The 51,096-nt window shown below is 71.3% G+C and carries 54 protein-coding genes and 1 pseudogene (1 of these 55 running past the window's edge); 31 read left to right on the top strand and 24 right to left on the bottom strand.

Going from position 1 to position 51,096, the window contains the following annotated elements:
- The 5 genes from ACZ7OU_RS37910 to ACZ7OU_RS37930 form a co-directional block, all read right to left on the bottom strand.
- Positions 1 to 485: the 5' portion of a sugar phosphate isomerase/epimerase family protein gene (locus tag ACZ7OU_RS37910; protein ID WP_470258957.1), read on the bottom strand. Its footprint begins 406 nt before the window's first position; only the first 485 of its 891 coding nucleotides appear in the window; the start codon lies at positions 483 to 485; the stop codon falls past the left edge of the window.
- Positions 482 to 1,033, bottom strand: coding sequence for a VOC family protein (locus ACZ7OU_RS37915; protein ID WP_470258958.1), 552 nt, complete (start codon positions 1,031 to 1,033; stop codon positions 482 to 484). Before ACZ7OU_RS37915 ends, ACZ7OU_RS37910 begins: the two co-directional genes overlap by 4 nt.
- A complete protein-coding gene (locus ACZ7OU_RS37920; RefSeq protein ID WP_470258959.1) occupies positions 1,030 to 2,025 on the bottom strand; it encodes a LacI family DNA-binding transcriptional regulator in 996 nt (331 codons plus the stop codon). Before ACZ7OU_RS37920 ends, ACZ7OU_RS37915 begins: the two co-directional genes overlap by 4 nt.
- The gene (locus tag ACZ7OU_RS37925) at positions 2,003 to 3,001 is read right to left on the bottom strand and encodes a Gfo/Idh/MocA family protein (protein ID WP_470258960.1); all 999 of its coding nucleotides are present in this window, start codon (positions 2,999 to 3,001) and stop codon (positions 2,003 to 2,005) included. The genes ACZ7OU_RS37920 and ACZ7OU_RS37925 overlap by 23 nt, the downstream gene beginning before the upstream one ends.
- 179 nt (positions 3,002 to 3,180) lie before the next feature.
- On the bottom strand, positions 3,181 to 4,869 hold the full coding sequence (locus ACZ7OU_RS37930) for a sigma-54-dependent Fis family transcriptional regulator (RefSeq protein ID WP_470258961.1): 1,689 nt from the start codon (positions 4,867 to 4,869) through the stop codon (positions 3,181 to 3,183).
- A gap of 85 nt (positions 4,870 to 4,954) precedes the next feature.
- Here ACZ7OU_RS37930 and ACZ7OU_RS37935 point away from each other — a divergent pair, with 85 nt between their 5' ends.
- The gene (locus tag ACZ7OU_RS37935; RefSeq protein ID WP_470258962.1) at positions 4,955 to 5,509 is read left to right on the top strand and encodes an FAD-dependent oxidoreductase; all 555 of its coding nucleotides are present in this window, start codon (positions 4,955 to 4,957) and stop codon (positions 5,507 to 5,509) included.
- Here ACZ7OU_RS37935 and ACZ7OU_RS37940 read toward each other — a convergent pair.
- Complete coding sequence (locus ACZ7OU_RS37940) at positions 5,479 to 6,270, bottom strand: hypothetical protein (protein WP_470258963.1); 792 nt, start codon at positions 6,268 to 6,270, stop codon at positions 5,479 to 5,481. The genes ACZ7OU_RS37935 and ACZ7OU_RS37940 overlap by 31 nt on opposite strands.
- A gap of 178 nt (positions 6,271 to 6,448) precedes the next feature.
- Here ACZ7OU_RS37940 and ACZ7OU_RS37945 point away from each other — a divergent pair, with 178 nt between their 5' ends.
- Both ACZ7OU_RS37945 and ACZ7OU_RS37950 read left to right on the top strand, forming a co-directional pair.
- On the top strand, positions 6,449 to 8,611 hold the full coding sequence (locus tag ACZ7OU_RS37945; protein WP_470258964.1) for an ATP-binding protein: 2,163 nt from the start codon (positions 6,449 to 6,451) through the stop codon (positions 8,609 to 8,611).
- Positions 8,612 to 8,720: 109 nt separating this feature from the next.
- Entirely contained in the window at positions 8,721 to 9,278 is a 558-nt protein-coding gene (locus ACZ7OU_RS37950; protein ID WP_470258965.1) for an RICIN domain-containing protein, read from the top strand.
- 100 nt (positions 9,279 to 9,378) lie between these two features.
- Here ACZ7OU_RS37950 and ACZ7OU_RS37955 read toward each other — a convergent pair whose 3' ends face one another.
- Positions 9,379 to 10,065 carry an alpha/beta fold hydrolase gene (locus ACZ7OU_RS37955; RefSeq protein ID WP_470258966.1) on the bottom strand — a complete coding sequence of 229 codons (687 nt, stop codon included), beginning with the start codon at positions 10,063 to 10,065 and terminating at the stop codon, positions 9,379 to 9,381.
- The gene (locus ACZ7OU_RS37960; RefSeq protein WP_470258967.1) at positions 10,050 to 11,486 is read right to left on the bottom strand and encodes a CocE/NonD family hydrolase; all 1,437 of its coding nucleotides are present in this window, start codon (positions 11,484 to 11,486) and stop codon (positions 10,050 to 10,052) included. Before ACZ7OU_RS37960 ends, ACZ7OU_RS37955 begins: the two co-directional genes overlap by 16 nt.
- 98 nt (positions 11,487 to 11,584) lie before the next feature.
- On the opposite strand from ACZ7OU_RS37960, the gene ACZ7OU_RS37965 reads away from it, so the two are divergent.
- Both ACZ7OU_RS37965 and ACZ7OU_RS37970 read left to right on the top strand, forming a co-directional pair.
- Positions 11,585 to 11,842 carry a hypothetical protein gene (locus ACZ7OU_RS37965; protein ID WP_470258968.1) on the top strand — a complete coding sequence of 86 codons (258 nt, stop codon included), beginning with the start codon at positions 11,585 to 11,587 and terminating at the stop codon, positions 11,840 to 11,842.
- 16 nt (positions 11,843 to 11,858) lie between these two features.
- Entirely contained in the window at positions 11,859 to 12,302 is a 444-nt protein-coding gene (locus ACZ7OU_RS37970) for a hypothetical protein (protein ID WP_470258969.1), read from the top strand.
- 1,300 nt (positions 12,303 to 13,602) lie between these two features.
- Here the strand turns inward: ACZ7OU_RS37970 and ACZ7OU_RS37975 are convergent.
- Entirely contained in the window at positions 13,603 to 14,619 is a 1,017-nt protein-coding gene (locus ACZ7OU_RS37975; protein WP_470258970.1) for a DUF3592 domain-containing protein, read from the bottom strand.
- A gap of 315 nt (positions 14,620 to 14,934) precedes the next feature.
- Between ACZ7OU_RS37975 and ACZ7OU_RS37980 the strand changes: the two genes are divergently transcribed.
- Complete coding sequence (locus tag ACZ7OU_RS37980) at positions 14,935 to 15,243, top strand: hypothetical protein (protein WP_470258971.1); 309 nt, start codon at positions 14,935 to 14,937, stop codon at positions 15,241 to 15,243.
- Positions 15,240 to 16,553 (top strand): DUF4474 domain-containing protein, encoded by a 1,314-nt coding sequence (locus tag ACZ7OU_RS37985; RefSeq protein WP_470258972.1) that lies wholly within the window; start codon positions 15,240 to 15,242, stop codon positions 16,551 to 16,553. Before ACZ7OU_RS37980 ends, ACZ7OU_RS37985 begins: the two co-directional genes overlap by 4 nt.
- Before the next feature lie 3 nt (positions 16,554 to 16,556).
- Here ACZ7OU_RS37985 and ACZ7OU_RS37990 read toward each other — a convergent pair whose 3' ends face one another.
- The 5 genes and pseudogenes from ACZ7OU_RS37990 to ACZ7OU_RS38010 form a co-directional block, all read right to left on the bottom strand.
- Complete coding sequence (locus ACZ7OU_RS37990; protein WP_470258973.1) at positions 16,557 to 16,829, bottom strand: hypothetical protein; 273 nt, start codon at positions 16,827 to 16,829, stop codon at positions 16,557 to 16,559.
- A gap of 9 nt (positions 16,830 to 16,838) precedes the next feature.
- Positions 16,839 to 17,894, bottom strand: coding sequence for an NAD(P)H-dependent flavin oxidoreductase (locus ACZ7OU_RS37995; protein WP_470259046.1), 1,056 nt, complete (start codon positions 17,892 to 17,894; stop codon positions 16,839 to 16,841).
- Positions 17,874 to 18,005: pseudogene (locus ACZ7OU_RS38000) on the bottom strand (acetyl-CoA C-acyltransferase); the annotation flags it as partial. The pseudogene ACZ7OU_RS38000 and the gene ACZ7OU_RS37995, both read right to left, overlap by 21 nt.
- A 6-nt stretch (positions 18,006 to 18,011) precedes the next feature.
- Positions 18,012 to 19,217: a cytochrome P450 gene (locus ACZ7OU_RS38005; RefSeq protein WP_470258974.1), complete on the bottom strand. Its 1,206-nt coding sequence runs from the start codon at positions 19,215 to 19,217 to the stop codon at positions 18,012 to 18,014.
- Between the two features lie 17 nt (positions 19,218 to 19,234).
- Positions 19,235 to 20,164: a PDR/VanB family oxidoreductase gene (locus tag ACZ7OU_RS38010; RefSeq protein WP_470258975.1), complete on the bottom strand. Its 930-nt coding sequence runs from the start codon at positions 20,162 to 20,164 to the stop codon at positions 19,235 to 19,237.
- Positions 20,165 to 20,260: 96 nt separating this feature from the next.
- Here ACZ7OU_RS38010 and ACZ7OU_RS38015 point away from each other — a divergent pair, with 96 nt between their 5' ends.
- Positions 20,261 to 21,013 (top strand): IclR family transcriptional regulator, encoded by a 753-nt coding sequence (locus ACZ7OU_RS38015; protein ID WP_470258976.1) that lies wholly within the window; start codon positions 20,261 to 20,263, stop codon positions 21,011 to 21,013.
- 146 nt (positions 21,014 to 21,159) lie between these two features.
- Here ACZ7OU_RS38015 and ACZ7OU_RS38020 read toward each other — a convergent pair whose 3' ends face one another.
- The 6 genes from ACZ7OU_RS38020 to ACZ7OU_RS38045 are packed head-to-tail and all read right to left on the bottom strand — an operon-like array spanning position 21,160 to position 27,119.
- Positions 21,160 to 22,314, bottom strand: coding sequence for an alpha/beta hydrolase family protein (locus tag ACZ7OU_RS38020; protein WP_470258977.1), 1,155 nt, complete (start codon positions 22,312 to 22,314; stop codon positions 21,160 to 21,162).
- A 10-nt stretch (positions 22,315 to 22,324) separates the two neighbouring features.
- Positions 22,325 to 23,095 (bottom strand): SDR family NAD(P)-dependent oxidoreductase, encoded by a 771-nt coding sequence (locus ACZ7OU_RS38025; RefSeq protein WP_470258978.1) that lies wholly within the window; start codon positions 23,093 to 23,095, stop codon positions 22,325 to 22,327.
- Positions 23,092 to 24,048 carry a fumarylacetoacetate hydrolase family protein gene (locus ACZ7OU_RS38030; RefSeq protein WP_470258979.1) on the bottom strand — a complete coding sequence of 319 codons (957 nt, stop codon included), beginning with the start codon at positions 24,046 to 24,048 and terminating at the stop codon, positions 23,092 to 23,094. The genes ACZ7OU_RS38025 and ACZ7OU_RS38030 overlap by 4 nt, the downstream gene beginning before the upstream one ends.
- Positions 24,049 to 24,050: 2 nt before the next feature.
- The gene (locus ACZ7OU_RS38035) at positions 24,051 to 24,989 is read right to left on the bottom strand and encodes a VOC family protein (protein WP_470258980.1); all 939 of its coding nucleotides are present in this window, start codon (positions 24,987 to 24,989) and stop codon (positions 24,051 to 24,053) included.
- Between the two features lie 17 nt (positions 24,990 to 25,006).
- On the bottom strand, positions 25,007 to 26,122 hold the full coding sequence (locus ACZ7OU_RS38040) for an FAD-dependent oxidoreductase (protein ID WP_470259047.1): 1,116 nt from the start codon (positions 26,120 to 26,122) through the stop codon (positions 25,007 to 25,009).
- A gap of 37 nt (positions 26,123 to 26,159) precedes the next feature.
- Positions 26,160 to 27,119: a cyclase family protein gene (locus ACZ7OU_RS38045; protein WP_470242565.1), complete on the bottom strand. Its 960-nt coding sequence runs from the start codon at positions 27,117 to 27,119 to the stop codon at positions 26,160 to 26,162.
- Positions 27,120 to 27,203: 84 nt separating this feature from the next.
- Between ACZ7OU_RS38045 and ACZ7OU_RS38050 the strand changes: the two genes are divergently transcribed.
- The gene (locus ACZ7OU_RS38050; protein WP_470258981.1) at positions 27,204 to 28,115 is read left to right on the top strand and encodes a LysR family transcriptional regulator; all 912 of its coding nucleotides are present in this window, start codon (positions 27,204 to 27,206) and stop codon (positions 28,113 to 28,115) included.
- A 90-nt stretch (positions 28,116 to 28,205) separates the two neighbouring features.
- On the opposite strand, the gene ACZ7OU_RS38055 is transcribed toward ACZ7OU_RS38050, so the two are convergent.
- Positions 28,206 to 29,348, bottom strand: a complete 1,143-nt coding sequence (locus ACZ7OU_RS38055; protein ID WP_470258982.1) for an acyl-CoA dehydrogenase family protein — start codon at positions 29,346 to 29,348, stop codon at positions 28,206 to 28,208.
- Between the two features lie 156 nt (positions 29,349 to 29,504).
- Here ACZ7OU_RS38055 and ACZ7OU_RS38060 point away from each other — a divergent pair, with 156 nt between their 5' ends.
- From ACZ7OU_RS38060 to ACZ7OU_RS38130, 15 genes are all read left to right on the top strand, one after another.
- A complete protein-coding gene (locus tag ACZ7OU_RS38060) occupies positions 29,505 to 30,614 on the top strand; it encodes an LLM class flavin-dependent oxidoreductase (protein ID WP_470258983.1) in 1,110 nt (369 codons plus the stop codon).
- The gene (locus tag ACZ7OU_RS38065; protein WP_470258984.1) at positions 30,611 to 31,228 is read left to right on the top strand and encodes an alpha/beta hydrolase; all 618 of its coding nucleotides are present in this window, start codon (positions 30,611 to 30,613) and stop codon (positions 31,226 to 31,228) included. Before ACZ7OU_RS38060 ends, ACZ7OU_RS38065 begins: the two co-directional genes overlap by 4 nt.
- Positions 31,229 to 31,236: 8 nt before the next feature.
- Positions 31,237 to 31,659, top strand: a complete 423-nt coding sequence (locus ACZ7OU_RS38070) for an RrF2 family transcriptional regulator (RefSeq protein ID WP_470258985.1) — start codon at positions 31,237 to 31,239, stop codon at positions 31,657 to 31,659.
- Positions 31,660 to 31,670: 11 nt separating this feature from the next.
- Positions 31,671 to 32,099: a cupin domain-containing protein gene (locus ACZ7OU_RS38075; RefSeq protein ID WP_470258986.1), complete on the top strand. Its 429-nt coding sequence runs from the start codon at positions 31,671 to 31,673 to the stop codon at positions 32,097 to 32,099.
- Positions 32,100 to 32,102: 3 nt separating this feature from the next.
- Positions 32,103 to 32,828, top strand: coding sequence for a DsbA family oxidoreductase (locus ACZ7OU_RS38080; protein WP_470258987.1), 726 nt, complete (start codon positions 32,103 to 32,105; stop codon positions 32,826 to 32,828).
- 102 nt (positions 32,829 to 32,930) lie between these two features.
- On the top strand, positions 32,931 to 33,899 hold the full coding sequence (locus ACZ7OU_RS38085; RefSeq protein WP_470258988.1) for an ABC transporter substrate-binding protein: 969 nt from the start codon (positions 32,931 to 32,933) through the stop codon (positions 33,897 to 33,899).
- On the top strand, positions 33,896 to 34,696 hold the full coding sequence (locus ACZ7OU_RS38090) for an ABC transporter permease subunit (protein ID WP_470258989.1): 801 nt from the start codon (positions 33,896 to 33,898) through the stop codon (positions 34,694 to 34,696). The genes ACZ7OU_RS38085 and ACZ7OU_RS38090 overlap by 4 nt, the downstream gene beginning before the upstream one ends.
- A gap of 9 nt (positions 34,697 to 34,705) precedes the next feature.
- Positions 34,706 to 35,674 carry an ABC transporter substrate-binding protein gene (locus ACZ7OU_RS38095; RefSeq protein ID WP_470258990.1) on the top strand — a complete coding sequence of 323 codons (969 nt, stop codon included), beginning with the start codon at positions 34,706 to 34,708 and terminating at the stop codon, positions 35,672 to 35,674.
- Entirely contained in the window at positions 35,671 to 36,369 is a 699-nt protein-coding gene (locus ACZ7OU_RS38100; RefSeq protein WP_470258991.1) for an ABC transporter ATP-binding protein, read from the top strand. Before ACZ7OU_RS38095 ends, ACZ7OU_RS38100 begins: the two co-directional genes overlap by 4 nt.
- Positions 36,366 to 37,826 (top strand): FAD-dependent oxidoreductase, encoded by a 1,461-nt coding sequence (locus ACZ7OU_RS38105; protein ID WP_470258992.1) that lies wholly within the window; start codon positions 36,366 to 36,368, stop codon positions 37,824 to 37,826. The genes ACZ7OU_RS38100 and ACZ7OU_RS38105 overlap by 4 nt, the downstream gene beginning before the upstream one ends.
- Positions 37,823 to 38,176 (top strand): 4Fe-4S binding protein, encoded by a 354-nt coding sequence (locus tag ACZ7OU_RS38110; protein ID WP_470258993.1) that lies wholly within the window; start codon positions 37,823 to 37,825, stop codon positions 38,174 to 38,176. Before ACZ7OU_RS38105 ends, ACZ7OU_RS38110 begins: the two co-directional genes overlap by 4 nt.
- Positions 38,173 to 39,228 (top strand): LLM class flavin-dependent oxidoreductase, encoded by a 1,056-nt coding sequence (locus ACZ7OU_RS38115; RefSeq protein WP_470258994.1) that lies wholly within the window; start codon positions 38,173 to 38,175, stop codon positions 39,226 to 39,228. The genes ACZ7OU_RS38110 and ACZ7OU_RS38115 overlap by 4 nt, the downstream gene beginning before the upstream one ends.
- Positions 39,225 to 41,456 (top strand): molybdopterin-dependent oxidoreductase, encoded by a 2,232-nt coding sequence (locus ACZ7OU_RS38120; protein WP_470258995.1) that lies wholly within the window; start codon positions 39,225 to 39,227, stop codon positions 41,454 to 41,456. The genes ACZ7OU_RS38115 and ACZ7OU_RS38120 overlap by 4 nt, the downstream gene beginning before the upstream one ends.
- The gene (locus tag ACZ7OU_RS38125; RefSeq protein ID WP_470258996.1) at positions 41,453 to 41,941 is read left to right on the top strand and encodes a flavin reductase family protein; all 489 of its coding nucleotides are present in this window, start codon (positions 41,453 to 41,455) and stop codon (positions 41,939 to 41,941) included. Before ACZ7OU_RS38120 ends, ACZ7OU_RS38125 begins: the two co-directional genes overlap by 4 nt.
- A gap of 500 nt (positions 41,942 to 42,441) precedes the next feature.
- Positions 42,442 to 42,606 (top strand): hypothetical protein, encoded by a 165-nt coding sequence (locus tag ACZ7OU_RS38130; RefSeq protein ID WP_470258997.1) that lies wholly within the window; start codon positions 42,442 to 42,444, stop codon positions 42,604 to 42,606.
- A gap of 40 nt (positions 42,607 to 42,646) precedes the next feature.
- Here the strand turns inward: ACZ7OU_RS38130 and ACZ7OU_RS38135 are convergent, their stop codons facing one another.
- Together ACZ7OU_RS38135 and ACZ7OU_RS38140 are read right to left on the bottom strand one after the other, a co-directional pair.
- Positions 42,647 to 43,579, bottom strand: a complete 933-nt coding sequence (locus tag ACZ7OU_RS38135; RefSeq protein ID WP_470242583.1) for an NADP-dependent oxidoreductase — start codon at positions 43,577 to 43,579, stop codon at positions 42,647 to 42,649.
- The gene (locus ACZ7OU_RS38140) at positions 43,576 to 45,399 is read right to left on the bottom strand and encodes a flavin-containing monooxygenase (RefSeq protein WP_470258998.1); all 1,824 of its coding nucleotides are present in this window, start codon (positions 45,397 to 45,399) and stop codon (positions 43,576 to 43,578) included. The genes ACZ7OU_RS38135 and ACZ7OU_RS38140 overlap by 4 nt, the downstream gene beginning before the upstream one ends.
- Before the next feature lie 140 nt (positions 45,400 to 45,539).
- Between ACZ7OU_RS38140 and ACZ7OU_RS38145 the strand changes: the two genes are divergently transcribed.
- From ACZ7OU_RS38145 to ACZ7OU_RS38165, 5 genes are all read left to right on the top strand, one after another.
- The gene (locus ACZ7OU_RS38145) at positions 45,540 to 46,430 is read left to right on the top strand and encodes an alpha/beta hydrolase (RefSeq protein WP_470258999.1); all 891 of its coding nucleotides are present in this window, start codon (positions 45,540 to 45,542) and stop codon (positions 46,428 to 46,430) included.
- A gap of 51 nt (positions 46,431 to 46,481) precedes the next feature.
- A complete protein-coding gene (locus tag ACZ7OU_RS38150; protein ID WP_470259000.1) occupies positions 46,482 to 47,087 on the top strand; it encodes a TetR family transcriptional regulator in 606 nt (201 codons plus the stop codon).
- Positions 47,088 to 47,170: 83 nt separating this feature from the next.
- Entirely contained in the window at positions 47,171 to 47,599 is a 429-nt protein-coding gene (locus ACZ7OU_RS38155; RefSeq protein ID WP_470259001.1) for a DUF6640 family protein, read from the top strand.
- Between the two features lies 1 nt (position 47,600).
- Positions 47,601 to 47,888, top strand: coding sequence for an antibiotic biosynthesis monooxygenase family protein (locus ACZ7OU_RS38160; protein WP_470259002.1), 288 nt, complete (start codon positions 47,601 to 47,603; stop codon positions 47,886 to 47,888).
- A 15-nt stretch (positions 47,889 to 47,903) separates the two neighbouring features.
- Complete coding sequence (locus tag ACZ7OU_RS38165; protein WP_470259003.1) at positions 47,904 to 48,644, top strand: SDR family NAD(P)-dependent oxidoreductase; 741 nt, start codon at positions 47,904 to 47,906, stop codon at positions 48,642 to 48,644.
- 10 nt (positions 48,645 to 48,654) lie between these two features.
- On the opposite strand, the gene ACZ7OU_RS38170 is transcribed toward ACZ7OU_RS38165, so the two are convergent.
- A complete protein-coding gene (locus ACZ7OU_RS38170; protein ID WP_470259004.1) occupies positions 48,655 to 49,320 on the bottom strand; it encodes a TetR/AcrR family transcriptional regulator in 666 nt (221 codons plus the stop codon).
- Between the two features lie 49 nt (positions 49,321 to 49,369).
- On the opposite strand from ACZ7OU_RS38170, the gene ACZ7OU_RS38175 reads away from it, so the two are divergent.
- Both ACZ7OU_RS38175 and ACZ7OU_RS38180 read left to right on the top strand, forming a co-directional pair.
- Complete coding sequence (locus ACZ7OU_RS38175) at positions 49,370 to 50,299, top strand: NADP-dependent oxidoreductase (protein WP_470259005.1); 930 nt, start codon at positions 49,370 to 49,372, stop codon at positions 50,297 to 50,299.
- A gap of 242 nt (positions 50,300 to 50,541) precedes the next feature.
- On the top strand, positions 50,542 to 50,943 hold the full coding sequence (locus ACZ7OU_RS38180) for a hypothetical protein (RefSeq protein WP_470259006.1): 402 nt from the start codon (positions 50,542 to 50,544) through the stop codon (positions 50,941 to 50,943).
- Positions 50,944 to 51,096 lie beyond the last annotated feature (153 nt).

Here is a 51,096-nt window from a genome sequence, read left to right on the forward strand (position 1 = left end):
AGACGGGCGGTGTCGGCGGCGGTCTGCGTCATGGTGCCGAAGTGGTTCTCGACGCAGAGCACGACGCCCGCGGCCGCGGCCTCGGGAGCGAGGACCGTCAGCGCGCTCCGCAGCCGCTCCCAGTGCCGGGCGTGATCGGTGTCCCCCGGGTGCCAGGCGCCGGCGTACACCCGGACGCGGGTCGCACCGACGGTGTGCGCGGCCTCGAGGCACGCGCGGAATTCGTCGATCCCCCGCTGCCGGCTCGCCGCGTCGACGCTGTTGAGGGAAGTCGTGTACGGGGTGAGCGCGACGATCGGGACACCTTCGGCGTCGGCGATCGCGGCGGCCTGCCGCGCCGACCGCGGGTCCGACGGGCTGATCGCCGCCGGGTAGTCGTCCTGGTAGATGACTTCGGCGGCGTCGAGACCGGCCGTGTCGAAGAGGCGCAGCGCTTCGGCGAGGTCACGGCCCGGCGTTCCCAGCGTGTGTCCGGCGATGATCATGAGTGGGGCGTGCTCCTTATGGGCGGGCGGTTCCAGTCCGCCGGGCCGACGAGGTTCGGGGGGCGCTGCACTCGAGACCGGTCCACGAGCTCCATCAGCAGGCCCCAGGGGGTGACGAAGTACGTCCACCGGTTGCCGGCCACGAGCGGGCTGTCGGGACCGACTTCCTTGCGGCCGCCGAGGACCCGGACGTCCGGGATCGTGCCGAGGTGGGCGATCGCCGCGTCGACGTCGTCGACGACGAAGCACAGGTGATGACCGCCCCGGTCGCTGTGGCGAGGATGCTGGGTCCGCTGGTCCGCGGACTGCCACTCGAACAGCTCGACGTTCAGGTTCGGCGGGAGCCGCAGCATGGCGAGCTCGAGGACCGCGTCCGACGGGACGTCGAAGTGCGCCGGCATGAACGACGGGTCGGGGCCGCGCCGGGAGCGGTAGAGCTCCTCCGCCCCGAGGACCTCGACGAAGAAGCGCACCGCCTCGTCCAGGTCGGGGACCGTGTACGCGGCATGGTCCACGTGACGGAGCCCGGGCAGCAGCCGGCCGGTCACCGGACCGACCTGGTCGAGGAGCGGACGAGCAGCTGCGGCTGGAGCACCACGTGCTCGACCGGGCCGCCGTTCGCCACCTGCTCGGCGAGCCGGATCGCGATGCGGCCCATCTCGGCGATGGGTTGCTGCACAGAGGTCAGGGGCGGGTTGCTGCGGGCGCCGAACGCCAGGCCGTCGAAGCCCACCACCGAGACGTCGCCGGGGACCGACATCCCCCGCGAGCCGAGCGAGCTGATGAGCCCGAAGGCGACCAGGTCGTTGCCCGCGATGACGGCTGTCGGCCGCACGCGGAGGCTCGCAAGCTCTTCCGCGGCACGTTCGCCGGCACCGACGCCGACGCCGCTGCTGTCGAGCTCGATCGGCGTCATCCCGTGCTTCTCCGCCAGTGTCCGGTAAGCCTGGCGCCGGTCCGCGGCGGTGTGCGTCCCCGCGATCCCCGAGACGTAGGCGATGGAGGTGTGCCCGAGCTCGGACAAGTGGTCCAACGCGAGCGCGATCCCGGTCGCGCTGTCGACGGTCACCGTGGACGTCTGGTCGCCGGACTCGACCCGGTCGATGACGACCAGGCGTTTTCCGAAGCCCGAGGACTCGAACTCGGCGGGAAAGACCCGGGTGTAGGGCGCGATCACCGCGAACGGCGCGTACATCGCGTGCATGGCGTCGAGGTACCGGGCCGTGGCGTCCGCCTCGTTCTCCGTCACGCACAGCACCAGCTGGTAGCCACGCTCCCCCGCGGCGGCCGTCATGGCCTTCGCGAGCTCGGCGAAGTACGGGTTGGTGATGTCGGGGACGATCAGCGGCACGAGGGTGCTGACCTTGGTTCGGAGCGCCTGGGCGAGCGGGCTCATCCGGTAGCCCATGGAGGCCGCCACCTGGCGGACGTGCTCCAGGGTCTCCCGCTTGACGGCCTCGGGGCGGGAAAACGCCCGCGAGACCGTCGACCTGTGGACCCCGGCTGCCGCCGCTACCTCATCGATGCTGGGTGTGGACACCGGTTCTCTCCTGTCGGCCGTGCGCGTACGCGTCCCAGATGACAGCCATCGTGGTCTCGAGATCGCTGATGCGCGGGAGGTCCACGAAATCATGTCTCAGCTGCTCGGCCACCCGGTCGACGAACACTCCGTACAACGGGTCGCTGTCCACGACCAAGACCGCGGTCTCCGTGACGCCGTCGACGGAGGTGAACGACGCGTTCCCGTCGGACCGGACGGTCGCGGTCCCCGCGGCGCCGATCCGCATGAAGGAGCAGTGCCGCTTCAGCGGCGACCCGGGGAACGCGTATCCCACCTCGATGGTGGCGATCCGTCCGTCGGCCGTGGTCAGCGTCATCGACGCGTAGTCCTCGACGCCGCGGCGGTGCAGCGTCGACGACAGGGCCGCCGTCACCGCCACTTCCGCCGTACCGGCCGAGCGGAGGAAGAGATCCACGAAGTGCGGAGCGAGGTTGACCAGGCACCCGCCGCCGGCGCGCTCGGCGTCGAGCATCCACGGACTGCCGCCGGCGAGGTAGCGGTCGGGCGGGCCCGCGATGAACTGGACGCTCTCGTACACCGAGCGGCCGGATCTGGCCAGCCAGCGGTCGGTCGGGCCGCCCCGCTGCACGAGAGGCACGGCGATCGGTACCCCGGCGGCGTCCGCGGCCGCGCGGACGTCGACCAGCTCTTCCAACGACACCCCGGCCGGCTTCTCCACGACGAGCGGGATGCGCCGGGCGACGAGAGCGAGGCAGACCTCGCGCATCTCGTCGTGCGGGACGAAGACGTACGCCAGCTCCGCGTCCCCGTGGGCCGCAAGCACTTCCTCCCAAGACTGGTAGAGAGGCGCGTCCCACAGACGCGCGAGGTGCTCCGTGCGCGACGGGTCGGGGTCGCTGACCCCCACGACATCGTGCCGCTCGGCGATCCGGTCCGCGCACAGGGGCACGTGCCAGTGCGACGCGCCGAGGATGATCGTCTTGGCTTTGTTCATGTCCGCGCACCAGGAGCAGTGGTCATGAACCCTCATTGAGATCGGTTGCTGAGATCGGTTGCAGAAAAGTTAACGGACACCCATCCCCGTGTCAACCTCGGACCGGACCGACGTGGGACCCGGAGAGCAGAACACCGGACGGCTTCCGCCTGAGTTCGAGGTGCGCCGCCGGTGAACGATCACTCGAGCCGGTAACGCCGTAGCTTGCGGTAGAGCGTCGCGCGGCCGATACCGAGCAGCGCCGCCGCCTGGACGCGATTGCCGTCCGCCGCGAGCAGCGCGTCCGAGATGGCCAGCCGCTCGACCCTTTCCAGCTCGGTCAACCGCGGATCCACCCGTGCCGAACGCAGCCGTCCCGGGAGGTGGCGTGCGCTGACGGTCGGGCCGGCGGCCTCCGCTCGCGCCGACGCGATCACGGCCTTCAACTCGGTGACGTTGCCCGGCCAGTCGTGTCGCTGCAACGTCGCTCGCGCGTCCTGCGTGAGGTGCGCGCCACCGCCGAACCGCCGTGCGAGCTCGGGGATGTCGGCCGTCCGCTCGCGCAGGGCGGGCACCCGGATCTCGACCGGCGACCATCCGGTGCGCAGTACTTCCGCGCCTCCCGGGCGGGTACCGGTGGTCAACGTCGCGATCACCCGCCCCCGATGTTCCTCGGTGAGGAGGGAAGCGAGCCGACCGGCGAGGCTGGGGCGCAGGCGTTCGACGTGACGCAGCAGCACGGCACCGGCAGGTTGTGCGAGCGCCTCGCGCCAGCCGTCGTCGTCCGCCGCGTCGAGGACGACGGGGTTGCCGAGCACGGCACGGGCCACTTCGGTCTTGCCCACGCCCGGTTCGCCGAGCAGCACCATCGGCCGGGTGCCGGCCCGCGCAACGGACCGCTCCAACGAGCGCCAGGCCGGCGAACTTCCGGACAACCCCGCGTCGGCGAAGAGCGAAAGCCTGGTGTGCCGGCGCGCCGGACGCGGCCGGGGTGGTTCGACGACGACCAGCAGGCCCCCGCCGTCACCCGGCAACGCGGGGTGGAGGCGAACCTTCACCCCGTCGTCCAAGATCAGTTCGGTCGTCGGCAATGCGCCGTCCCGGGCCGCCTCGATCGCGTACGACTCCAACGTCTCGAGGTCGCGCGGCCGCAGCAAGCCGGCGGCGGCATCGCTGACCAGCCTGGTCCGGCCGTCCAGCACGGCGATCGGGTGCCGGCCAGGCCCGGCGCGCAGGTAGGCCTCGAGCAGGCGGCGCTCGTGCGCCGACGCGGCGTGCACCAGCTCGCGCTCGATCGCGCCGGTCGCCGTGGTCGTGATCGCGTGCAGCACCCGCAGCGGCGCGTCGAGCTCGCACACCACCGCGACCGCGCCGACGACTCCGCGCGTGACCGGGTCGGTCACGGGAGCGCCCGCGCACACGGTGTGCTGGTACAGCTCGAAAAGGTGCTCGGGGCCGCCGATCACGCACGGGCCGCCCGTGTCCAGGACGTGGCTGATCCCGTTCGTCCCGGTGGAGCGCTCCGACAGGTCCGTCCCCAGCCGGGTGCCGATCCGGGTGAGGTGGGCGCCGACTGCTTCCTCGTCGGCCCAGCAGCCGACGACGCGGGCCTGCCGATCGCTGAGCACCACCGCGGCGCCGAGCCCGGTTAGGTCGCCGGCGAGCTTGGCCAGCACCGGGGTCGCGGCGCGGACCAGCGGGGTCTCCAGCGAGACGGGCACGGCCGGCACGTGGTCGCGGGTGACGTCCAGTTCGGCGAAACACGACCGGCGCCACGCCGCGGACAGCCACGCGGGCAGGTCTTCCGGCAGTCGCCGGTCGGTGAGGAAGAGTTCCCTGGCGCGGCGCAGCCGGGCGACGCCGTCACGCGTGTCGATCTCGTAGCCCATCCGTGGTCACTCCATTGTGGTCACCGGACCGCCTGTCTCATTGTGAGACAACCGCGCACGTCGCCGGCCCGTCAAGGTTGGGGGCATGACGACGGATTCCGTACCTCGCCGGGAGACTGCCCGGCCGGCGCCGCTCACCTCCGCGGACGTCGAAACCGATGTGGTCGTGGTCGGCGGCGGCGGGGCCGGGCTGCCCGCCGCGCTGTTCAGCCGGTGGCTCGGCAACGACGTGGTCCTGCTGGAGAAGGCGCCCGAGCTCGGCGGCACGGCCCGCAAGGCCGCGTTCTGGTACTGGGTACCGGACAACGAGCCCATGCGCGCGCTCGGCATCGAGGACCGGTTCGAGGACTTCCTCCGCTACGTCGCGCGCCTCTCCCAGCCGACCCGGTACGACCCGGACAGCCCGACCGCCGGGCTGACCGAGTGGGAAGCCGACATGGTCCGCGCCATCCACACGAGCGCGAGCCCCGCCGCCGAGCTGCTCGCCGAACGCGGGGCCCTGACCTACCGGCACTGCCTCGGGCACCGGCGGGCGGCACCGTCGTCACCTGCCGGGACGCCCGCCGCGAGATCCTCAACGAAACCCGGACCCGTCCCGGTCGTGCGGGACTACGCCGGGTTCTCCGCGACGGCGAGGTAGTCCGTGTAGATCTGCGGCGACCCCGAGAACGAAGCCAGCCGCTTCCACTCCTCGTACATCTGCTTCGTGTCACGGTGGGCAGCCGCGAACTCCGCGGCCTCGCCGGTGGCGATGTCGGGCTCGGGGTAGAAGACGTCCAGCGCGTCCAGGCTCGCGATCTCCATCATCATCACGTACTGGTCGAGGCGGTTGCCCCGCTCGCCCTTGAGCACGTGGAACCGCCAGTCCGGGTAGTCGTCGATCCGGTGGTGGTTCTCGGCGATGAAGCGGTCGAACATCTCCTCGGTCACCCCGGCACGCAACGCCAGGTTGTGGATCCCGACGACCCGGGCGACGGGCTCCTCCCCAGGGCGGTCGCGATAGCGAGGCCCGGGCGTGACCGTGCTCCGCGGATTGTCGGCCAGCAGCCGGTAGTCGGTGAACAACGTCGGCAGCTCACCGAACGTGCCCAGCCGCCGCCATCGCGCCAGCACCGCCTCCGCCTCCGGGTGCCGCGCCCAGAACTGCCGGGCCGGCTCGGTCTGCTCACCCCGGGCCGTGACGTAGCGGTCGCGCTGCTCGGCGCTGTCGATCTCGTACAACATCAGGTACTGCCCGGTCCGCTCTCCGCGCAACCCGCGCAGCAGAGTCCACCGCCACCCCGGGTACAAGGGCAGGTGAACGCCTTCACCACGCACGAAGGTCTCGAACTCCTCCGGTGTGACACCAGCCTCCGTGTCGATGGCGATGTACTGGAAAGTGAACACCGACGAGCGTCCCATTGCGTCCAATCCTCGGGCCGGGAAAGGGATCGCGCGTCCGACAGGCACGACTCCCCTGCCCCACATCCTGCCCGCTCCAGAGCAACGGCGCCGCGCCGACGTCACCCCACCGAGCTCGTGCACCCTCGCACGGCGTCACTACTATGGCGCGGTGCAATCGGGGCAGACGCTGTCCGAGATGTTGGCAGGACTGCGGAGCAGCCGCGGCCTGTCGCAGGAGCAGCTGGCGGAGCGGAGCGGGATCAGCGTCCGCGCCATCGGGGAGATCGAGCGCGGCGCCACGCGGCGCCCGCAACGTGAGACGCTGCGTGCACTCGCCGGCGCGCTCGGCCTGACGCCGGACGAAAAAGAGGCCTTCGCGCGGACCGCCCGCACCGCGCCGCCGCCGGACACGCGTCGACGGCGGACCGCGCGTCCGGCACTGCCGGCGCCGGTCACCTCGATCGTCGGCCGGTCCGACGACCTCGCCGCCGTGCTTCGGCTGGTTCAGGATCCCGCGGTGCGGCTGGTCACGATCACCGGCACCGGCGGGGTCGGCAAGACGCGCCTGGCTCTGGAGGCCGGCTGGCAGGCCGCGAGCCGGTTCGAGACCGTGCACGGCCTCGACCTGAGTGCCCTGCGGGAGTCCGACGACGTCCCGCAGGCGCTGGCGGAATCCTTGCACACGACCGATCCGGCCACGGTGATCGGCGACGGGCGATGGTTGCTGGTGCTCGACAGCTTCGAACACGTCGCCGCGGCGGCCACCACCGTCGCCGCGCTGCTCGCCGGGTGCCCGCGGCTGACCGTGCTGGTGACCAGCCGGGCGCCGCTGCGGCTGCGGGGCGAGCACCTGTGGCCGCTGACCCCTCTGTCCACTCCGGACAGTGACGATCCGGCGGCCTTGGCCGGCAACACGGCGGTCGAGCTCCTCGTCGAGCGCGCCGTCGCGGTCCGGCCGGGATTCGCCCTCACCGGGGACAACGCCGCCGCGATCGCCGCGCTGTGCCGCCGGCTGGACGGTTTGCCGCTGGCTCTGGAGCTGGCCGCGGCGCGGCTGCGCACCCAGACGCCGTCGCAGGTGCTCGCCCAGGTCCGTGACCTGCACGGCGACACGGTGGACCTGGCCGACCGGCACCTGAGCCTGCGCCGCACGGTCGAGTGGAGCACGCGCGGGCTCACCGATACCGACCGCCGGCTGTTCGGCTTGCTGGGTGCGTTCGCCGGTGGCGCCGACCCGGTCGATGTCGAGACCGTGTTCGGTGCCCCGCCGCATTCGCTGGCGACGCTGGCCGCGCACAGCCTGATCACCGTCACGGACCATCCCCGCGTCGGCATGCTGGACACCATCCGGGAGGTCGTCGAGGACCAGCTCACCAGCGCGGGCGATCGGGACAAGCACGCGGAACACTTCCTCCGTATGGTCCGCGACGGCGATCCGCGACTGGGTGACGAGCAGGACAACGTCCGTGCCGCCGTCCAGCACGCCGTCGACGCCGCGCCCGCCGTGCTGCACGTGGCGACCGTGCGCGCGCTGACCGGCCACTACGTCGCCCGGGGCCGGTTCGCCGAGGGACGCCGGATGCTCGCCGGGGCGGCCGCCGCCGCGCCCACCGAGCAGGCCCGGGCGTGGGCCTGGCACGGCGCCGCGGTCACCGCCAACCAGAACGGCGACCCGGAGGCGGCGCTGGCGCTGGCGGCGTCCGCCGCCGAGGCCTTCGGCGCCGATCCGGACGGCCGGGCGGCGACCTTGACCCTGATCGGCAACGCCCACAAGTTCGCCGGCCGGTACGCCGACGCCGCGGCCGCGTACACCGACGTCCTGAACCAGGCCCGGACCACCGGCGACGCGCGCCGCGAGACGATCGCGCTGAACAACCTGGGCGCGCTCGCGCACGACCGCGGCGACTACGCGGAAGCGATCGAACATCACGCTGCCGCGTTGCGCCGTAAGCACGAGCTCGGCGACCAGCGCGGCGTCGCGGTGGCACAGCTCAACCTCGGCGCCGTGCAGAACGACACCGGCGAGCACTCCGATGCCGCAATCCTGCTGACCGAAGCCGCGGCAACGTTCGCCGCCCTCGGCGAACCCGGCTCCGAGGCTTTCGCGCTGGCGCTGCTCGCCCAGGCCCACGCAGGCCAGACCCGCTGGGCCGACGCGACGGCAACCGGCCAGCGAGCGCTGGACCTGGCTCGCAAAGCCGAGCACGCCCAGGCAACCGGGCTCGCGCTGCTCGCGCTCGGCGAGACCGCCGCCGCCACCGACGACCCGCGCAGCGACGCCCTGCTGCGCGAGGCACTGACGTTCCCGATCGGCCTTCCGGACCAGGCCCGCATCCGCGTCCACCTCGGCGGCCGCTGAGTTCCGCCGGCTTTTCCGCCGGTTCCTCCTGGAGTCCCGACGTGGCGATCCCTAGTGTTCCACGCGTTGCGGCGGGTCCCGGCCCGCATTCGTACTTCCAAGGAGACCCATGCTGCCTTCGCCCCGCGCGATCCTGGTCCCGCTCGTGGTCGCCGTCGTGGCGCTGACGGGCGCCGCCCCCGCCTACGCCGACCGGACCGTCATGCCGCCGGTGAGCGGTGACGTGCTGGCTTGGCAGCCCCTCAGCAGCAGCCCTCCGACCGGCCTCAAGTGCGTGCAGGTCGACAAGGGACGCTACGACGACGCCGCCCCGGTGGACCAGTTCACCTGCGAGTACAAGAACAACCAGAGATGGCGGATGGGGCAGGCCACCGATGACCCCGACGTCTTCTGGCTGCAGAACGTCGCCACCGCCAAGTGCCTGGACGACGCCGGGTACGGAATGGATCAGGGGAACCCGATCATCCAGTACGACTGCCTCGTCGGCACGAACCAGCAGTGGCGGATGATCTGGGACTACTACTACGGAGACGCGCAGTTCCAGAACGTCAACAGCGGCCTGTGCCTGTCGGTGGACGGCATCACCACCAGCAACTACCGCCGTCTCGTCCAGAACCCTTGCTACGGCTTCGTCAACGAACGGTTCCAGCCGATCCTGCCGAACTAGTCGCACGGGACCGCTACGCCGTGATCACCGGCAACTTCGACCCGCGCTCGAACTGATTTCAGTTTGGCAAATGAGGATAGGGTCGTGGACGGGCTACACATCACGAATTGAGGACCGCGGCGACCTGGTCCGGGATCGTCACCATCGCCATGTGGCCGGACCGGAGCGGGGTCACGTCCGCGCCGGTCCGGCGCACCGACTCGGCCTGCAGCTCGGGCGGGTAGCAGCGGTCCTCCGTCAGCAGCACATACGTCCGCGGCACGGGGAGCCGGTAGCCACTCAGGTCGACGGTCTCGGACAGCAGTGCGGCGGCGTCGTCGACCACGCTGCCGAGGATGAACTGCGACTGTTCCTCGTCGGCGTCGTTGCAGAGCATCGCCCGTGCCGCTTCGGCGTCGACGGTGTAGGTGCCGTCCGCGATGCCCGCCTCCACCGAGGCTCGCACGTCCGGGTCGATCTGGTCGAGCACCCGCGTGCCGTCCTCCGGCACCACCGCCGACAGCAGCACCACCCGCCGGATGCGCTCCGGCACCAGCGCCATGACCCGAGGCACGGTGACCCCGCCGAACGAGTGGCCGACCAGGACGATGTCGGTCAGGTCGCGCTCGACGATGTCGGCGGCCACGGCCCTGCCGCAGTCGTCCTGCGTCACGGTGCGCACGTCGACATCGCCGCGCGTGCCGCGGCCGGGCAGGTCCACGGCGAGCACTTCGCCGTCGAGCAGCGGGGTAAGGCGGTCCCAGCAGCCGGCGCCCATGGTGGCGCCGTGGATCAGTACGAACGACATGCGGAGTCCTTTGGGGTAGACCAGTTCACGGGTTCGGAGAAGCCGCCGCTCGTCGGCGTGACCGAGCTCCTCGCCGTGCCGAAGCAGCCGGACTCCAGGAGCGGCAGGTGCACCGACGACGGCCACGTCGAGCTGCGCTGGACCTGGTACGTGCCACCGGGCACGCTGGCCAGCGCCGGCTCGGTGAGGCCGCACGGGAGGATATTGAAGCCCGCGCAAGCGGTCGCGGCGGATTGGGTCGTGAGCGTGAGACGGAGCGAATGCCTGGCGAGCACCGCCCACAAGCGCGGATGGAACGCGACGTCGAAGCGGGTCACCGCACCGGGGTGGAGGTAGTCGTCGCGGGTTTGCGCGGTGTAGGGGCGGATCACCGTCCCGTCGCGGTCACGCCAGGTCTCGAGTGGACTGAGAGCGCGTTGACTGCCGAGGACCCCGCCGAACGTGATGGGCGCCGCCGTCCCGTCGGGTGCGACGTCGGAGAGGGTGGCGATCAGCGCCGGTTGGCCGGGAGCCATCGGAGCTTGGACGGGGCGGTTGCGGTAGGCGTTCTGCAGAGCCGCGTAGAACTCCGTCGCACCCCGGACGACGACATCGTCCCACCCGGTCCACAGCAGAGCCGGGATGCCGTTGTCCACAATGGACTTCGCGAACCGGGCGGGCTGGCGGGTGCGCCAGAACTCGCGGTTGTAGGCGGCGTCCCCGCCGGTCTGGATCTCGTCGACCAGGCCGGCGAAGAAGGACTTCGCCGGCGGTGTGTCGCCAACGGAGGCGGCCGCGCGGCTCAGGAACGGAAAGTCGCCCGTCAGAATCCCATCCACCAGGAAGGTTTCGCGAAGGTAGTCCTGTGCGGTACACGTGGGGATGATCGTCTTCAGGGGTGAGTCGCGGCCGATGTCCGCGGCGGTGTAGAGCTGGGTCTCGCCGGCGTAGGAGCAGCCGTACCCGCCGACGACGCCGTTGGAGCCGGCCAGCTCGTGAGCGGCCCACGCGACGGTCCGCATACCGTCCCGGTGATCGCGCTCCGACACGTAACCGAACTGTCCTCCGGACGTACCGGTGCCCCGCGACCGAACGGTCGCGAAGATGTATCCGAAGTGGACGAAGTACGGATCGACCTCGTCCGTGTACGGAGTTTGCTGCAAGATCACGGGGAACCTGCCGGGCGCACGTCGCCCGGTCGAGGGGTCAGCCGGGTAGGCGACCGTCGCGGCGAGAATCACACCGTCGTCCATCCGCACCGGGACGTTCGAGACGACTGTCATTCCGTAGCGGGCCGGGCCCGGCTCCCGCCGTCCGCCCGGCCAGGGTGCCGGCCCGTGGTCGCCCGCCTGAGCGGATGCCTGCCCGCCGGCGACCAGCGTCGCGACGAGCACACCGGTGACCACGATGGACAACGCGCGCCATCGCCGGGTATCGCCCATGAACCCTCCTCGTCGAGGATTGAACTGAACTCACTTAAGCTAGCAATCGACGAGGCTGGTGTACAGCTGGCGGCCCCTTTCCGCGCATCAGGCTGGCGATGCGCGAGGCGAACGGCTTCACCACCCTTCGGTCCGATGGCGTCGACGGCGTGACCTACGCCCAGCACCAGCACGCCTCAGCCCATCCGGCGGTGCACGGGGCGACCAGCGCACCGGATCTACGACGCACGATGCGCCGGATTTCACTCGCGGCACGCCTCGCCAGCGAGCGTCCGGTCCATATCGGTGGGCTGAGTGGCGGCGGGGTGTCCGACACGTGGTCGGCGTCGTTCAGCACTGAGATACTTCGCCGGTGATGCGGGAAGGAGGTCGATGAGTCCCGGTGCGGAAGTGGGGATCGTCGTGCTGGTGATCTGCGCTCTGTTGGTGACGACGGTGTTCGTCGGGATCCGGCGGCGGGAGAAGACCGGAGGTCTCGGCCAGGTCCCGCCGCCGGCTCCGGAGTACGCGCGCGGGATTGCCGCGCTGCGGGACGAGGACTACGACCTCGTTCTGCGGGGTGGGGCCTGGGTCAACGGCATCAACGTGACTTGGCCGTTCGCCGGCCTGTTGGTCAGCCGAAACCAGATCGAGCTGCGCGTCCGGGTCCTTGTGCCGATCCGGATCGCCCGCGCCGAGGTGACCGGCCTGCGTTGGGTGCGTGGCCCGTTCAGCCGCGGCGTCAAGTTCCGGACCGAGTCGGGCCGGTTGGACAAGCTGAGCTTCTGGCCCGTGGGCAGAGCCGCGAAACAGCTGGCCGAGCTCGGCTGGCACTGAACGGTCGATCATTGCCTACGGCGCTGGGCAGGCCGAAGCGGGCATGGAACGCCCGACTGAAGCACGGGTCGGCGAATCCCAGCGGCGGGCGATTGCAGGCGTCTCGGCCCGCAGCCGACGACCACGTCGCTGCACCGTGCCGCAGGTAAGGGAACCGCGCCGGCGGCAGATCGGCCTCGACCTGCGAGAGGGAGAGCTCCTACTCGGCCGCAGCCCTCGCCGCCGCACCGCGGTCGGCCAGGTGAACCATGAACGCCCACAGCACACAGAGCATGGTGCGACGACCGCATGAATCCGTCACACCATCCGTTCCCCCGAATGCGAGGAACGCGTCCTTCACACCTCAGGGCCGGACACAGAGGTCACGGCTACTCGCCAGGAGCACTCGGCCGTCCTGCAGGCTCACCGCGGCACTGACCTGGTCCCCGGGACAGCCCAGTTCGCCCCGCTGCCAACTACCGGCATCGAGCACCCAAACCACCGAGCACGCACGATTCGACCCAGTCCGGTCCCGTTCGATGCGTTCCCCGGTCAGCATCGCTTGCCCGCTTTGTCGACGGTCCCGCCGTCACCTAGCGCTGCCGGATCGTCGAGTATCCAGTCCCCCGGTTCGCCGGTCGAGCGGCTCGGTGACATCCGGAAGGTTCTGGCCGCTGCCGAACCTGACCGCAAAGCGGAGGTCCACCGGCAGCTCCAGCTGCGCGCGACCTACCACCCCGGTAAACGACTAGCGCATCGAGAACTAGTCTCGATGCGCACAGTTGGAGTTATGGTAAGTGTCCGAGGACCGAGTTGATCTATAACTCCACCCTGAAGTTCGCCGCTGACCTGCAGCATCGCCTCCGGCGGCGAGACCACGTTAGTCCAGCTGCCCGCGAAGGAGACCTTCGCGGAATCCATCGACATCCGGGAACAGCACACGTCGCCGCCGGTTGTAAGTGTGCTTGAGCGGATCCCTGATCTTGTCTTTCACGACGGCAGGGATAACGATGGCGCAGAACGAGAGGCTCGTCGGCCACCCCTCGCCCTCGTTCGTCGCTGAGCAGCTTGCCAAGTCTATCCGGTCCCGGTGCCTTACCGGTCGGGTTGAACTCACGACGGCGCCGCTGCGCTCAATGCCGCCCGCGAGTCCGGACTTCACTCGGGCCTGCAGGCAGTGGGCGCCGAACGCGGCGAGCACCAGGGCGCCGGTGAGGACGGTGGCCTCGCCGGGAAGTTCGCCGTCCGCGAAGACGCAACCCGGCGCCGGCAGCGAGTACGTAGTGCGGCGCGGAAGAACAGGAAGATGAGCGACCGCCGGTCACCGGCGGCCCCCTCCCTCGGTGCGCAAGTTCAGCGCGAAAGCCGGGACCGCGTACGGGCCGGGGCGGCTCGGGCCGTTCGGGAAGAGGACGACCATGTGCCGTCCCCAGCCGCCCACCCACGCCAGCCGGTCGGTGAAGTCCGCCAGCGCGTTGGCCCCGTGCGTCGACGACGTCGCCTTCAGCACGATGCCGGTGCCCTCGCGGAAGCGGACGTGGATCTCCGGCGGGGGCCGCCTCAGTGAGCGGCCGTTGCGCGCGAAGACGCGCACGATGTCGACCGTCGCGTTGCGCCAGCCGGTGGCCGCGACCGCGCGGGCCCGGCCCCGCCAGCCCAGCGCGGCCAAGACGGCGAACAACGTCCCGAGCGAGCCGGCCACGAGCAGGACGTAGCCGAGGTTCACGAGGAACTGGCTCTTGTTCTCTTCCACCAGGGTGCGCACGCGATCCGGATCGACCCGGTCGTAGATCACGGTGACCCGCTCGCCGACGGTGTAGGAGTTCTTCGAGTCGCGGACGATCTTCGCGGTCCGCGACTCGAAGCGCACCTCGAACGTCATCCCGCCCCGGGTGAACGTCCGCACGGAAACCACCTCGCCGGTGGTCCGCGCGCCGGTGGCGAGGAGCTCGTCGGCGGCCTTGTCGAGCAGGACCAGATCCGCGACCCCGGCCCCGGCCAGTGCCATCCAGACGAGGACGAACGCCGCCGCGCGACGCGCCACCCGGCGCAGCCGGCCGGTTTCGGCCGCGAAGTCGATCCGGCGGTCGTGGTCGTGGTCGGTCGGCGGCGGCAGCCAGCCCCCGAAACCGTCCTCGCTCGCGGCAGCGCGATTCCGGACCGACACCCGCCGGCGCCAGACCGCGCCGCCGGACCCCGCCGCGACCAGGACGGCAACGGCGGGAACCAGCCCGAAAGCCGCCACCACATCCGGAGAAAAGGCGAAGACGGCCACCACCGCCGCCGGGAGCGCGAACCACACCCACTGCCGCTTGACGAAACCGCCGAAGGGGTCCATCAGCCGAGCTTAGAAGCCTTGAGCAGCACCGATACTGCGAGAAACGGCACAGGACGGCGAGGCAACCGGACGGCCACGCCAGGCGTGCAAGTGAGCAAGCCCGACAGTCGACCGAATGCCCATTCGTCGCAATTCCTGGAAACCATTCGCACGTCGTCGCTTCTCTGCAGGTGCTGTCGCTGCCGACCATCCGTGCACGTGTCCGGTTCTGGCCACTGACCGGGGTACTGAAAACGGCACCTCGGCTTCCGACCTGCGGCAAACTGTTACATTGCCGACGGGGCCTGTCACTCGGACGGCGGAGAGGGAGTTCCGGTGGGTTTCGAGGTCGACGTCGCGGACATCAACGCCGCGGCGGCCAAGCTCAGTGCGGGCGCATCGCCGACTCTGTCCATCGGCGGATCGCCGAACGTCGGGAGCACAGCGCGCGCCGCCGGCTTCGCCGGGGACTACGACGTCTGGCTGGCGACGCGCAAGGACGACCTGGACGCCGCGCAGCAGCAGGTCGAAAACCTGGTCGAGAGCATCCAGACGGCCGCGAAGAGCTATCACAGCACCGATTCCGGGGCTCGTGACGCCTTCCTGAAGGCGCTGGACAGCACCTTCGAGAGGATCGACCGGTGAGCGTCTTCGACAAGATCTACGCGCTCGCCGACCAGGTGGAGAAGGGCAGCACCACCGAGCTGGACGACCGCGCCCGGGCGTGCCGGGACACCAAGGAAATGCTCAAGGACACCAAGGCCCTGCTGGAGAGCGTGCGTGTCCAGCTGAGCGAGGGCTGGCACGGTGGCGCCGGCGAAGCGGCGCTCGCATCGCTGGAAGCGTTCAAGAAGAACCGCGACGACCAGGCCCAGGACCTCGAGGATTCGGCCAAGTCGTTCGAGACGATCCGCGACGCGCTGGCGAAGGCCCAGCAGGACGCCCGGAGCAAGCGCGCCGACGCCCAGGGCCTCCAGAAGAAGCTCGACCACGGGTGGCACGGCTTCGGGATCCGCCAGGTCGACCTCGCCGTCGCCTGGGCGCAGGACAAGGCCGTCAAGGCCCAGGCCCTCGTCCTGCTGGCCGACCTGGAACGGGTGACCACCACCTACGACGCGATCCTGCTCATCGAGGGCCAGAAGCTGAGGTTCAAGACCGGTCAGGTCTGGGAGCTCGCGGGCTCCGAGAAGCGGAACCTCGCCGAGATCTTCGCGATCCTGGGCCGCGAGATACCCGGCCTCCTCGCGCTGCTGAAGAAGCACCCGGAACTGTGGAAAGCGCTGAAGGACCAGGACTGGAACAAGATCATGGAGAACCCCGAGGTCGCGCAGAAGATCTACGACTACCTCGGCTTCCGGTACAACGAGGAAGGCGGCTTCTACACCACCGGCGAGCATTCGGTGCAGAGCTACCTGGGCTGGAAGGACTTCTACGACAAGCTCGGGAAGCTCGGCGGGATGGAGCTCGACGAAACCGGCGACGACGGCGACAACATGGAGTTCACCGACCCCGAGACCGGGAAGACGTACCGGCTGGAGCTGTGGAAGGGCAAGTACGCGAACCACGCGTTCGGCGGGGAAGTCGGCTTCTACACCAGCGATTCGCCGAACAACAACGGCCACTTCAACGCCGCCCAGGGTGACGACCAGATCAAGGTGACGCAGACGATCTACAACAAGGACACCGGCCAGGTCTACTTCACCAACGACGGCCAGGGCGCCGACGGCACCGACAAGAAGCACTTCTGGAACCTGGCGATCCGCAACGACCCGGACGTGAAAGCCGACCAGCTCCCGCTGGCCCAGCGTGCCACGATCGAGGTGCGGGACGTCGGGATGCGCGACCGGATGTACGACGAGATGGTCCGGTACGCCGCCGCGCACCCGAACGACCACCTCACCGTCACGAAGGGGTCCGACCAGCCGCCCACGCTGAGCTACGACTGGCGGAAGTGACCCCTACAGCGAGCCCACCGGCGTGAACTCGTACGGCTCGTCGTCGTCCTTTTGCGACCGTCCCCGGCGAGCCGGGACCGGGTCGCTCAGGCCGGCGAACACACCGTCCACGTCGACCAGCGCGGCGACCTCGTCGGCGACGTGCTGGCCGTGCCGGTCTTCGATGTCCGCCAGGCCCGTGCGCAACGCCGTCGTGGCCGCACTCCTGGCCTTGTCCTGCAACGCGTTTGCCAGCTCCTCCGGCGTTTCGCCGGAACCCCGCCTCGAGTCGGTCATGCCCTCAGCCTAGACGGATCGGGCCGGGTTCAAGTCCGTGAGGCCGGGCTGCTCGACGAGTGCGGCGATCTCCCGCAGCCGGGCCTCGTAATCGGCCACGAGCTGCCGGGTGATCTCGCCGGCTGGGCGCAGGGCGGCAAACGAGCCGACGATCTGGCCGATGAAGAACGACTCCAGCTCACGTGCGCCGTCATTGCCGGCGGCAGCGGCGGAGTCGATCCGGTTCCACGCTTCGTTGACCAGCATCGGCTGCAGGGGCATCGGCAACGGCGCCGGTGCGCCGTCGGCTTCCCATTCGTCGTGCCAGGCGCTGCGCAGCTGCCGTGCGGGTTTGCCGGTGCGCGTCTTCGACCGCAGGGTGTCGGCGCTCGTGGCGGCGAGGAACTTCTGCTTCACCTCGACCGGCGTGATGTCCTCTTCGCTCGAGAGCCACACCGAGCCGCACCACACCCCGGACGCGCCCAAGGCCAGCGCGGCCGCCATCTGACGGCCGCTGCCGATGCCGCCGGCGGCCAGAACCGGGCGGCCGGCGGCGAGGTCGACGATCTCGGGCGTGAGGACGGTGGTCGCGATCGTGCCGGTGTGCCCGCCCGCTTCGGTCCCCTGCGCGATCAGCACGTCGACGCCGGCTTCGAGCTGCCGCACGGCGTGCTTGGGCTGCCCGACCAGGGACGCCACCACGATGTCGGCGGCGTGCGCGCGCTCGACCAGATGTGGCGGCGGTGTGCCCAAGGCGTTGGCGACCAGCGCGATCGGGTGGTCGAAGGCGACGTCGAGCAGTGCCTGGGCGCCGGTCGGGTTGATGCTCGCGGCCACGTCGTCGGCGAACGCACCGTCGGCGGCCGCCTTCGGGACGCCGTACTTGTCCAGCAGACGCTGGACGAACTCGAGGTGCCCGGCCGGAATCCGGGCTCGCAGGCTGGCGACGAGGTCGTCGGGGTTTCGGCGACACAGGCAGGTTTGGTCGCCCCGTGGAGCTGGATGACGTAACGGGTGGTCACGGTGCGGCTGCTCGATCACCAGCCGGCCCGTTGGGCCGAGGTCCTCACCGAGTGCGGCACGCAGCTGTCCACCGTCGATGCACATCGTCTCCAGGCCGTAGCGAGCTTCGCGGCGCCGCAACTCCCGGGCCGGCGTCGCCAGGTGTCGAAGTCCACCGGCACTGACGCTATGGCCTGCGTTTCACCTGACGGTCCGAATTCGCACCGGCAGGGAATTCCATGCCCGTAACGTGTTGTTGTGGTGGCGCTCCGGCGTGCCGTCCAGCTCGATCGTGTGCACTCGCGAGGCGAGGGCGGTGAGCAACGCCTCCGCCTCGAGCCGGGCGATGTGCTGGCCGACGCACTGGTGGAGGCCCATGCCGAAGCCGACGTGCCCGGATGGGTCACGCGACAGGTCGAACGCGTCCGGGTCGCGCCACCGGCGAGGATCCCGATTGGCCGCCGCCAGGAACATCAGCACCTTGCGGCCTTCCGGGATGACCACGTCGCCGATGCGCACGTCCGTGGTCGTCGTGCGGAAGAACGTCTGCACCGGCGACTCCCAGCGCACCGCTTCGTCGAACGCCACCCGCGCGAGACCGGGGTTGTCCCGCAGGCGCTGCCACTGGTCCGGATGCGTGGCGAAGGCGTACAGCACGGCGGAAAGGGCGTGCACGGTGGTGTCGACGCCGGCCGTCAGCAGGGACCGCACGATCAGGGGGGCCTGCTGCGGGGTGATGTCGCCGCGGTCGGCCGCGGCCCAAATGTCGGCTCCGAATCCCTCCGGCGCAAGCACCTCGCGCCGGCATTGGCGGCCGACCCAGTCCGACAGCTCCGCCACCCGGGGCGCGCCGCGGGCGACGAGGTCGTTGTCCGGGCCGAAGGCGTTGAACGCGTGATCGCCGTAGGGCAGCAAGTTCTCGCGTCCGGCCCGCGGAAGTCCCACCGCGTCCGGGAACACACGCAGCGGAAACGCGTGGGACAGGTCTTGGGCGGCGTCGAACCGCGCACCCCGGGTCAGGACCTCGTCGACGAGCGCTCCGGCATCGGCCGTCCAGCGCTCGTGCAGGCGCCGCAGCGGCCGGGGGCCGAGGATCTTGCTCAGGACGCGACGGGGTGCGTCGTGCCGCGGCGGGTCGGCCTCCAGCAGCAGACTCGGTGGCCGCCACGGCTTTTCCGTGCGGAAGTTCGTGAGGCCGACTCCGGCCGCGGACTGGAACCGCTGCCAGTCCGTGAGGGCACCGTGCACCTGCTCGTAGCGGGCGACCGCGAAAACGTCGTAGCGGGACAGGTACACGACCGGGCCCGCGTCGCGGAGTTCGGCGTGCAACGGGAGCGGATCTTCCAGGACGCCGTGGCCGAACGGGTCGCCGTCGTGGACCGGGCAGCGGGTTTCGAGTGTGGTCATGCCGGACCTCCGAGGGATCACAGGTCGAGGACGAGACGGTCGGACAGCGAGCGGGACACGCAGACGAACATGCAGTCGGCCGCGGTCCGTTCGTGGTCTTCGAGGATCGCGTCGCGGTGTTCGGGACAGCCCGCGAGCACGGTGGTTTCGCAGGTGCCGCAGGTGCCCTGACGGCAGGAGGACAGAACCTCGACGCCGGCCGAAGCGACGGCGTCGAGCACACTCGTGCCGGGCGGCACGATCACGCGGCCTCCGCTGCGAGCCAGCTCGATCTCGAACGGCGTGGTCCGGGAAGGTTCCCCGGCGTCGGCGACGAACCGTTCGGTGCGCAGAGCGTACGGCGGCCACGGTGCGCAGACCCGCTCGATCGCGTCCAGCAGCGGCGCCGGGCCGCACGCGTAAATCTTCACGTCCGGCCGCGGTTCACCGAGGAAGTCCGCCAGGTCGAGCAGGCCGTACTCGTCCTGGGGCCGAACCAGGACACGATCACCGTAGGCGTCGAGTTCGCCGAGGAAGGCCATCGACGCGCGGCGCCGTCCGCCGTAGAGCAGCCGCCAACGCGCGCCGAGCAGCTCGGCCTGGTGCACCATCGGCAGCAGCGGCGTGATCCCGATACCGCCGGCGACGAACAGGTACTCCGGCGACGGCACCAGCGGGAAGTTGTTCCGCGGGCCGCCCACGCCGACCTCGTCGCCGACGTCCAGCTCATCGTGCACGTACGCTGAGCCGCCGCGGCCGCCGGGCTCGCGCAGGATCCCGATCCGGTAGTGCCCGGGGTCCCAGCGGTCGCCGCACAGCGAGTACTGCCGGGTCAGCCCGTTCGGCAGGACGAGGTCGATGTGCGAGCCGGGTGTCCAGTCCTTCACCCGGCCGTCACCGGCCAGGTCGAGCGTCACCACGCCGTCCGCCGCGAGGGTCTTGCGGCGGACGCGCAAGGAAGTGTTCATCGTCGATCCTCCTCGGAAGACCATCGCCGAATCCGCTTCGGCCGCGAAACGAACTCTCAATGGACGAGAGAGTCCGGGGTGGTGATACTCGGATTCATGCCACGGGCACCCACCGGCGAGTCGTCCATCGCCCGCGCGGCGCGGATCATCGCCGCCTTCACCGCCGCCGAGACGTCGTTGACCGTGTCCGAGATCGCGCGGCGGACCGGTTTGCACATCGCCACCGCGTCGAGGCTGATCGCGGAGCTGACCACGCACGGGCTGCTGGCCCGCGGGCCGGGCCGCGAGGTCCGCGTCGGCGTCCGGCTGTGGGAGCTCGCCGCCCGGGCCTCCCCCACGACGTCGCTGCGGGACGCGGCGATGCCGTACCTGGAGGACCTGCACGCGGTCGTCGGCCACCACGCCCAGCTCGCCGTCCTCGACGGCGACGACGTCCTGTTCGTCGAACGGCTCTCGGCGCGCGACGCAGTGATCAACTACTCGCAGATCGCCGGCCGCCTGCCGGTGCACCTCTCCTCGAGCGGGCACGTGCTGCTGGCCTACGCACCGGCCGAGGCCCGCGAGCGAGTGCTGAAGCGCCCGATGGAGGCCAGCACCGCGGCGACGATCACCACCCCCGGCCGGCTGGAGCTCGCGTGGGCGGCCGTCCGGAAGCAGGGCTACGCACTGCTGCCCGGGCACGTCCACGAGGACGCGACCGGCATCGCGGTCCCGGTCCGCAATGCCCTCACCGAGGTCGTCGCGGCGATGTCGATCATCGTGCCCAACGACGAGCATGCCCGGTCGGGCATCCCCGCCCTCCTGGCCGCTGCTCGCGGGGTCAGCCGAACCTTGTCCGGCCGCCGGTGATCCAGCTGGGCGAGGACGGCCTCACCCACGCCGCCGCCGGGCACGAGACGCCGTTCGGGCCGGCCGCCATCGGCCGGCGGATCGACGACGAGCGGCTCGACCGTCCAGCTCCCCGGCCGGAGCCCGGTCGAGGTCACCTCCGGTCGCTACTCCTGGTCGCTGCCGTGGCCGAACACGTCGCTGACCCAGTCGGCGATGTAAGTGCTGACGTGGCCGAGGTGGTCCAGCCCGATGTGCTCGCTGGCGCCTTCCTCGGCCGTGAAGATCCGCAGGTCCCGCCGGGGGCTGTGCACCGCTTGCCCGTAGGAGCGGTGTGCGTACTCCAGCGGGATCTGCCGGTCGCGTTCGCCGTGGCAGATGAGGAACGGCACGGTGATCCGCTCGACCACGCCGTCGAGGTTGACCTGGTCGGCGAAGGCGATGAACTCGTCGAGGTTCTCGTGACCCCAGACCCACAGGACGTGCTCCCAGTAGTGCGGCACCGGCCGCTCGCCCTCGCGCTCCAGACGCCGTCGCTGCACGGCGCCCCAGTCGTGGTTGGCGCCCCACGCGACGACCAAGGCGAGCCGCTTCTCGAACGCGGCGGCGCGCGGGGCGTAGTAGCCGCCGAGCGACCAGCCCACCAGCCCGATCCGGGCGGTGTCGACGTCGTCGCGGGTCTCGAGGTAGTCGACGCAGGCGCTCGCCCACGCCTCGGTGTCGACGCGGGCGGTGAGGCCCCGCACCCGCAGCGCTTCACCGGATCCCGGGCAGTCGACCATCAGGCACGAGATGCCGCGCGCGGCCAGCTCTTCCCAGTGCCCGGAGGCGTACATGTGCTCTTTGGTCGAGTCCAGCCCGTTCCACATGATCATGACCGGGGCGTTGGCGCCGGCGGAGCTGAAGTACGCAGGCAACGTGGTGCCTTCGTAGGGGACCTCGACGCGGGTGATGGCCGGGTCCTTGAGGTCGAACGCCTTCTGCTGCAGCTCCAGGACGCGCCGGTAGCTGTCGAGCCGGCCGTCGGCGGAAGCGCTCTGCAGGCGTTCGGCCTGGGCGAGGTAGTTGGTGGCACGGGCGTAGAGCTGCCCGGCGGTCCGGCGGTGGCCGGCCTTCTCGGCTTCCTCGGCCTGCGCGACGAGCTGGTCGGTCAACGCCGTCCAGGCGCGCAGGAAGTCCGGCGTCCCCGCGTCCTCGCCGCGGGTGGCCGCCTCCCGGATGGGGCGGCAGGCGCGGTCGACCTCGTCGATGAGCCCGCCGCTGTTGAGGGTCGCCACGACCCCCAGGCTCCACGGGTAGTTCTCGGGAAAGTATTCGAACACGTTCGTCCTCTCAGGTGGTGGCGGTGGCCGGCGGCCGCAGGGCGTCGCTGATCGATTTGACGCCGCCGTGCGCGGTCATCCCGCCGTCGACGGGGATCTCCGCGCCGGAGATGAAGGAGGCTTCGTCGCTGAGCAGGAAGGCGACGAGGGGAGCGATCTCCGCGGGCGTGCCGGCCCGGCCGAGCGGGGTCTCCCGGAGGTTCGCGTCCCGGAAGGCGGCCGGAGCCGAGGCGGTCATTGGGGTCTCGATGTACCCCGGGTGAACGGCGTTCACCCGGATCCCGCGGGAACCCAGTTCGAGGCTTGCCGCCTTGACCAGGCCCCGCAACGCCCACTTGCTGGCGGTGTAGGCGACCGGGTAGTGCCCGGTCAAGGCGGCGGCAGAGCCGACCACGACGATCGACCCACCGTCACCCATGAGCGGCAGCACGGCCTGCATCGCGCGCACCGTGCCGCCGACGTTGACGTCGTGGACCCGGGCCAGATCGGCCGGATCCAGCTCCGCCAGCCGAGCTCGCCAGGTGATGCCGGCGTTCGCGACGAGCCCGTCGACCCGGCCATGGTCGTGCCGGATCTCCTCGGCGACGACGTGCCAGCCGCGGGTGTCGGTCACGTCGAGCCGCCGGTAACGAGATCCGGCCACCTCGTCTTCGGGTTCGGGCGCGACGTCCACGGCGACGACGTCGGCGCCCTCCGTGATCAGCCGGCGCGCCTCGGCAGCACCCTGCCCGCGTCCGGCGCCGGTGACGACCACGACCTTCCCGGCGAGGCGCCCGGTCACCGGAAACGCCGGCGGGGACGCGGACGGGCGGGAGGCACCGGCGGCAGGGCGGTACCGGCGACCACGGTGTTGCGGATCGTCCCGAGCCCTTCGACCGTCATCTCGACGACGTCACCGGGCGCCAGCGGCGGGATGTCCCGCCCGCGGCCCCACAGCTCGGCCAGGCAGCCGCCGTTGCCGCAGGTTCCCGACCCGAGCACATCACCGGCTCGCACCCGGGTCCCTCGCGAGGCGTAGGCGACCAGCTCGGCGAACGGCCAGCCCATGTTCGACAGCAGGTCGTGCCCGATCCGCTCGCCGTTGACCGCGACGCTCATCTCCAGCGCGAGGAAGCCGTCCTCGTCGTGGCAGGCTTCCAGCTCGTCGGCCGTGACCAGCCACGGCCCGAGAGTCGTGGCGGAGTCCTTGCCCTTCGCCGGCCCGAGCTGGACCTTCATCTCGCGCCGCTGCAGGTCGCGGGCCGACCAGTCGTTGAGGATCGTGTACCCGAAGATCGCCTCCCGGGCCCGCGAAGGATCCAGGGACGCGCCGTCGCGGCCGATGACGGCGGCGACCTCCAGCTCGAAGTCGAACAGCTCGCAGCCGGGCGGGATCGGAACGTCGTCGTGGGCGCCCAGCAGCGCGTAGGGGTTGGTGAAGTAGAACGTCGGGGCCTCGTACCACTCGACGGGCACACCGGCCCCGCCGGACACGCTCGCGACGACCCCTTCCACGTGCTCCTCGAAGGCGACGAAGTCCCGCACCGCAGGCGGGTCCAGTGGGGGGAGCAACCGCACCTCGGCCGGCGGGATCGCCGGTCCGCGCAGGGCCGCGGCGCCCGCTTCGAGCGCGGCGGGCAGCCCGGTGCGCACGAGGTCGAGCACGGTGGTCTTGTCCGGCAACGGGTGCAGCCCGTCGTCGCCGACGACTCCGGCGCGGATTTCGCTGTCCCTCTTATAGGTGGCGAACCGCATGGCTACACCGGCGGGGCGACGAAGAGACCCTTGTCCGGGTCGTTGAAAGATTTTTGCGCGACGAACTCGTTCATCGCGTTCGCCGTCCCCCACTGGTCGGAGACCTCCGGCTTGCTGAAGTCGTAGAGGTGCGGGTGCCAGGCGTCCTCGTCGACCTCGTCCAGCTCGGTCGTGTACTCGAGGGTGTTGCCGTGCGGGTCGAGGAAGTAGGAGAAGGTGTTGTTCCCGGCCAGGTGCCGGCCCGGCCCCCAGATCTTCTCCACCCCGGCCCGCAGCAGGCGGCCGGTGCCGCGCATGTACTCGTCCAGCCCGCGCAGCTCGAAGGACGCGTGGTGCAGCGACGGGTGCGGGCCGCGGGCGATGGCGACGCTGTGGTGCCAGGCGTTGATCCGCAGGAACCACATCATCTCGCCCATCCGCGGGTGCATGAGCGTGTCCGAGAGCCGGAACCCCAGGTGGCGTTCGTAGAAGGCGCGCGTGCCCTCGGGGTCGGCGGAGTTGATGACCACATGCGACAGTCGCACCGGGACGGATTCCCCGGCTTCGATCTTGCGGTGCGCGCGGATCGTGACGTCGGCGCTGACCTCGATCGTGCGGCCCTCGTTGTCGAAGAACCGGAAACCGTAACCGCCACCGGGCGTCAGGAGCGTCCGGGGCTCGTGGACGAGGGTGACGCCGGAAGCGGCCAGCCGGGCGGCGAGGGTGTCGACGTCGGCCGGGGTGGCGGCGCCGAACGCGATCAGGTCGATCCGCTTGTCCCCGGCCCGGCGCAGCCGGACGACGTACTGCTCGGGCGAGCCCTCCGCGGCGAGGAACGCGATGCCGGTGTCGGTGTGCTCGGTGCGCAAGCCCCAGGCGCCGGTGAAGAAGTCCCGTTGCCGGGCGAAGTCGGGCACGGCGAGGTCGACGTGCCGCAGGTGGGTGATCAGGCGGTCGGTCACGGAATCCTCCGAGGTGGTCAGGCGGGCTGGGAGACGAGTTCGGCGATCCGGCGCATGAGCCCGGGGACGTCGCCCTGCTCGCGGTCGAGGAGCCACTGGCCCAGCTGGTTGGACGCGTCGACGACGGCCTTGGCGCGGACGTAGCGGCGGTCGGTGAACGCCGTCCACAGCCGCTCGTCGACGACGTCGTGCTCGGTGAGCAGCTCGGCCAGGACCGCCGCGTCTTCCAGGGCTTGCGCACCGCCTTGGGCGAGGGTGGGCGGGCAGGAGTGCGCCGCGTCGCCGATCAGCACGACCCGGCCGCGGTGCCAGGGCGGCGGGAGAACATGGGTCTCGAACCAGGTGTAGTGGATGCGCTCCGGGTCGTCGAGCGAAGCGCGGATCTCCTCCCACGGCCCGTAATAGGCCGACGCGAGCTGTCGCATCTTCTTCAAGCGCTCTTCGGGACTGAGCACGCCGCGGTTCTGCGCGTCCTCGACGAGGTAGGCGTAGAGCGAGTCTTCCCCGGTCGGGCAGTACCCGGCGATGTAGCACGGGCCGCCGTAGCAGAGGTCGGTCCGCGTGATCGACGCCGGGCGCGGGCCGAACGCGCGCCAGATGCCCATCCCGGTGGGCCGCGTGTCGATCTCGATGCCGAGCAGCCGCCGGACCGTCGAGCGGATGCCGTCCGCGCCGACGACCAGGTCGTACCGGCCGGTCGAGCCGTCGGAGAAGGTGACGTCGACGCCGAGGTCGTCGGAGCGCAGCGCGGTGACGGCAAGTCCGAAGCGCGCCTTGGCGCCGGCGTCGGCGGCCCGGCTCAGCAGGATCCGGGCGAGCGCGGGGCGGGTCATGCCCACGGTGGCGGGCAGATCCGGGCCGCCGGTGCGGAAGTCCGGCATCTCCACGAGCAGCCGGCCGTCCGGAGCGCGCAGCCCCACGCTGTCGAAGCTATAGCCCTCTCGCCGCACCTGGTCCCAGACGCCGAGGCGGCGCAGCTCGCGCAGCGCGTTGCCCTGCAGGGTGATGCCGGAGCCGAGGGCGGCGACGTCGGTCATGACGTCGATCAGGTCGACGGCGGCTCCGTGGGCGGCGAGCTGGATGGCCGTGGCCGATCCGGCCAGTCCCCCGCCGACCACGAGGACGGTGTTCACGGCTGGCAAACCGAACTCCTTCGTCCGATGTGGACTGTCATTTGACGGCGATCGGGGCGACCGGGGCGCCGACCGCGCCGGTCACGGGCAGGGGTGCGGCGGTGAGCCAGAACTCGAAGACGCCATCGGCCGCGCAGTCCTCGGCGAGCGCGTCGAGGTCCCACATCTCGCCGAGGAACAGGCCGATGTGCGGGATGGCGACCTGGTGCAGCGGCTGGAACGCGTTGTCGAACTCGTTCGGCCGCACCTCCACCCCCCAGGTGTCGGTGGCGATCCCGGCGATGTCGGTCCCGTGCAGCCACTCCGCGGTCGTGAACGACAGGCCGGGGGAATCGCCTGCCGCGTAGTCGCCCCAGCCTTCTCGCCGGGCCCGGGTGAGCCGGCCGGTCCGGACGAGGACGAGGTCGCCGCGGCCGACCCGGGCCGTGTCGCCGTGGGCGGCGATCGTGGCTTCGAGGTGTTCGACGGTGATCGCGAACCCGTCGGGCAGTTCGCCGTCGCCGACCACGCGGCCGACGTCGAGGAGCACTCCGCGGCCGGCGATCAGCCCGGCGGTCGTTTCGATGCCGGTGACCTGGTCGCCTTCGCTGGTGACGACGTCGCCCGCGCGGCGGCCGTTGTAGGCGAGTCCGTGGTCGAAGATGTGGCCGAGGCCGTCCCACTGGGTCGAGGCCTGCAGCGGCATGAACACGACGTCGTCGGCGCCGCCGATCCCGTGCGGGAAGCCCTGCGTGCCGCGTTCGGCGTCGACGCCGGTGTCGAGCATCGTGTGCACGGGGTTGGTCCGGCGGCGCCAGCCCTTCTGCGGGCCGTTGGCGTCGAAGCTCTGTGCCAGGGAGAAGCTCGCGCCGCGCCGGACCAGTGCGGCGCCTTCCACGCGTTTCGCGGCGTCGAGGTGGTTCAGCGTGCCGAGCACGTCGTCCGGGCCCCACCGGCCTTGGTTCGAACAGCGCTTCGCCGCTGCCGCGATCGCGCCTTCGGGATCGTTTCGTTCCACGACGTCCAGGGTGAAGTCCGGCCGGCCATCCGGGAAGACGAATCAGCTGATGCGCCACATCAGCGTGGTGGATATCCTGCCGCGATGAACCTCGGCACGCTGGACCTGAACCTCCTGGTCACGCTGGATGCGCTGCTGCAGCGGCGCAGCGTCACCCGCGCCGCCGAGCAGGTGGGCTTGAGCCAGCCGGCGGTCTCCGCGCAGCTCGGCAGGCTGCGCCGGCACTTCCACGACGAGCTGCTCACGCGGGTGGGCAACGCCTCCCGTCTGACGCCGCTGGCCGTCCAGTTGAAGGAGCGCGTCCGGGTCGCTCTGGCGGGCGTGGACCGGGTCTTCACCGCCGCGGCCGACTTCGATCCCGCGGCCACCACCCGCGAATTTTCCTTCGTGGTCAGCGACTACGGCGCGGCGGTGCTCGGTCCGGCTCTGGCGGCGTTGCTCGACGAGCAGGCTCCCGGGGCACAGCTGCGGCTGCTCGCGAACACCCCGCACCTGGTCGACGCGGCCGAACAGGTACTGGCGGGAGTCGACTTGTTGTTGCTGCCGCACGGATTCGTCCAGGGCCTGCGGCACCAGGACCTCTACACCGACGAGTGGGGGTGCCTCGTCGCCGCCGACAACCCGGATGTCGGCGACACCCTGACGACCGAGCAGCTCCGGACGATGCCCTGGGTGGTCACCTACCACGGACCGACCGCGTCGACTCCGGCCGCACGGCAGATGCGCATGCTGGGCATCGAACCGCGCGTGCAGATCGTCACCGAGTCCTTTCTGGCCGTTCCCGGCCTGGTCGCCGGCTCACGCCGCGTCGCCCTGCTGCAGCGGCGCCTGGCCGACCGGATCCCGGCAGCCCTCGGCGTCCGGGCGCTGCCCTGCCCGTTCGAGGTGAGCCCGTTGCTGGAAGCGATGTGGTGGCACCCGATCCACGACGACGACCCCGAGCACCGCTACCTCCGCGAACTCGTCGCCGAGGCCGCGGCGCAAATCTCGGCCTGACCTGCACGGCCCCGCCGCACGCGGCGACCGGGACCACGCCGCGGGTCGACGGCGGCCGATCGGTGCCGGCGGGCGGGCCCGCGAGCCGGCTCAAGCCAGGAGCGAGCGTCCCAGCCCGGTCAGCACGGCGTCGTCCTGCGGGGTGTGGACGCGGCTGCACAGCACGTCCCGGTAGTGGCGCTGCAGCGGGTTCCCGTGCGTCAGCCCCGGGTTCCCGGCCAGCGCGACCGCCTGTTCGACGGCCTCGATGAGCAGCCTGGTGGCGAGCACCTTCGCGACGCCCGCGTGCGCCGGCGCGGCCGCGTCGCCCTCGTCGACCCGGCGGGCCAGCCCGAACAAGATCTCCTGCGCACCGGTGATGCGCGCGGCGATCTCCCCTGCGCCGGTCTGGAACCGCGGGAGCGTCGACAAGGGCTTGCCCAGCCCGCTCGGGACGCGCTCGCGCAAGAACCCCGTCAGCCAGTCCAGAGCGTTGCGAGCCACGCCGAGGTACAACGCGGGCAGCGCCAACGGGAACGTGAGCACCGGCGGCCGTTGCTTGTCCGGTGTGGACAGTCCGGCGGTGGCACCCTCGGCGACCGGGACATCGTCGAACACGACGTCGTGGCTCGCACTGGCCCGCAGGCCGAGGTGGTCCCAGGTCGGCTCGATCGTGATGCCCGGCGCGTCGGCGCGGACCAGGAACCCGCCCACGCGCGGCTCGGGTTCGTCGGTCCGGGCCCAGACGACCAGCCACCGCAGGCCGACCGAACCCGTCGAGTAGATCTTGCGGCCGGACAGGCGCCAGCCGTCCGCGCTCCGGCGGGCGATCGTCGCCGGCAGGCCGCCACGCGTCGGCGAGCCCAGCTCCGGTTCGACGCGCAACGCGTTGATCAGCACCGGCCGCTCGGCCGATTCCGCCAGCACCTCGCGGTAGACCTCGTCGGGCCAGGCCGGGTCGACCCCCTGCCCGGCGTGGACGAACAGCGTCATCGCCGTCACCAGCGCGACCGAGGGATCACCGCGGCCCAGCTCGGAAAGCAGCCGTGCGGTATCGAGCACGCCGGCGCCGGGACCGCCGTAGCGCGGGTGCACGGTCGTCGTCAGCAACCCGGCCGCGTGCACGAGCTCGACGCCCTCGTGTGGGAAGGTCGCCTCGCGATCGTGCTCGCCCGCCCGCGAAGCCAGCGCGGCGACGATCGACGGCAGCGCGGCGAGGTCCGGCTGCGGCACGGTGGCGACGGTCGTGGTCACGAAATCCTCCCGGAGGGTCGGGCCGACGATAAGCCGCCCGGACCACCGGGGACCAGAGGCGTCCAGCAAATGGACACCTGGAGATGCCCAATTGACATGGCGTCCGCGGATGCCGTTCCCTGAGTCCGCGTTTGTCTTGCGGCGAAAGGAAAGCAGATGCCCGTCGAGTTCGTCGGCATGATCGGCACCCAGGACGCGAGTGAGACCCGGCCGGCCAGAGGCCCGGTCGTCGACCCGGCCTACGTCCGCCGGTTCGCCCGGGCGCACGAGGACGGCGGGTTCGACCGCGTGCTGATCGGTTACGGCGCGGGCTGGCCGGAAGGCCAGCAGGTCGCCGCCTACACCGCGGCCCACACCGAGCGCCTCGGCGTGCTGGTCGCGCACCGCCCCGGGTTCGTCGCGCCGACGCTGGCGGCGCGCGCGTTCGCCACCCTCGACCACTTCAGCGGCGGCCGCGTCGCGGTGCACACCATCACCGGCGGCAGCGACGTCGAGCAGGCCCGCGACGGCGACTACCTGCCCAAGGACGAGCGGTACGAGCGCACCGACGAATACCTGGAGATCCTCAAGCGCTCCTGGACGTCCGGGTCCGCGTTTTCCCACCACGGCAAGCACTACCGGCTCGACGACTACACCCCGCAGGTGCGGCCGGTGCAGAACCCGCGGATCCCGCTCTACTTCGGCGGTTCGTCGGAAGCGGCGTACCGCGTCGGCGGCAAGCACGCTGACGTCTTCGCGCTGTGGGGCGAACCGCTGAAGGAAACGGCGGAACAGATCGCGTCCGTCCGGGCGGCGGCGAAGGCGGCCGGACGGCTCACCCCGCCCGGGATCAGCGTGTCCTTCCGGCCCATCCTCGCCCCGACCGAGGAGCTGGCCTGGGAACGCGCCGAGCGGATCCTCGACAAGATCACCGCCACCGGCGCGGCGAAGGCGGCGCGCGAGTGGCGTGACGGCGGTCCGCCGAGCAACGTCGGCAGCGTCCGTCTGCTGGCCGCGGCGGCGAAGGCCGATCGCCACGACCGTGCACTGTGGACTCCCCTGGCCACCGCGACCGGCGCCGCCGGCAACTCCACCGCGCTGGTCGGCACGCCCGAAACGGTCGCCCAGGCGCTGCTGGACTACGTCGACATCGGCGTCACCACCCTGCTGATCCGCGGCTACGACCCGCTCGACGACGCCATCGACTACGGCAGGCACCTGCTGCCGCTGGTGCGCTCCGAGCTGGCCCGCCGCGAGCGGCAGCCCGCCACGGCGGCCGCCGTATGACGCTCGCGGCTCTCGCCGGCGGGGTGCCCGTCCGCGGCACGGTCGTGCTGCTGCCCGGTCGCGGCGAACACCCGGCGTTGTACCACCGCCTCGCCGCCCGGCTCGCCTTCGACGGGTACCGGGTGACCACGACCGAAACGGACATCGGGCCCGAACCGGTGGTGGTGCTCGGCCACGACACCGGCGCGCTCCGCGCCCTCGAGCTGGCCACCGAACGCCCGGTCGCCGCGGTGGTCGCCAGCGGGCTGCCGCTCGGCGAGCCGGGCGGCTGGACCGACGAGCTGGACGCGCGGACCGCGTGCCCGGTCCACCGCGCCCTGCTCGACGGCGACGACCGGTTCACACCCGGTGAGCTGCGGGAACCGGTGCCGGACCGGGCCGCCGAGCCGGGCGTGCCCGTCCTGGTGCTGCACGGCGAAGCCGACCGCGTGGCGTCGCCGAAAGCCTCCCGCGCGTTCGCCGAATCGCTCCCGGCCGGCCGGTTCGTGCTGGTCGGCGGCGGGCGGCACGACGTGCTCAACGACGTCGACCACCGCAGCGTCGCCGCCGAGATCGTCCAGTTCCTGGAATGGCTGCGCGCCGGAAAGCGCGCGCCGGCGCTGGTCCGGGGATGATGGCGGGCATGCGCATCTCGGCCAGGGCGGACTACGCGATCAGGGTGCTGCTCGAGCTCGCCGCGGACACCACGCGGCCGATCACCTGCGAAGCCGTCGCGTCGACGCAGGACATCCCGGCCCGGTTCATCAAGGCGGTCATCCGCGACCTGCGCCAGGCCGGGCTGGTCCGCAGCCAGCGCGGCTGCGAGGGCGGCTACTGGCTGGCCAGGCCCGCCGGCGAGATCACCGTGCGGGACGCCGTCGTGGCGGCCGACGGCGAGTTCCTCTCCGTCCGCGGCGAGCCCCGGCCCGCGCTGAGCTACCACGGCACCGCCGCCGGCCTGACGCCGTTCTGGTCGGACGTCGAGGCCGGGCTCGACGCGCTCCTGCGCGCGAGGACGATCGCCGACTTACTGACCGACGCGGCCCCGGCCCGCGTCGCGACCTGAAGGGACTTCCCATGACCGACCTCTGGCACCAGCCGCTGCGCCACATCCGCGGCGCCGACCTGACCGGCGACACCAACCAGACCACCGGGATGACCCGGCTCGAGGCGATCTCCGGCAAGACCGTCGGCTCCTCGAAGGTCTGGATGGGCGAGACGCACGTCGCCCCGGTCACCAACTCCGGCGACCACCACCACGGCGAGGCCGAGACCGCGATCTACGTCAAGTCCGGCCACCCGGTGTTCGTCTTCGCCGACGGCGAGGAGGAGGTGCGCATCGAAGCGGGGCCGGGCGACTACATCTTCGTGCCGCCGTACGTGCCGCACCGCGAGGAGAACCCGACCGACGAAGAGGCCGTGGTCATCATCGCGCGCAGCAGCCAGGAGGGCATCGTGGTCAACCTGCCCAGCCTGTGGTCCCCGGTCGACGTGCCCGAGGACTGAGGCGTGCCGCTCGACGTCGTCGAATACACCGATCCCGCCTGCCCCTGGGCGTGGGGATCGGAGCCGAAGTTCCGCCGGCTGCGGGCGGAGCTGCCGGAGGCCCGGTGGCGCCGGGTCTTCGGCATCCTCTTCGACGACGACGAGGACCCCGCGCCGGACCCGGCCGCGGAAGCCGCCTGGTACGCGAAGTTCATCGACGGCGTCACCGAGCACACCGGCGCCCCGAAGCCCACCCACCTGTCCTGGGTGGCCCGCACGAGCTGGCCCGCTTCCCTCGCCGCGAAAGCCGCTGAGGCGCAAGGGAAAGCCGTCGCCGAGCTCGTCTTGACCCGGCTGCGGGAAACGACGTTCCTGCACGGCACCCCGGCCGATGACACCGAGCGCGTGCTCGACGCCGTCGAAGGCGTGCCGGGCCTCGACGTCGAGCTTCTGAAAGCAACCATGGCGAGCGACGAAGTCCGCCAGGCCGTGCGCGACGACTGGCGTGAGACGCGCGACCCGTGCCCGGAAGTCCTCGACATCACCGCGCCCGGACCGCACACCGGCCGCGCGAAGCACCTCGAACACCACGTCCGTTACGCCCTGCCGACGCTGAAGTTCACCGGGCCCGGCGGCCGGTTCGTCGTTCCCGGCTGGCGTCCGCTGCGCGAGTACTTCGACGCCGCGCGCGCCGCGACGGTCCACAGTGGATCTCTTCCCGGTTCGTGGGAACCCGGCCGCGGGCGTTGACTCTCCCCGGCCGCGGGGGAAAATAGACACACGCCGGTGACCATTCAGCCCGGCACCGCCACCGATTCTCCGCGACCCGACACCGCATTGGGGAGTTCCCGCATGCCCTCGAAACCCCGGCTCGCCCTGCTCGTGGCCGCCCTGCTCGGCCTCACCACGCTCACGGCGTGCGGGTCGTCCACTTCGGACGCTTCCGGCGAGGTCGTGCTGCGCGTCGGCGACCAGACCGGTGCCACGCAGTCCCGGCTCAAGGCCGCCGAGCTGCTCGACAACCTGCCGTACAAGATCGAGTGGTCCCAGTTCGCCGCGGCGGTCAACCTGCACGAAGCCCTGCGCGCGGACGCCATCGACATCGGCGGCGCCAACGACTCCCCCACGGTCACCGCGATCGCCGGCGGCTCCAAGATCAAGGTCGCCGCGGCCTGGAGCAACGGCGGCAAGGGCACCTACCTCCTGGTGCCGAAGGACAGCCCCGCCCGCACGGTCGCCGACCTCAAGGGCAAGCGGATCTCCCCCACCACCCGCGGCAGCGTCGCGCACTACCTGGTGATCGGCGCGCTGAAGCAGGCCGGCCTCACGGACAAGGACGTCACGCTCAACTTCCTCGCGCCTTCCGAGGCGAACGGCGCGTTCTCGACCGGCAACATCGACGCCTGGGCCACCTGGAGCGTCTACGCCGCCCGCGCTCGCGGCGAACTCGGCGCCCGCGTGCTGTCCGACGGCGCGGGCATCAACTCCGGCCTCAACGTGTTGTCCGCCACCGACAAGGCCTTGGGCGACCCGCGCAAGCGCACGGCCATCCAGGACTTCGCGAGCCGCGTCGACAAGAGCTACACGTGGTCGAAGGACAACCCCGACGCCTTCGACAAGTGGTACGCCGGGTTCGCGCACCAGCCTCTGGAAGTCGCCGCCCAGGTCCGCCCGGACGAGACGACCTACCAGCGCATCCCGGTCGACGCCGCGCTCGCCGCCCAGCTGCAGAAGACCTACGACACGTGGGTCCAGCAGGGTCTGTTCCCCGGTGGCAAGAAGCTGAGCGAGTACGTCGACTCCGGGCTCGATCCGCGATGACCCGCGCTGCCGCCCGGCCCGTGGTCGTCCGCTTCCCGTACCGGGCCGTCTCCTGGCTGACCCCGATCGCCGTGCTCGCGCTCTGGGAGCTCCTGGCCCGGACCGGGATCTTGCCCCGGCAGGTGCTGCCGGCGCCGAGCAGCGTGCTGGCCAAGGCGAGCGACCTGGTCGCCGACGGCGAGCTGCCGTCGAACCTGCTGGCCAGCCTGCGGCGGTCGGCGACCGGGTTCGCCATCGGCGCGAGCCTCGGCCTCGGGCTCGGGCTGCTCGTCGGACTGTCCAAAGTGGCCGAAGCGCTGCTGGACCGCAGCATCCAGATGGTCCGCGCGGTGCCGTTCCTCGCGATCCTGCCGCTGGTGATCGTCTGGTTCGGGATCGGCGAGGCCGGGAAGATCTTCCTCATCGCGCTCGGCACCGCCGTCCCGCTGTACTTGACCACCGTGCTCGGCATCCGCCAGATCGATCCGAAGCTCCTGGAAATGACCGACATCGTCGGCCTCGGCCGCGTCGCGCGCATCCGCTGGGTCGTGCTACCGGGTGCGCTGCCGTCGATCCTCGGCGGGCTTCGGCTGTCGCTGACGGCGGCCTGGCTCGCGCTCGTCATCGCCGAAACCCTCGGCGCCGACGCGGGCCTCGGGTTCATGGCCACCAACGCCCGCGAGTTCCTGCAGACCGACGTGATCGTGCTCGTCGTGCTCATCTACGCCGTGATCGGGATCCTCTGCGACCTGGTCACCCGCCTGCTCGAGCGCCGCCTGCTGCGCTGGCACCCCACCTACGCCCGCCTGACCGCCTGAGGAACCCCCATGACACTCTCCCGTCGCACGTTCCTGACCGCAGCCGGGCTCACCGCCCTCGCCGCCCCGCTCGCCGCGTGCGCCACCGGCTCGGCCGGCGGCGCCACCGAGGGCAAGGTGCGGCTGACCTACAGCACCATCTCCGTCCCCAAGTCCCGGGGTGTGCTCGAAAGAACGCTCAAGGACCAGGGCATCACCGTCGAGTGGGTGGGCCCGTTCCCCAACCACGCGCCGACGCTGCAGGCCGTCGTCGGCGGCACCGCCGACTTCAGCTTCGGCGGCAGCACCACCCCGGCCGACCAGGCGATCCTCTCGGGCGCGGACCTCGTCTACGTCGCCTGGGCGGCGTCGGCCCCGCGGACCACCGCGATCGTCGCCGGCGCGCACACCGGCATCGAGAAGGTCACCGACCTGGCGGGCAAGACGGTCGCGGTCAACAAGGCCGGGCTCGGCGAGTTCCTGCTGGTGGCCGCGCTGGAGAAGTACCACGTGCCGCGCGAGTCGGTGAAGGTCACCTACCTCAACCCGCCCGAGGCGTCCGCGGCCTTCGGCGCCGGGAAGATCGACGCCTGGGCCATCTGGCAGGGCTTCCGCGAGATCGCCGAGGTCCAGTACGGCGCCAAGCCCATCTTCGTCGACGGCGACGAGCTGGACTTCCAGATCGACTTCACCAGCTACCTCGTCCGCCGCGACTACGCCGAACAGAACGCCGACACGATCCGGAAGGTGATCGCCGCGTTCCAGGCCGACTACGAGTGGCAGAACCAGCACTACAAGGAGTCCCTCGACATCGGCAACGCCGTCTCCCACTACCCGCAGGCGGTGCTGGACAAGATGGCCGCGAAGAACGTCCAGACGAAGCTGGCGCTCATCAACGACGACGGGATCGCGCAGCTGCAGCGCGGCGCCGACTGGCTGACCCAGCGCAAGATCCTCAGCGGGCCGATCACCATCGCCGACCACGCCGTGAAGCTGTGAGCACCGCCGTGCGCGTGCGCGCGCTGACCAAGAGCTTCGGGCCGCGGACCGTCCTGAGTGGACTCGATCTCGACATCGCGTCCGGCGAGTTCGTCGCGCTCATCGGCGAAAGCGGCTGCGGCAAAACCACGTTGCTGCGCCTGCTCGCCGGGCTCGAGGCGCCGGACAGCGGTGATCTCGACGCCCCGGCCGAGCGGATGGTGGTGTTCCAGGAACACCGGCTGCTGCCGTGGCGGCGGGTCTGGCAGAACGTCGCCGTCGGCCTCCCCCGCGAGGCCGCCGCCCGGGCGTTGACCGAAGTCGGCCTCTCCGGGCACCTCGACGCCTGGCCGGTCACACTGTCCGGCGGCGAGGCCCAGCGCGTTGCCCTCGCCCGGGCGCTCGTCCGCGAACCCCGGCTGCTGCTGCTCGACGAACCGTTCGCCGCCCTCGACGCGCTGACCCGGATCAAGATGCACGCCCTCGTGCGGCAGCTCGTCGCCGTGCACCGCCCGGCCGTCCTGCTGGTCACCCACGACGTCGACGAGGCCATCCTCCTCGCCGACCGGGTGGTGGCGATGCGGTCCGGCCGGCTCGCCGCCGAACACCGCGTCGGCTTCGAGGGCGAGCGCAGCCGCCGCAACCCGGAGTTCGAGGAGCTGCGGTACCGGCTGCTGGCCGAGCTCGGCGTCGCCGAACTGGCCGAGACCCGGTGAACGCCGACGTGCTCGTCATCGGCGGCGGCCTCGCCGCGACCTGGACCGCCTTGGCCGCGGCCCAGGCCGGCGGCGACGTCGTGCTGGTGGACAAGGGCTACTGCGGCACCAGCGGCGTCACCGCCACGGCCGGGGTCACCCACTGGTTCGTCCCGCCTTCGCGGCACGAGCAGGCGGTGACCGAGCGGCACGCGCACGCGGGCGGGCTCGCCGATCCCGAGCAGGCGCTGCGGGTGCTGCGCACGACGTGGGAGCGACTGCCCACGTTGGACCGGTACTACCCGTTTCCGCTCCGGGACGGGCAACCCGACCGGACGAACAACGTGCGCGGACCGGAGTACCTGCGCGCGATGCGCGGCCTCGTCCACCGCGCCGGCGTCCGGATCCTCGACCACCACCCGGCCCTCGAACTGCTGCTGCGCCCGGACGGCTCGGTCGGCGGCGCGGCCGGCGTCCGGCGGCAGGCGGGCGGGAACTGGCAGGTCCGCGCGGGTGCGGTCGTGCTGGCCACCGGCGGCACGGCGTTCCGCTCGCACCTGCTCGGCTCCCGCGGCAACACCGGCGACGGCCACCTCATGGCCGTCGAAGCCGGCGCGACGCTCTCCGGCATGGAGTTCTCCAACTACTACACCCTGGCCCCGGCGTTCTCCACGATGGCGCGGTCGATGACGTACCTGTTCGGCACCTACACCGATGCCGACGGCCACGTGCTCGACCTGCCGTCCGGCCCGGAGCGCAACCGCGTCCTCGGCGCGGCGCTGCTGCGCGGGCCGGTGTTCACCACACTCGACCGGGCGCCGGAGTGGGTACGCCGGAAGATGCCCGTGGTACAGCCGAACTTCCTGCTTCCGTTCACCCGCCGCGGCCTCGACCCCTACCGGGACCGGTTCGAGGTCACGCTGCTCGGCGAGGGCACGATCCGCGGCGTCGGCGGGCTGGTCGTCCGAGGTACGGACTGCGCCACCGACGTCCAGGGCCTGTTCGCCGCCGGGGACGTCGCGAGCCGGGTGCCGGTCGTCGGCGCCATCTCCGGCGGCGGCTCGCCGAACTCGGCGTGGGCGGTCTCCTCGGGCACGTGGGCCGGGCGGGCCGCGGTCCGGCACGCGCGCGGCTCCGTCGCGGCTCCCCTGCGCCCGGCCGGCCGGGCGGGGATCCGGCCGAGCGGACGTCGCGCGGCGGTCGACACCACCGCCGTGGTCGACGTCGTCCGCGAGGAGCTGAACGCCTATGACAAGAACATGTTCCGCGACGACGCCGGTCTCCGAGGTTCTTTGTCTACATTGGATTCCTTGTGGACGGACGTCGAAGCGGGCCTGACCGGCACCGGCCGGGACGCCGTGACCGCGCGCGAAACGGCGTCACTGGTCGCCATGGGCCGCTGGGTCAAGACCGCGGCTCTGCGACGGCGGGAGACCTTGGGGATGCACTGGCGGACCGACGGGCAGGAGGCCGCATGATCGAGCTCGTCCTCGCCGACCGGTGCATCGCCTGCGACAAGTGCGTCCAGGTGTGTCCCAGCGACGTCTTCGACGCCGTCCCGGACGCCCCACCGGTCGTCGCCCGGCAGGCCGACTGCCAGACCTGCTTCCTCTGCGAGCTGTACTGCCCGGTCGACGCGCTGTTCGTCGACCCCGACTGCCGCACCGCCGTCACCGTCGACGAAACCGCCGTGCGGGCGGGCGACTGGCCCGCGCAGTACCGGCGCGACTCCGGCTGGGGCCGGGCGCGCCGCACCCACGCCAACGAAAGCTGGCGGATGAGCGACATCTTCGCCGCCGCCCGCGCCCTGGGACAGGAGACCCCGTGACGCTCGAGTTCATCGGCTACGCCGCCGGCCGCCAGGCCAGCGAGATCGTCGCGCCGGAAGGCCCGATCATCCAGCCCGGCTACCTGCGCGAGGTCGCCCGCACGCACGAAGAAGCCGGGTTCGACCGCGTGCTGATCGCCCAGTCGGCGAGCAGCCCGGACGGGTTCGTGCTCGCCGACCAGGTCCTCGCCGCCACCGAGCGGCTCGGCGTGCTGCTCGCCCACCGCCCCGGGTTCGTCGCGCCGACGCAGCTGGCCCGCAAGTTCGCCACGCTCGACGCGTTCCACCCCGGCCGGATCGCGCTGCACGTGATCACCGGCGGCGACGACGCCGACCAGGCGCGCGACGGCGACTTCACCGACAAGCCCACCCGCTACCGCCGCACCGACGACTTCCTCTCGGTGGTGCGGCGGACGTGGGAGTCGGCCGAGCCGTTCGACCACGAAGGCGAGTTCTACCGGGTCCGGGGCGCGCGCTCGGACGTCCGGCCCTCGCGCGGGATCCCGGTGTACTTCGGCGGCGCGTCCGCCGACGCGATCCGGGTCGGGGCGAAGCACGCCGACGTCTACGCCTTCTGGGGTGAGCCCCTGGCCGGGATCGCCGAGCGGATCGAACAGGTCCGCGCGGCCGCCGACCGGGACATCGCGTTCAGCGTCAGCCTCCGGCCCATCCCCGCGGCGACCGAAGCCGAGGCGTGGGAGCGGGCCCGCGACATCCTGCGGCTCACCCAGGACCGCGTCGGCGAGTTCAAGGGCCGCCGCGACTCCAGCGAAGCGGTCGGGTCGCAACGGCTGCTGGAGGCGGCCGCGACCGGCGACGTGGTCGACGAACGGCTGTGGACGGCGGTGGCGAAGACGACCGGCGCCGCCGGGAACTCGACCGCGCTGGTCGGCAGCTACGAGCAGGTCGCGGACTCGCTGCTCGACTACGTCCGCCTCGGCGTGGGCACGCTGCTGATCCGCGGCTTCTCGCCGCTGGCCGACGCCCGCGACTACGGCACGCTGGTGAAGCTCGTCCGGGAGCAGGCCGACGCGGTTACCGTCGGGGCATGAAGCCGAGCACATCGCACTGGGGAGCCTTCTCCGCCGAGGTCGACGCCGACGGCCGGCTGCGGGTCGAGCCGCACCCGGCGGACCCCGCGCCGTCTCCGCTGCTGGGCAACCTGGCCGCCGCGCTGGACCACCCCACCCGGGTAGCCCGGCCGGCGGTCCGCCGCGGCTGGCTCGAAGACGGCCACGGCCCGGACGAGCGGCGCGGCCGCGACGAGTTCGTCGAAGTGCTGTGGGACGAGGTCCTCGACCGGCTGACCGCCGAACTGGACCGCGTCCGGACCGAGCACGGCAACCAGGCCATCTTCGGCGGCTCCTACGGCTGGGCCAGCGCGGGCCGGTTCCACCACGCGCAAAGCCAGCTGCACCGGTTCCTGAACACCATCGGCGGCTTCACCTCGTCGCGCAACAGCTACAGCAACGGCACGTCCTCGGTGCTGCTGCCGCACGTCGTGGGCGACGCGCACGCGGTGCTGCGGCAGGCGTCGACCTGGCCGACGATCGCCGAGCACACCGAGCTGATCGTCGCGTTCGGCGGGGTGCCGGAGAAGAACGTCTTCGTCACCCCCGGCGGCGTCACGGCCCACGGCACGCCCGGGCACCTCGCGCGGTTCGGCGGCCGCGTCGCGCTCGTCAGCCCGCTGCGCGACGACGTCCCGTCCACCGTGGATTCCCGGTGGTACCCGATCCGGCCCGCGACCGACACCGCGCTGATGCTGGCGCTGGCCCACACGCTCGTCGTCGAGAACCGGCACGACCGGGCGTTCCTCCACCGCTACTGCGTCGGCTACGACGAGTTCGAGCGGTACCTGCTCGAAGGTGCGAAGGACGCCTCGTGGGCCTCCGGGATCACCGGCATCCCGGCGGCCGACATCGTCGCGCTGGCCAGGGAGATGGCCGCGCACCGGACCCTGGTCACGGTGACGTGGTCGCTGCAGCGCGCCGAACACGGGGAGCAGCCGGTGTGGGCGGGCATCGCGCTGGCCGCGATGCTGGGGCAGATCGGCCTGCCCGGTGGCGGGTTCGGCCACGGCTACGGCTCGATGGGCGACGTCGGCGACACCGGCCCCGAGCTGCGGATCCCGTACCTGCCCCAAGGCCGCAACCCCGTCGGCGAGTTCATCCCGGTCGCGCGGATCGCCGACCTGCTGCTGCACCCCGGCGACCCCTACGACTACAACGGCGAACTCCGCAGCTACCCCGACATCCGGCTCGTGTACTGGGCCGGCGGCAACCCGTTCCACCACCACCAGGACCTCAACCGCCTGCGCCGCGCGTTCACCCGGCCGGACACGATCATCGTCCACGAACCCCACTGGACGGCCACCGCCCGGCACGCCGACATCGTGCTCCCGGCGACCACCGCCCTGGAACGCGAGGACCTCGGCTCCGGCCGCCGCGACACGCACGTCATCGCGATGCACCGGATCGCCGCTCCCGTGGGGGAAGCGCGGGACGACTACGAGATCTTCGCGGCTTTGGCCTCCCGGCTCGGCGTTCTCGACGCCTTCGCCGAAGGCCGGACCCCGAGGCAGTGGCTGGAACACCTCTACGGCGGATGGCGCGCCGCGCCGACGTTCGAGCAGTTCTGGGCGGACGGCGAGCTGCGGCTCCCACCCGGCCGCGAGCACCACACGCTGTTCGCGAACTTCCGCGCCGACCCGGACGCCCATCCCCTGCGCACCCCGAGCGGCCGCATCGAGATCACGTCGGCGACCGTCGCGGGGTTCGGCTATCCGGACTGCCCCGGTCACCCGGTCTGGCTGCCCCCCACCGAAACCGGGCCGCTGTGGCTGATCGCCAACCAGCCACGCACCCGGCTGCACAGCCAGCTCGACGCCGGCGACGTCAGCCGGGCAGGCAAGGTGGCGGGCCGCGAACCGGTCCGCCTCAACCCGGCCGACGCGGCGGCCCGCGGCATCGCGACCGGCGACGTCGTCCGGGTGTTCAACGCCCGCGGCGCCTGCCTCGCGGGCGCCGTCCTCGACGACGCGCTCCGCCCGGGCGTGGCCCAGCTGCCGACGGGCGCCTGGTTCGACCCGGTCGACGACCACCCGTCGGGCCCGCTGTGCGCGCACGGCAACCCGAACGTCCTGACCGCGGACATCCCCTCGTCCCGCCTGTCGCAGGGCTGCGCCGGCCAGCACGCCCTGGTCGAGATCGAACGATTCACCGGCCCGGTGCCGGAAGTACGGGCCTGGCGGCCACCGATCGAAAGCGGGAACCGATGATCGAGCTGCACCCCGTGTCCTCCGAAAGCCGGCTGCGCGAAGCCTTCGGCTGCTTCCCGTCCGGGGTCACCGCCGTGTGCGGCCTCATCGACGGCGTCCCCCACGGACTGGCCGCCAGCTCCTTCACTTCCGTCTCGCTGGCTCCCCCGCTGGTCTCGATCTGCATCCAGCACACGTCGTCGACCTGGCCGCGGCTGCGCGGCCGACGTCTCGGCCTGAGCGTCCTGGCCGAGGGCCAGGACGACGCCTGCCTCCGCCTGTCCGCCCGCCGCGGCGACCGCTTCCGTGACGTCGAGTGGGAGCCCGGCCCGCACGGCAGCGTGTTCATCAGCGGCTCGAGCGCCTGGCTGGAGTGCTCGGTGCACGAGGAGGTCCCGGCCGGGGACCACCTGATCGCGTTGCTGCGCATCCACGGCCTGCGCGCGGCCGAGAACCCTCCCTTGGTCTTCCACGGCAGCCGCTTCCGCCGGCTCGCCGCGGTGTGACCCCCGGCCGGACGTGCGCTCCGTTCTCCGACGGGCTACGCGCGAGCGAGGATGTCCGCGGCCACTCGCCCGGGAGCCTCGATGTGTGGACAGTGGCCGGGTACTCGACCACGTCGGCGTCGGGGATCCGGCTCCGCAATCCGCCGGCGACCCGGACACGAGATCGGGATGTACCGGAGCAGCCGCGCGGTCAGGTCGGGGTCGGGATGGCCGGCGCGCAGCGCGCGGTAGTGCAGCCCGGCCACGTCGGGGTCCAGGGGTGCCCGGGTGAGAAACCCACCACGAGGCCCGTTGGATGAGCAGGGGCCGGTACTGGTCGGCGTACAGGAACACGCGCCGGTCCCCTTCGCCCTCGCCGACGCGCTGGCCTACAAGTTCGGCTACCGCGACCCGGACCCCGACACCGCCCGCGAACGCTACGCCGCGGAGGCGCACCGCTTCAGCCTCGTCTCCGCCGGCCTCGTCGGGTCCCCACCTGCCGGCTGCTGGCCATCAACGGCATGGAGGACTCCATCTTCCCGGTCGAGGACACCCTCCTCGTCGCCGCACCCGGCCGCGACAAGGACCTCGTCCTGCGCGCCAATCTCGGCCACATGGGCAACCCGGGCGCCGAACCGATCCTCCACGCCTGGATCGACGACCTCATCGCCGAGCACGCCGGCTGATCACCACGCCGGACGACGTGGTGGTCGCCGCCGTCGGGATTCAGCCCGTGGTGATGATCAGCTTGCCGCCCTTGGGGGTGCCGTGGCGTTCGAGCTCGGTGAGCGCCGGGATCGCGTCGGCGAGCGGCACGGTCCGGGCGACCGGGATCAGCAGCTGTCCCCGCGCGGCCATGCGGACCACCTCGTCGAGGTCCTCCGTGCTGGGCCGGCCCATCATCACCCGGTACGGTCCCGGTAGGACACTCCTGGCGAACTTCGCCGGCGTGGGGACGATGTCGATGATGCGGCCGCCGGGCCTCAGCAGCGTCCGCGCTGACGAGGCCGAGAGCGTGCCGGGCGTGTCGAGGACGAGGTCGAACCGTCCTCGCAGCCGCGCCGGGTCGAAGCCGGGCTCGACGATCGGGTCGATGCCGAGCTCGTGCGCTTCCGCCACGGCGGTGGCCCGGCAGCTCCCGCCCACCGAGGCGCCGGACAGCACCGCGATCTGGGCGGCGGCCCGGCCGACGCCGCCGAGGCAGCCGTTGACGAAGACGGCCTGCCCGGCTCGGAGGTTCCCCTTGCCGAGGATGGCCTGGAACGCGGTGATGCCGACGACCGGGATCGCCGCGGCCCGCTCGTAGGACAGCTCCGCGGGCTTGGGCACCACCGCCTTTTCCTCGGCGATGACCATCTCGCCGAACGCCCCCGCCCCCTTGAGGCTCGTCCCGCCGACGACCGCTTCGCCGACCCGTAACCTGGTGACGTCCGCACCGATCGCCTCCACCACGCCCGCGAAGTCGTTGCCGAACCCTCGTGGGAAGGCACGGCCGGTCATCAGGCGCAGCTCGCCGCTGCGCATCTTCCAGTCCATCGCGTTGGCGGCCGCGGCCTTCACCCGCACGAGCACCTCGCCCGGGCCCGGGCGGGCCGGCTCGAAATCCTCCAGCTTCAGGACGTCCGGGCCGCCGTACCGGTGATACTGGAGTCGCTTCACAGCGAGGCCTTGGTGATGGCGACGTCGCGGTCCACGCCGGTCGCGGCCCACTCCCGCACGACGGCGAGGTAGCCGAGGGGCCCGGGGCCGTACTGGCCGCCCATCACGGTCGGTTTCGGGTCGTCGAGCTTGCCCTCGTTGTTGTAGTAGCTCGGGGTGCATTCCGCGTCGTACCGGGTGCGGTCGACGTGCACCCGGGCCAGTTCGTCGGCCCAGCGCCGCTCGGCGTCGGCGGTCACCTCGGCGACGGTGACGCCGGCCCGCAGGAAACGCGCGGTCAGCGCCGCGACGTGCTCGGCCTGGCGGGAGGTGACGTGCGGGAAGTTGATCGAGATGGCGGCCTGCTCGATGCCGCCGAGGAGGAAGAAGTTCGGGAAGGAGCTGGTCATCATGCCGTGCAGGCTGCGCATCCCGTCCTGCCAGTGCTGGGCCAGGGTCACCCCGCCCCGCCCGATGAGCCGGTACCCGCCGGCTTCGTAGGTGTAGGCGCCGGAGTCGAACCCGGTGGAATAGATGATCAGATCGACCTCGTGCTCGCCCCCGTCGACCACGACCCCGCGTTCGGTGATGTGGTCCACCCCGCGGCCGTCGGTGTCGACCAGGGTGACGTTGTCGTGGTTGAACGCCGGGTAGTAGTCGTCGCTGAACAGCGGGCGCTTGCAGAAGTAGTCGTACCAGGGCTGCAGCGACTTCGCCGTGGCCGGATCACGGACGGTCTCGGTCACCCGCGCACGGATCTCCTCCATCTTGGCGAAGTCGACGGCCTGCATCGCGGCGAAGTCCGGCGCCGCGCCCGGTCCACTGTGGACCGCCGCCGCGACCCGCCGGGCCATCCGGGTGCCCTCGTCGTCGACAAGGTCCGGCACCGGCAGGCCCGCCATGAGCTCGACGAAGTTGTCCATGCGCTTGCGCTGCCAGCCGGGCTCCTGCGCGCGGTACCACTCCGGGTCGGTTGGCCGGTTGCCCCGGGCGTTGACGATCGCGGGAGTGCGCTGGAAGACGTACACCCGCTGTGCGCTCTCGGCGAGGTGCGGCAGGATCTGGATGGTGCTCGCGCCGGTGCCGATCACCGCGACCCGCTGGTCCGCGAGCTTGGCCAGCCGGCCGTCCCAGCCGCCACCGGTGACCCCGTAGTCCCACCGGCTGGAGTGGAACGCCTTTCCCCGGAAGTTCTCGATCCCCTTGATGCCCGGGAGCTTGGGCCGGCTCAGCGGGCCGGTGCCGACCATCACGAACCGCGCGCGCAGCACATCCCCCCGATCGGTGGAGACCACCCACCGGGACGACTGCTCGCTCCAGACGACCTGGGTGACCGTCGTGCCGAGCAGCGCCCGCGAGTAGAGGTCGTAGTGCCGTCCGATCGCCCGGGCGTGCTCGAGCATCTCCGGGCCACCGGCGTACTTCTCGCTCGGTACCGTCCCGATCTCTTCGAGCAACGGCATGTAGACATAGGACTCCATGTCGCAGCGCACGCCCGGATACCGGTTCCAGTACCAGACGCCGCCGAAGTCACCGGCCTGGTCCACGATCAGGAAATCGCGCACCCCGGCCTCGTCCAGTCGCGCCGCCATCGACAGCCCGGCCCAGCCTCCGCCGAGGACGAGGGCGTCCACCTCGACGGACCGGGCCTCGCGCGGCTGACCTCCGGGACTCGACTCCAGGTACGGGTCGGCCGCGAACTTCGCGTAGTCCCCGCTGACGTCCAGGTACTGCTCGTTGCCGTCGGGCCGCAGCCGTTTGTCCCGCTCCTGGCGGTACTTCTGCCGGAGCCGCGCGGGATCGAACTCGCCGGAAGCTCTCCGGTCACTGCTGTCGCTCATGGCGGTCCCTCTCCTCGCGTTGTCGCGCCGTGACATCACACTAGCACGCGATGTCGCGGCGCGACATCATGCTACGTTCGATGTCGCGGCGTGACATCCGACACCGCGATCCGGCCACCGTCGAGAAGGCAGGTCACCCCATGAGCAAGGCACAACGTGCGCAGGTCGACGCGATCCTGCGACAGCCGCGGCCCGCACCGCGGAACCTGGAAGAAATGCGCGCCGGCTACGCCGCGACGCAAGCCCGGATGGTGGTCCCGGACGGGATCCGCACCTCGGAGACGACGCTCGGCGACCGCCGCGCCCTCCTCATCGAGCCGACCGGAGGCACCCGCCCGGGAACGATCCTGTACTTCCACGGCGGCGCCTGGAGCCTCGGCTCGCCGGAGACAGCGCTTTCGCTGACCGGGGCCCTCGTCAGCCGCACGAGGGTGCGAGCGCTGTCCGTGGACTACCGCCTGGCTCCGGAGCACCCGTACCCGGCGGCGGTCGACGACGGCGCGAACGCCTACCGCGCCCTGCTGGAGAACGGCGAGGACCCCGCACGCGTCGCGCTGGCCGGAGACTCGGCCGGCGGCTCGCTGGCCGTCACGACCGCGCTGCGGGCCCGGGAATCCGGCCTGCCCGCGCCCGCGGCGGTCGTCGCCTTCTCCGGCGCCTTCGACGTGACCCTGAGCGGCGAGAGCATGGACACCAAGGCGGGCATCGACCCGATCTTCACGCGGGAGATGCTCGGACCGGTGGTCGGCCTGTACTGCGCCGGCCAGGACCTGCGGCATCCGCACCTGAGCCCCGCCCTGTCGGCGGACCTCACCGGATTCCCGGCGACGCTGCTGCAAGCGGGTACCCACGAGGTCCTGCTCGACGACTCGGCCCGCCTGGCGGCCCGCGCGATCGACGCCGGCGTCGACGTCGTCCTCGACGTCACCGCCGAGGTCCCCCACGTCTTCCAGAGCTTCGCCGGCGTCCTCGAGGAAGCCGGCCACGCCCTCGACCGCGCGGCGCTGTTCCTGTCCCAGCACCTGCACTGAGGCTCCGGCCGCGTTGTCACGACGAGTCATCACGGGAGGTACACTCCCGCCATGCCCCGATGGGAAGAAGGCAGCGAGACGCGGATGAAACAGGCCGCCATGGAGCTGTTCGAAGAGCAGGGTTTCGAGGCCACCAGCGCGGTCCAGATCGCCGAACGCGCCCGCGTCACCACCCGGACCTTCTTCCGGTACTTCCCGGACAAGGAAGAGATCATCTTCGCCGACGCGGACCTCCTCAAGGAGGTGCTCGTCGGGGAGCTCCTGCAGACCCCGGACCTCACGCAGCCGCTCCAGGCGGTGGTCCGGACCTTGACCAGGTACGACTGGGAATCCCTCGGATCGCGGGAAACCCTGTACCGGCGGAGCCGGATGATCACCGAGAACCCCCGGCTGCTGGAACGCGACCTGATCAAGCAGCACCAGATGGCCGAAGGGTTCCGCCAGGCCCTCTGCGAGCGTGGAATCGACCCCGACATCGCGGAGCTCGCCGCCAGCACGGGCAGCCAGATCTTCCGCACGGCCTACCGGAAGTGGCTGGAAGGTCAGGACGACACCGACCTGACGACCATCACCGAAACCGTGCTGTCCCTGCTCACCACCATCGTGCCCGCGACCCGGTCTCCGCGGCGCCGGACTCCGGCCACCCGGCACCCCTGACCACCTGCCCCAACGGGTTGACGTCGCGCCGAGACATCACTAGCATGATGTCACGGCGCGACATCACATTCAAAGGGGCCGAAATGTCAGATCGCAACCGCACGAAGTTCCCGTGGGGAAAGGTGCTCATCTCGATTTCCGCGGCGGGAACCGCGGTCGGCGTTTATGTGGCCGACTGGAACGAAACGCACATTCACAACCCGTCTTGGCCACCGCACGCGAAGTTCCACAACGCGCAGACCATGAGCATGGGCGTCGCGCTGGGGGCGGCGGTCCTCCACTACCTGTGGAAACCGAACCAGACGCGCGCGTCGCTGGACGCGGCCGCCGTCATCGCGAGCATGTACGGCCTCACCCAGCTGTCCGTCGCGTTCTACCCGGGCATCTCCAGCGTCGACCCGCCCGGTAAGAACACCTGGCCGCAGCTCATGACCACCCTGCCCAGCCTCGGCTTCGTCCTCGCCGGCTACCTGCTGGAACGCCGCCGCACCCACCACAATGGAGAGTACTGACATGATCATCGAAATCGCCCAGATCACCGTGAAGCCGGGCACCGAGAAAGAATTCACGGAAGCGCACATCGCCGCCAGCCAGGGGTTCGAGGCCACCGAGGGAGTGCTTTCGGTCCGCCTCACCCAGGGGGTCGAGACCCCGACGAACTTCGTGCTGCTCGTGGAATGGTCCGATCTCGCGGCCCACGAGCGCTACCGCGAAACCGAGCAGTACGCCCAATGGCGCAAGGCGATCAGCCCGTACCCCGCCGGGCCCGCCGCCGTCCAGCACACCCACGTCGTCGCCTGACGGTGAGAGATGACCATGACCGATAGATTCGCCAACCGCGTAGCCGTCGTCACGGGCGGCGCTTCGGGGATCGGCCTCGCCGTCGCGCGGCAGATCGCGGCCGAGGGAGGCCGGGTCGCCCTGTGGGATCTCGACGCCGGCAAGCTGAAGGACGCCCGGGACCACAGCGGCGCCGCCTACGTGCACGCGGTCGACGTGACCGATGCGTCCGGTGTCGGCGAAGCGCACGCGGCGACCGTCGAGGAACTGGGCCCGGTCGACGTCCTGGTCACTTCCGCGGGCATCATCGGGCCCATGCGGCCGGTCGGTGAGCTGTCCTATGAGGACTGGCGCCGCATCAACGCCGTGAACCTGGACGGGACGTTCCTGTGCTGCACGGCAGTCGTGCCGGCCATGCGTGAGCGCGGCTACGGGCGCATCGCGACGGTTTCGTCGATAGCCGGCAAGGAGGGAGTTCCCGGAGGCGCCGCTTACGGAGCTTCGAAAGCCGGTGTCATCAGTTTGACGAAGACACTCGGCAAGGAGCTCGCCCCGTTCGGCGTGACGGTCAACACCATCACGCCGGGTCCCACCGAGACGGCCATGGTGAACGACGTGCCGGCCGAGGCGATCGAGATGATGAAGCGCATGGTGCCGATGGGACGCATCGCGGCCGCGCGGGAGATCGCCGACGTCCTCTGTTTCATGGTGAGCGAGTCGTGCAGTTTCACGACCGGTGCGGTGTTCGACGCCTCCGGGGGCCGGGCCAACTATTGAACCGGCGGCCTCAGGGCGCTGGTCGGGTGCCGCTGCTCCGGGCCCGGCCGAGCTCGGCCCGGGACAGCGGCAACCGGACGGCGGGCGGCAACGGCGTCCGGACGGGGTCCGCCCGGAACGACTGGAGCATCAGGGCCGCGAACCGGCGGGAGGCCGCCACCCGCAGGTCGGGCGTCTCGGCGCGGATGCCTTCGTTCGCCATCAGCGCGAGGCTGATGTCCTCCAGCACGAAGTCGTCCCGCAGCTCGCCTGCTTCCTTCGCGAGCCGCACCAACCGGAGCAGCAGCCGCAGCGTCCGGTCACGGTCCGCGGCGAAGTGGGCGATGCCGGGCACCTGCGAGGTGAACGCGCGGGCGAAGCCGCGGTCGAGGGCGTGCACCTCCATGAGCCGCTCGATGACCAGGCAGAACCCGCGCCACGGATCGTCGGCCGCGAGGCCTTCCTCGACGATGGCCCGGCACGAGGCCAGCTGGTCGGCGAAGGCCTCGGCCAGCAGGGCTTCTTTGGTCCGGAAGTGCCGGTAGACGGTCGCGACACCGACTCCGGCGCGCCGGGCGATCTCGCGGATCGGCACGTCCAGGCCTTCGGCGGCGAAGGCCGCGCGGGCGACCACGAGGATGCGCCCGCGGTTGTCGCGGGCGTCGGAGCGCAGCGGTGCTCTCACTTCGGCCGTCACCGCTCTCACTTTAGCCAACCGGACGGGGTGTTCCGTTACGTTCGCCCGTATGAGAGCTGTCCAGTTTTCCTCCTACGGCCCGCCGAGCGTGGTGGAGGTCACCGAGGTGCCGGCGCCGCACGCCGGCCCGGGTGAAATCCGCGTCGCCGTAAGGACTTCCGCGATCTCGCCCGGCGAGATCCGGCTCCGGTCCGGGGAGCTGCGGGACGTCGTGCCGGTGAAGTTCCCGTTCCGCACCGGCTTCGACGCGGCGGGCGTGGTCGACGAGATCGGCTCCGGCGTCACGGATGTGCGGATCAGCGACCCGGTGTTCGGCATGGCTCCCGCGGCCACGCGTGGGGCGAACGCCGACTTCGCGGTGCTGGTGGCGTGGGCGCCGAAGCCGGCGGAGTGGAGCTGGGCGGAAGCGGCCGGCGCGGCGGGAGCGGCCGAGACGGCCACCCGGGTGCTCGACCGCCTCGCGGTCCGCGCCGGGCAGACGGTGCTGGTGCAGGGCGCGGCGGGCGGGACGGGCACGGTCGCGGTCCAGTTCGCCACCGCCCGCGGCGCGCGGGTGATCGGCACGGCGAGCCCGGGAAACCACGGCTTCCTGCGTTCGCTGGGCGCGGAAGCGACGACGTACGGCCCGGGGCTGGTCGAGCGGGTCCGCGCCTTGGCCCCGTCCGGAGTGGACGCGGTATTCGACTGCGCAGGCGGCGCGTTGCCGGACCTCATCGAGCTGACCGGCGACCCGGCGCACGTGGTGACGATCGCCGACTTCGCGGCGGCAGAGCACGGCGTACACATGTCGCACGGTTCCCCGGCCGGCTCCGGCGCGGATCCCTTGGCGTTGCACGCGCTTTCGGCCGCGGTCGCGCTGGCCGCCGAAGGACGGTTGCGGATTCCGGTCGCCGCGACGTTCCCGCTCGCCGAGGTCGCCGCGGCGCACGAACTCAGCGAAAGCCGCCACGCACGCGGAAAAATCGTGCTGCAGCACTAGTATTGCAACGACACTCGGCATGCGTGTGTTAGGTCATCTGGTAGTGGACGACGAGGTGATGGATCAGCTGGATCGGGCGCATGAGCGGGAGTCTTGCGTCGCAACATGGACGGCAGCACCTTTGCCACGACGTCCGCTGTCGTTCGACGAGCAGGACACCACCACCCTCAATCACGTCCGATGATCGGCGGCGCCGCCATCGTCGCCCATCGTGGCCGAGTGAGTTGGATACGACAACTGAGGTGAAGGTTGGGCAGCCAAGTCCGTCTGATCAACGGCCACGTCACGACTCGTCTCAGCTCAAGGCGCTGCTCACGGCGGCGCAAGAGTCGGTCAACCTGTTCGACTTCGCACTGGTGGCGATGCTCGGTCTACTCGGCCTCCGGGTGTTCGAGGCCTGCGGTGCGAACATCAACGACGTCGGCGAGGAACATGGACACCGGGTGCTGCGGGTGGTCGGCAAGGGCAGCAAGGTCGTGCTGGTGCCCTTGCCGCCGGCGGTCGGACGGGCGATCGACCGAGCTGTTGGCGACCGCAATCACGGCCCAGTCCGGCTCAATGCTGCGACCGCGCCCGCAAGAACCTCGACCGACACCCCGACTACATCCTGGCGGCATACATGGCGTCGGCAACCTGACACATAACGCACTGTCGTGTCGACGAGCGTGCGTTTAGCTCTGCGAACCGGTGTCGCGCCGCCCAGTGATCCACCGGACCAAGGTTTCGACGTAGCCGGGTACCAAAGCGGTCCCACCGTGCACTTGAACGCGGTGGTCAGCATGGGGAAACAGCTCGAC

Source organism: Amycolatopsis sp. NPDC114505, from assembly GCF_055633615.1.

Excerpts from the sequence above, each read along its gene's own strand:
- ACZ7OU_RS37925 (WP_470258960.1), bottom strand. The coding sequence starts at position 3,001 with ATGAACAAAGCCAAGACGATCATCCTCGGCGCGTCGCACTGGCACGTG.
- ACZ7OU_RS37930 (WP_470258961.1), bottom strand. The coding sequence starts at position 4,869 with ATGGGCTACGAGATCGACACGCGTGACGGCGTCGCCCGGCTGCGCCGC.
- ACZ7OU_RS37935 (WP_470258962.1), top strand. The coding sequence starts at position 4,955 with ATGACGACGGATTCCGTACCTCGCCGGGAGACTGCCCGGCCGGCGCCG.
- ACZ7OU_RS37940 (WP_470258963.1), bottom strand. The coding sequence starts at position 6,270 with ATGGGACGCTCGTCGGTGTTCACTTTCCAGTACATCGCCATCGACACG.
- ACZ7OU_RS37945 (WP_470258964.1), top strand. The coding sequence starts at position 6,449 with ATGTTGGCAGGACTGCGGAGCAGCCGCGGCCTGTCGCAGGAGCAGCTG.
- ACZ7OU_RS37950 (WP_470258965.1), top strand. The coding sequence starts at position 8,721 with ATGCTGCCTTCGCCCCGCGCGATCCTGGTCCCGCTCGTGGTCGCCGTC.
- ACZ7OU_RS37955 (WP_470258966.1), bottom strand. The coding sequence starts at position 10,065 with ATGTCGTTCGTACTGATCCACGGCGCCACCATGGGCGCCGGCTGCTGG.
- ACZ7OU_RS37960 (WP_470258967.1), bottom strand. The coding sequence starts at position 11,486 with ATGGGCGATACCCGGCGATGGCGCGCGTTGTCCATCGTGGTCACCGGT.
- ACZ7OU_RS37965 (WP_470258968.1), top strand. The coding sequence starts at position 11,585 with ATGCGCGAGGCGAACGGCTTCACCACCCTTCGGTCCGATGGCGTCGAC.
- ACZ7OU_RS37970 (WP_470258969.1), top strand. The coding sequence starts at position 11,859 with ATGAGTCCCGGTGCGGAAGTGGGGATCGTCGTGCTGGTGATCTGCGCT.
- ACZ7OU_RS37975 (WP_470258970.1), bottom strand. The coding sequence starts at position 14,619 with ATGGACCCCTTCGGCGGTTTCGTCAAGCGGCAGTGGGTGTGGTTCGCG.
- ACZ7OU_RS37990 (WP_470258973.1), bottom strand. The coding sequence starts at position 16,829 with ATGACCGACTCGAGGCGGGGTTCCGGCGAAACGCCGGAGGAGCTGGCA.
- ACZ7OU_RS38005 (WP_470258974.1), bottom strand. The coding sequence starts at position 19,217 with ATGACCACACTCGAAACCCGCTGCCCGGTCCACGACGGCGACCCGTTC.
- ACZ7OU_RS38010 (WP_470258975.1), bottom strand. The coding sequence starts at position 20,164 with ATGAACACTTCCTTGCGCGTCCGCCGCAAGACCCTCGCGGCGGACGGC.
- ACZ7OU_RS38015 (WP_470258976.1), top strand. The coding sequence starts at position 20,261 with ATGCCACGGGCACCCACCGGCGAGTCGTCCATCGCCCGCGCGGCGCGG.
- ACZ7OU_RS38030 (WP_470258979.1), bottom strand. The coding sequence starts at position 24,048 with ATGCGGTTCGCCACCTATAAGAGGGACAGCGAAATCCGCGCCGGAGTC.
- ACZ7OU_RS38050 (WP_470258981.1), top strand. The coding sequence starts at position 27,204 with ATGAACCTCGGCACGCTGGACCTGAACCTCCTGGTCACGCTGGATGCG.
- ACZ7OU_RS38060 (WP_470258983.1), top strand. The coding sequence starts at position 29,505 with ATGCCCGTCGAGTTCGTCGGCATGATCGGCACCCAGGACGCGAGTGAG.
- ACZ7OU_RS38065 (WP_470258984.1), top strand. The coding sequence starts at position 30,611 with ATGACGCTCGCGGCTCTCGCCGGCGGGGTGCCCGTCCGCGGCACGGTC.
- ACZ7OU_RS38070 (WP_470258985.1), top strand. The coding sequence starts at position 31,237 with ATGCGCATCTCGGCCAGGGCGGACTACGCGATCAGGGTGCTGCTCGAG.
- ACZ7OU_RS38075 (WP_470258986.1), top strand. The coding sequence starts at position 31,671 with ATGACCGACCTCTGGCACCAGCCGCTGCGCCACATCCGCGGCGCCGAC.
- ACZ7OU_RS38085 (WP_470258988.1), top strand. The coding sequence starts at position 32,931 with ATGCCCTCGAAACCCCGGCTCGCCCTGCTCGTGGCCGCCCTGCTCGGC.
- ACZ7OU_RS38090 (WP_470258989.1), top strand. The coding sequence starts at position 33,896 with ATGACCCGCGCTGCCGCCCGGCCCGTGGTCGTCCGCTTCCCGTACCGG.
- ACZ7OU_RS38095 (WP_470258990.1), top strand. The coding sequence starts at position 34,706 with ATGACACTCTCCCGTCGCACGTTCCTGACCGCAGCCGGGCTCACCGCC.
- ACZ7OU_RS38110 (WP_470258993.1), top strand. The coding sequence starts at position 37,823 with ATGATCGAGCTCGTCCTCGCCGACCGGTGCATCGCCTGCGACAAGTGC.
- ACZ7OU_RS38120 (WP_470258995.1), top strand. The coding sequence starts at position 39,225 with ATGAAGCCGAGCACATCGCACTGGGGAGCCTTCTCCGCCGAGGTCGAC.
- ACZ7OU_RS38125 (WP_470258996.1), top strand. The coding sequence starts at position 41,453 with ATGATCGAGCTGCACCCCGTGTCCTCCGAAAGCCGGCTGCGCGAAGCC.
- ACZ7OU_RS38130 (WP_470258997.1), top strand. The coding sequence starts at position 42,442 with ATGGAGGACTCCATCTTCCCGGTCGAGGACACCCTCCTCGTCGCCGCA.
- ACZ7OU_RS38140 (WP_470258998.1), bottom strand. The coding sequence starts at position 45,399 with ATGAGCGACAGCAGTGACCGGAGAGCTTCCGGCGAGTTCGATCCCGCG.
- ACZ7OU_RS38145 (WP_470258999.1), top strand. The coding sequence starts at position 45,540 with ATGAGCAAGGCACAACGTGCGCAGGTCGACGCGATCCTGCGACAGCCG.
- ACZ7OU_RS38150 (WP_470259000.1), top strand. The coding sequence starts at position 46,482 with ATGCCCCGATGGGAAGAAGGCAGCGAGACGCGGATGAAACAGGCCGCC.
- ACZ7OU_RS38155 (WP_470259001.1), top strand. The coding sequence starts at position 47,171 with ATGTCAGATCGCAACCGCACGAAGTTCCCGTGGGGAAAGGTGCTCATC.
- ACZ7OU_RS38160 (WP_470259002.1), top strand. The coding sequence starts at position 47,601 with ATGATCATCGAAATCGCCCAGATCACCGTGAAGCCGGGCACCGAGAAA.
- ACZ7OU_RS38165 (WP_470259003.1), top strand. The coding sequence starts at position 47,904 with ATGACCGATAGATTCGCCAACCGCGTAGCCGTCGTCACGGGCGGCGCT.
- ACZ7OU_RS38175 (WP_470259005.1), top strand. The coding sequence starts at position 49,370 with ATGAGAGCTGTCCAGTTTTCCTCCTACGGCCCGCCGAGCGTGGTGGAG.